Source organism: uncultured Bradyrhizobium sp. (genome assembly GCF_947648125.1).
Taxonomy (GTDB): Bacteria; Pseudomonadota; Alphaproteobacteria; order Rhizobiales; family Xanthobacteraceae; genus Bradyrhizobium.
Map to the genome: position 1 here is coordinate 57132 of NZ_CANSMR010000026.1, position 40472 is coordinate 97603.

General features: G+C 65.0%; 33 protein-coding genes. 26 read left to right on the forward strand and 7 right to left on the reverse strand.

Annotated elements, in window-relative coordinates:
- Positions 1 to 6: 6 nt before the first annotated feature.
- Positions 7 to 1311 (forward strand): phospholipid carrier-dependent glycosyltransferase, encoded by a 1305-nt coding sequence (locus Q0030_RS32035; RefSeq protein WP_298376418.1) that lies wholly within the window; start codon positions 7 to 9, stop codon positions 1309 to 1311.
- 61 nt (positions 1312 to 1372) lie between these two features.
- Here Q0030_RS32035 and Q0030_RS32040 read toward each other — a convergent pair whose 3' ends face one another.
- On the reverse strand, positions 1373 to 2005 hold the full coding sequence (locus Q0030_RS32040; RefSeq protein ID WP_298376420.1) for an OmpA family protein: 633 nt from the start codon (positions 2003 to 2005) through the stop codon (positions 1373 to 1375).
- A gap of 510 nt (positions 2006 to 2515) precedes the next feature.
- Between Q0030_RS32040 and Q0030_RS32045 the strand changes: the two genes are divergently transcribed.
- The 22 genes from Q0030_RS32045 to Q0030_RS32150 all read left to right on the forward strand — a co-directional run bounded on the left by Q0030_RS32045 (position 2516) and on the right by Q0030_RS32150 (position 30300).
- A complete protein-coding gene (locus tag Q0030_RS32045) occupies positions 2516 to 3679 on the forward strand; it encodes a winged helix DNA-binding domain-containing protein (protein WP_298376423.1) in 1164 nt (387 codons plus the stop codon).
- A 290-nt stretch (positions 3680 to 3969) separates the two neighbouring features.
- Complete coding sequence (locus tag Q0030_RS32050) at positions 3970 to 5295, forward strand: MFS transporter (RefSeq protein ID WP_298376426.1); 1326 nt, start codon at positions 3970 to 3972, stop codon at positions 5293 to 5295.
- Between the two features lie 354 nt (positions 5296 to 5649).
- A complete protein-coding gene (locus Q0030_RS32055; RefSeq protein WP_298376428.1) occupies positions 5650 to 6756 on the forward strand; it encodes an efflux RND transporter periplasmic adaptor subunit in 1107 nt (368 codons plus the stop codon).
- Between the two features lie 130 nt (positions 6757 to 6886).
- Positions 6887 to 10024, forward strand: a complete 3138-nt coding sequence (locus Q0030_RS32060) for an efflux RND transporter permease subunit (RefSeq protein ID WP_298376431.1) — start codon at positions 6887 to 6889, stop codon at positions 10022 to 10024.
- A 21-nt stretch (positions 10025 to 10045) separates the two neighbouring features.
- The gene (locus tag Q0030_RS32065) at positions 10046 to 10654 is read left to right on the forward strand and encodes a TetR/AcrR family transcriptional regulator (RefSeq protein ID WP_298376434.1); all 609 of its coding nucleotides are present in this window, start codon (positions 10046 to 10048) and stop codon (positions 10652 to 10654) included.
- A gap of 162 nt (positions 10655 to 10816) precedes the next feature.
- Positions 10817 to 11440 (forward strand): flavin reductase family protein, encoded by a 624-nt coding sequence (locus Q0030_RS32070; RefSeq protein WP_298376436.1) that lies wholly within the window; start codon positions 10817 to 10819, stop codon positions 11438 to 11440.
- Between the two features lie 313 nt (positions 11441 to 11753).
- Positions 11754 to 13019 (forward strand): SMP-30/gluconolactonase/LRE family protein, encoded by a 1266-nt coding sequence (locus Q0030_RS32075; RefSeq protein ID WP_298376439.1) that lies wholly within the window; start codon positions 11754 to 11756, stop codon positions 13017 to 13019.
- A 216-nt stretch (positions 13020 to 13235) separates the two neighbouring features.
- Complete coding sequence (locus Q0030_RS32080; protein ID WP_298376441.1) at positions 13236 to 15503, forward strand: acyl-CoA dehydrogenase; 2268 nt, start codon at positions 13236 to 13238, stop codon at positions 15501 to 15503.
- Positions 15503 to 16786 (forward strand): acetyl-CoA C-acetyltransferase, encoded by a 1284-nt coding sequence (locus tag Q0030_RS32085; RefSeq protein ID WP_298376444.1) that lies wholly within the window; start codon positions 15503 to 15505, stop codon positions 16784 to 16786. The genes Q0030_RS32080 and Q0030_RS32085 overlap by 1 nt, the downstream gene beginning before the upstream one ends.
- 2 nt (positions 16787 to 16788) lie before the next feature.
- On the forward strand, positions 16789 to 18885 hold the full coding sequence (locus Q0030_RS32090) for a 3-hydroxyacyl-CoA dehydrogenase NAD-binding domain-containing protein (protein ID WP_298376446.1): 2097 nt from the start codon (positions 16789 to 16791) through the stop codon (positions 18883 to 18885).
- Between the two features lie 89 nt (positions 18886 to 18974).
- Positions 18975 to 19328, forward strand: a complete 354-nt coding sequence (locus Q0030_RS32095; protein WP_231169018.1) for an acyl-CoA thioesterase — start codon at positions 18975 to 18977, stop codon at positions 19326 to 19328.
- Positions 19329 to 19494: 166 nt separating this feature from the next.
- On the forward strand, positions 19495 to 19689 hold the full coding sequence (locus Q0030_RS32100; RefSeq protein ID WP_298376448.1) for a hypothetical protein: 195 nt from the start codon (positions 19495 to 19497) through the stop codon (positions 19687 to 19689).
- 81 nt (positions 19690 to 19770) lie between these two features.
- The gene (locus tag Q0030_RS32105) at positions 19771 to 20445 is read left to right on the forward strand and encodes an HAD-IA family hydrolase (RefSeq protein ID WP_298376450.1); all 675 of its coding nucleotides are present in this window, start codon (positions 19771 to 19773) and stop codon (positions 20443 to 20445) included.
- Positions 20446 to 20604: 159 nt separating this feature from the next.
- Positions 20605 to 21435 (forward strand): DeoR/GlpR family DNA-binding transcription regulator, encoded by an 831-nt coding sequence (locus tag Q0030_RS32110; RefSeq protein ID WP_298376452.1) that lies wholly within the window; start codon positions 20605 to 20607, stop codon positions 21433 to 21435.
- A 307-nt stretch (positions 21436 to 21742) separates the two neighbouring features.
- A complete protein-coding gene (gene glpD / locus Q0030_RS32115) occupies positions 21743 to 23287 on the forward strand; it encodes a glycerol-3-phosphate dehydrogenase (protein ID WP_298376454.1) in 1545 nt (514 codons plus the stop codon).
- On the forward strand, positions 23284 to 24423 hold the full coding sequence (locus Q0030_RS32120; protein ID WP_298376457.1) for an ABC transporter ATP-binding protein: 1140 nt from the start codon (positions 23284 to 23286) through the stop codon (positions 24421 to 24423). Before glpD ends, Q0030_RS32120 begins: the two co-directional genes overlap by 4 nt.
- Positions 24424 to 24435: 12 nt before the next feature.
- Positions 24436 to 25521, forward strand: coding sequence for an ABC transporter ATP-binding protein (locus Q0030_RS32125; protein WP_298376460.1), 1086 nt, complete (start codon positions 24436 to 24438; stop codon positions 25519 to 25521).
- The gene (locus Q0030_RS32130) at positions 25521 to 26423 is read left to right on the forward strand and encodes a sugar ABC transporter permease (RefSeq protein WP_097672939.1); all 903 of its coding nucleotides are present in this window, start codon (positions 25521 to 25523) and stop codon (positions 26421 to 26423) included. Before Q0030_RS32125 ends, Q0030_RS32130 begins: the two co-directional genes overlap by 1 nt.
- A complete protein-coding gene (locus tag Q0030_RS32135) occupies positions 26423 to 27229 on the forward strand; it encodes a carbohydrate ABC transporter permease (protein ID WP_021075985.1) in 807 nt (268 codons plus the stop codon). The genes Q0030_RS32130 and Q0030_RS32135 overlap by 1 nt, the downstream gene beginning before the upstream one ends.
- Positions 27230 to 27238: 9 nt before the next feature.
- Complete coding sequence (locus Q0030_RS32140) at positions 27239 to 27565, forward strand: DUF2160 domain-containing protein (RefSeq protein WP_097672938.1); 327 nt, start codon at positions 27239 to 27241, stop codon at positions 27563 to 27565.
- Positions 27566 to 27673: 108 nt separating this feature from the next.
- The gene (locus Q0030_RS32145; protein WP_298376509.1) at positions 27674 to 29416 is read left to right on the forward strand and encodes an ABC transporter substrate-binding protein; all 1743 of its coding nucleotides are present in this window, start codon (positions 27674 to 27676) and stop codon (positions 29414 to 29416) included.
- 173 nt (positions 29417 to 29589) lie between these two features.
- Entirely contained in the window at positions 29590 to 30300 is a 711-nt protein-coding gene (locus tag Q0030_RS32150) for a hypothetical protein (protein ID WP_298376468.1), read from the forward strand.
- On the opposite strand, the gene Q0030_RS32155 is transcribed toward Q0030_RS32150, so the two are convergent.
- Together Q0030_RS32155 and Q0030_RS32160 are read right to left on the reverse strand one after the other, a co-directional pair.
- The gene (locus tag Q0030_RS32155) at positions 30289 to 31101 is read right to left on the reverse strand and encodes a tetratricopeptide repeat protein (protein WP_298376470.1); all 813 of its coding nucleotides are present in this window, start codon (positions 31099 to 31101) and stop codon (positions 30289 to 30291) included. The genes Q0030_RS32150 and Q0030_RS32155 overlap by 12 nt on opposite strands.
- A gap of 72 nt (positions 31102 to 31173) precedes the next feature.
- Positions 31174 to 32343, reverse strand: coding sequence for an NAD(P)/FAD-dependent oxidoreductase (locus Q0030_RS32160; protein ID WP_298376473.1), 1170 nt, complete (start codon positions 32341 to 32343; stop codon positions 31174 to 31176).
- Between the two features lie 73 nt (positions 32344 to 32416).
- On the opposite strand from Q0030_RS32160, the gene Q0030_RS32165 reads away from it, so the two are divergent.
- Complete coding sequence (locus Q0030_RS32165) at positions 32417 to 32890, forward strand: MarR family transcriptional regulator (RefSeq protein ID WP_298376475.1); 474 nt, start codon at positions 32417 to 32419, stop codon at positions 32888 to 32890.
- A gap of 117 nt (positions 32891 to 33007) precedes the next feature.
- Here the strand turns inward: Q0030_RS32165 and Q0030_RS32170 are convergent, their stop codons facing one another.
- The 4 genes from Q0030_RS32170 to Q0030_RS32185 all read right to left on the reverse strand — a co-directional run bounded on the left by Q0030_RS32170 (position 33008) and on the right by Q0030_RS32185 (position 37292).
- Complete coding sequence (locus tag Q0030_RS32170) at positions 33008 to 34111, reverse strand: alkene reductase (RefSeq protein WP_298376479.1); 1104 nt, start codon at positions 34109 to 34111, stop codon at positions 33008 to 33010.
- 88 nt (positions 34112 to 34199) lie between these two features.
- Positions 34200 to 35057: an SDR family oxidoreductase gene (locus Q0030_RS32175; RefSeq protein WP_298376481.1), complete on the reverse strand. Its 858-nt coding sequence runs from the start codon at positions 35055 to 35057 to the stop codon at positions 34200 to 34202.
- A gap of 107 nt (positions 35058 to 35164) precedes the next feature.
- Positions 35165 to 35668 (reverse strand): DUF1993 domain-containing protein, encoded by a 504-nt coding sequence (locus Q0030_RS32180; protein WP_298376484.1) that lies wholly within the window; start codon positions 35666 to 35668, stop codon positions 35165 to 35167.
- Positions 35669 to 35945: 277 nt separating this feature from the next.
- Entirely contained in the window at positions 35946 to 37292 is a 1347-nt protein-coding gene (locus Q0030_RS32185) for a lytic murein transglycosylase (RefSeq protein WP_298376487.1), read from the reverse strand.
- A 184-nt stretch (positions 37293 to 37476) separates the two neighbouring features.
- On the opposite strand from Q0030_RS32185, the gene Q0030_RS32190 reads away from it, so the two are divergent.
- Together Q0030_RS32190 and htpX are read left to right on the forward strand one after the other, a co-directional pair.
- Complete coding sequence (locus Q0030_RS32190; protein ID WP_298376492.1) at positions 37477 to 39132, forward strand: ATP-binding protein; 1656 nt, start codon at positions 37477 to 37479, stop codon at positions 39130 to 39132.
- Positions 39133 to 39372: 240 nt separating this feature from the next.
- Positions 39373 to 40305: a zinc metalloprotease HtpX gene (gene htpX / locus Q0030_RS32195; protein WP_298376495.1), complete on the forward strand. Its 933-nt coding sequence runs from the start codon at positions 39373 to 39375 to the stop codon at positions 40303 to 40305.
- Positions 40306 to 40472 lie beyond the last annotated feature (167 nt).

The window sequence follows — 40472 nt, forward strand, 5'->3', positions numbered from 1 at the left end:
TGTCCTTTGATCATCGCATCCGAATCTCCTTCTGTTCTGCGACGTCCCGTCGCGCGCACGGCGATCGTCGCGGCCATCATCTTCATCGTCGCCCATGTCGTGTTGCTGCTCGGGATCACCACGCCGAACAAGCTCTACTTCGATGAGGTGCATTATGTGCCGGCGGCGCGCCAGATGCTGTTGCCGGTGGTCGAGGGCCCGATCCTCAACCCGATGCATCCGCCGCTCGCCAAGGAGATCATCGCCCTGTCGATCAAGGCGTTCGGTGACGTGCCGCTCGGATGGCGCTATCCCGCGGCGCTGTTCGGTGCGCTCGCGCTGGTTGCGGTTTATCTCGGCGCGCTTGCGCTGTTCGCGTCGCAGGAGCGGGCCATTGCGGCCGTGCTGCTCGCCTTCTTCAACCAGATGCTGTTCGTGCAGTCGCGGATCGCGATGCTGGATGTTTTCGCGCTCGCCTTCTGTCTGTTCGCGATCGCGGCCTTCATCCACGGCTTCAGGCAGAAGCGGCCGCAGTCTGCCTTCGCGCTGACGGGGGTTTTCGCAGGGCTTGCCTGTGCCTGCAAATGGAGCGGGTTGTTCGTGCTCGCGACCTGCATCGCGATCGTCGCGGTGATCCGCCTGATGCAGGGCTGGCGCACGCGCTTCGCCGACGCCAATGCGGAGGACTGGTACCGGCCGGACCTGTGGCCGGACTTCCGTCTTCCCCACTTCATCGGCTGTTTCGTGCTGATCCCGTCGGCCGTCTATCTCGCGAGCTTCGTGCCGCCGTACGGCTTCTCGTTCACCGACCTCGTCGAGGCACAGCGCCGCATCTTTGCCGACAACACCACGACCGCGATCGCGGGCCACACCTATATGAGCTCATGGCCGTCCTGGCCGTTCCTGGTGCGTCCGGTCTGGTATCTGTTCGAGAAGGCCGGCGACGACCGGTTCGCCGCGATCGTGTTTCTCGGCAATCCGCTGATATTGTGGCCGGCGTTGATCGCGCTGATCGTCGCGCTGCGCGACTGGATCGTGACCCGCGGCCGCGAGGCGTTTCTCGTGCTGGCGTTCTATCTCGGCCCGTATCTCGCCTGGGCGCTGCTTCCGCGCACGCTCGGCTTCATCTATTACTACCTGCCGGCCGCGACCAGCGCGAGTTTCGTTCTGGTCTACGCCTTGACGCGCAAGGGGATGCCGCGCTGGCTGTTGTGGGCCTTCGTGGCGGTCGGTTGCGCAGGCTTCATCGCGATGCTGCCGATCACGGTTGCCGCCATCGGGACGTCGATGGCGACCTTCAATCGGCTGATGCTGTTCCAGAACTGGATTTGAGTCTCTCTGAAACAAGCGATCCGCCTGCCAGGGCTGGCAGGCAGATCGGAAGTTGGGGAGATTACTGCGACGCCGTCTTGGTATCCATGTTGACGACCTGTACGCGACGGTTGGTCGGGTCCATCGGCGCTTTCGGATCCTTCGGCCGGGTCTTGCCGTAGCCGACGGTCACGAGATCGGAGCCGTTCAGGCCGTAATGCTCGACCAGATAGTTCTTGATCGTGTCGGCGCGGCGCTCCGAGAGATCCTGGTTATAGGCCTCGCTGCCGATCGCATCGGTATGGCCGGCGACGATGAAGGTCGAGCCCTTCATGCTGGCATCCGACAGCGCCTTGCCGAGCTCCTGCACCGCCTGGGTCGAGCCCCTGGCGATCTCCGCCGAGTTGTAGTCGAAGTGAATCTCCAGATCGATCTTCGGCTTGTTGGCGGCGATGTCGGCGATCTCCTGGCGTTCGCCCAATGACAGCGAGCGGGTCTGCCGGTTGCGAACGGTGTTGAGGAAGCTCGCCTCCTTGGCCGAGGCGGCCGGGTCGACCTGCGTGCCGGCGGAGAGGCCGCGGGTGGCCGACTTCGGCTTCAGCGCATTGAGGATCTGGGCGGCAGGAACGGTGTCGCTGCCAGCCAGTGCGACGCCCGCCGTCATCGACAGCGCAGCGCCGATCGTCAAAAGAGACAGGGAAAAGGAGCGGGTCATGGTTTCGTCCTTAAATGTCAGGCCAGCCAATCCGGCTGTTGTCGTTTTGATGCTGGGAACCTAGGACTGGTTCAAAGCCGGGAATGTGATCTAGATCACGGTTGAGTGTCCCGGGGCCCCTCCCGTGCCAAGGCAGGGGCCGGCGACGGAGAGGAGAACATCTTGGCTCATGTCAATCGCGTCCTCCGCTCGATCAATGACGAAGGTGCCTCGCGCTGCGTCGATATCTTCGTTCGCCCGGAAGGGACGATCGGCTTCGAAGAATATCGCCGGGACGTAGAGGACGGCCGCGGTTGGTTTCCGGTTGGCGGTCATTCGTCCCGGGTCTTTCATGAGGAAAGCGCCGCGCTCGCGGCGGCACTGGCGGACGTTCCCTGGTTGCGGCGGGCCGTTGGATCGCCGTAACCGGTACGAAGCGCCCCGAACGTCCAGAGGGCGATGATGATGCGCGACTGATTTCCCTCGCACAGCTCTCCACAGCTGCGCGAATCTCACTACATTGCCAGAGCAATGCCCCGCGCCGCCGAACCCTTATCCCTGAACAATGCCGCCGCCTGCCATATCTGGCTGCGCGCGCAACGGCTCGATACAACGGCACCGTTCGGGGAAGGGGCGTCAGCCGTGGCGGCCGCCGTCGACCATCTCGGCTATGTGCAGATCGACACCATCAACGTGATCGAACGTTGTCACCACCATATCCTGTTCACCCGGATTCCGGACTACCGCCGCGCCGACCTCAAGCAGGCGCAGAGCCAGGACAAGAGCGTGTTCGAATACTGGACCCACGCGCTGTCCTACGTGCCGTCCAAGGACATCAACATCTTCCTGCCGGCGATGAAGGCACACAAGCGCGAGGGCCATAAATGGTTCTCGTCGGTGACGCCGTCGGATACCCGCAAGGTGCTGCGGCTGCTGCGGGCCGGTCCGCTGACCATCCGCGACATCGACGACGACGTGCTGACCGAGAAGGAGCATCTCTGGCAGAGCCGCAAACCCTCCAAGCGTGCGCTGCAACTCGCCTTCTATGGCGGCGTGGTCACGATCAGCGAGCGCGCCGGCATGCTGAAGACCTACGAGCTGATGGCCAGGCATTTCGGCTGGGACAAGCCGCCGAAGCCCGCACCGGCCTCGGCCAGAACAGCCTATCTGCTCGACCGCGCGCTGCGCTCGCAGGGCATCGTCAGCCTGGACTCGATCTGCCATCTCGACGCGCCGAGCAAGAAGGCGGTGCGCAGCCTGATCGAGGCGAGGGTGCGCCGCAAGGCGCTGGTGCGGATCGCGCTCGATGGCGCCGGCAAGCAGGAGCATTGGGCGCGGCCCGAGGTGTTGGAGGAGACCGGCGAGGGCGATCCCGCTTTGGTTCACATCCTCTCGCCGTTCGATCCCCTGATCATCCAGCGCAAGCGCACCGAGCTGTTCTTCGGCTATGGCCACAGGTTCGAGGCCTATGTGCCGAAGGAGAAGCGCCTGTTTGGCTATTTCGCGCTGCCGGTGCTGGTCGGCGAGGACATCGTCGCCGCCCTCGACCTGAAGACCGACCGGCAGAACAGGAAGCTGCTGATGCAGAAATGGAGCTGGGTCGGCAACGGCAAGAAGCAGGCGGCACGCAAGGAGCTGAAGCGTCGGATCGAGGAGGAGCTCGACCGCTTCGAGCGGTTTCAGCTTGCTGAATAGATCCCAGTTCGATCCAGGGCCGGTGGTTTCAGCAGGCTCTTGGCGCCCGTCTTTCCACACCGTCATGGCCGGGCTTGTCCCGGCCATCCACGTCTCTTTCACGCGAGATCAAGACGTGGATGCCCGGCACAAGGCCGGGCATGACGAGCTTGGAAAGCGATTGACCGCAGCGCGGGAGCCCGCCCGCAGCCCGCGTTCCCGTCTGTGCTGTGTGCTACGAGTTTTTGCCATTGCTCAATGCGGGGCCACCCAATAATCCTCAAGGCAAGCAATAGCTTTGGGGGAAACAGATGAGCCAGACCGCAACCGCTGCGCCTGATCGCGGCGCCCGCAGCGAGATCGAGACGTCCACGATCCGCGCGATCTCCTGGCGGCTGATCCCGTTCCTGATCCTGGCCTACTTCTTCTCCTATCTCGACCGCGTCAATCTCGGCTTCGCCGCGCTGACCATGAACTCGGAGCTGAAGTTCTCGCCGGTGGTGTTCTCGTTCGGCGCCGGCATCTTCTTCATCGGCTATTTCATCTTCGAGGTGCCGAGCAATCTGGCGCTGGAGAGATTCGGCGCCAGCAAGTGGATCGCCCGCATCATGGTGAGCTGGGGCATCCTCTCGGCCTTGATGGCGGCGGTCTATGACGAGCACAGCTTCTACGCGTTGCGCTTCTTCCTCGGTGTCGCCGAGGCCGGCTTCTTCCCTGGCATCATCCTCTATCTCACTTACTGGTACCCGGCCGAATATCGCGCGCGCTTCCTCGCCGCCTTCGCGCTCGCCGTGCCGATTTCGACCGTGATCGGCGCCCCGATCTCCGGCCTGTTGCTCGGGCTCGACGGCGTGATGGGGCTGAAGGGCTGGCAGTGGCTGTTCGTCATCGAGGGCATCCCCTCGGTGCTGCTCGGCATCGTCACCTGGTTCTATCTCACCGACCGGCCGGAGAAGGCCGATTGGCTCTCGGCCGAGCAGAAGGCGTGGCTGAAGGCGAAGCTCGATGCCGAGGTCGCGGCCAAGCAGGCGGCGCAGCACTTCACGCTGGGCCAGGCGCTGTCCTCGCCGAAGGTGCTGGCGCTCAGCGCGATCTATTTCGGCTTTGTCGCCTCGCTCTATGGCATGCAGTTCTGGCTGCCGCAGATCGTCAAGGCGTTCGGTCTCACCAACGCGCAGACCGGCTTCGTCACCGCGATCCCTTATGCGTTCGGCACCGTCGCGATGATCCTGTGGGCGCGCCGTTCCGACGCCACGCGGGAGCGTGTGTTTCATGTCGGCGCGCCGCTGTTGCTCACGGCGCTGGCGCTCGCCGTCTCCAGCTACATCACCGATCCGACCATGACCATGGTCGTGCTGACGGTTGCTGCGATCGGCGTGTTCTGCACCTTCGCGGTGTTCTGGACGCTGCCGACCGCCTGGCTGTCAGGCACTGCCGCCGCCGGCGCGATCGCGCTGATCAACTCGATCGGCAACCTTGCCGGGTTCGGCGGGCCCTATCTGATCGGCTGGGTGAAGGAGACCACCGGCAGCACGTCGACCGGCCTCTTGGTGCTGTCGCTGCTGCCGCTCGCGGCGGGCCTTCTGGTCTTCCTCGGCAGCCACGAAACCAAGACCGAGTTCGCCAGCGCGAAGTAGCGATCGCGCGAGCGCCGTGACGGCTGCGTAGGATGGGTAGAGCGAAGCGAAACCCATCGTTTGTCGTCCGCGGCGCGATGATGGGTTTCGCTGCGCTCTACCCATCCTACGACTTGGCCGTACCTAACGGGTTGTCGTAGCCCGGATGGAGCGCAGCGCAATCCGGGGGCGCCGTGTGCAGACCGTCCCCGGATTTCGCTGCGCTCCATCCGGGCTGCGCAATTTCCAAAGTTCCCCGCTTAACCCCGCGTTAATTACTGCCGTCCTCACGAATTGGTTACTACTGACGAATATTGACATTCATCAGTGATAAATCGATACTCTTCATCAGTCGTCAGCCGATGGAGATTTCAGATGTTCGTTCGTTCCGTTTTGTCGAGCTATTACAGGCTCTTGACCGGAGCAACGCTGGCATTCGCGGTGTTCGCGCTGACCGGCTGCAATGACAAGGCGGCCGAAACGGCCGATCCGGGACGCCCCGTTCTGGTGGCGACCGTCCATTACGAAGCCGAAACCCCTGAGCGCAGCTTTGTCGGCACCATCAAGCCCCGTATCGAGGCCGATATGGGCTTTCGGGTCGCCGGCAAGGTGGCCAAGCGGCTGGTCGAGGTCGGACAGACAGTCGACGTCGACCAGCCCTTGGCCACCCTCGATGAGGTCGACCTGAAGCTGCAGGCCGAGCAGGCGGAGGCGGAATTCCGCGCCGCCACCGGCGTGCTGGCACAGGCCGCGGCCGCCGAGCAGCGCGCCAAGGATCTGAAGGTCAAGGGCTGGACCACCGATGCGGCGCTCGATTCCGCCAAGGCCGCCGGCGACGAGGCGCGGGCGCGGCTGAACCGTGCCGAGCGCTCGGTCGAGCTGACCAAGAATTCCCTCTCTTATGCAACGCTGGTGGCCGACACGAGGGGTGTCGTCACAGCGACCATGATCGAGCCCGGCCAGGTGGTTGCCGCGGGCCAGGCATCGATCCGTGTCGCCCGACTTGGCGAGAAGGAAGCTGTCGTCGCGATCCCCGAGACGCTTCTCGCTCGTGCCAGGTCGGGCGTTGCCACGGTGACGCTGTGGTCGGATGCCAAGAAGACCTATGCCGCCAGGCTGCGCGAGGTCGCGCCGCAGGCCGATCCCGCGACCCGCACCTATCTCGCGAAGTTCTCGCTGCCCGACGCCGACGAGGCCGTCTCGCTCGGCATGACCGCAACTCTGACCCTGGCCGACAAGGCGACCGGGCGGGTGGCGAAACTGCCGCTGTCGGCGCTGTACAGCCAGGGCGGCGATCCCTCGCTCTACATCGTCGACGACAAGGGCGACATCGCGCTGAAGCCGGTCAAGGTGAAGGCCTATGAGAGCAACAACGTGGTCATCTCCGGCGGCGTCGACGACGGCGCCAAGGTGGTTGCCCTCGGCGTGCAGAAACTCGATCCGAGCCAGAAGGTGCGGGTCGTATCGTCGCTGTCGTTCTGATCAATCGTCCGTCATTGCGAGCGAAGCGAAGCAATCCATCTCGCCGCAAAACAAGTGTGGATTGCTTCGTCGCTGACGCTCCTCGCAATGACGGGTGCAGCGAAATCGGTTCAGGGACTTGGAGAGTTCGATGAAGCGCTTCAACCTTTCGGCCTGGGCGGTCAGCCATCCGACGCTGGTGCTGTTCCTGATGATCATCCTCGGCGCCGCCGGCTTCTTCTCCTATGAGAAGCTCGGCCGTGCCGAGGATCCGTTCTTCACCGTCAAGGTGGTGAATGTCTCGGTGATGTGGCCGGGCGCGACCTCGCAGGAAATGCAGATGCAGGTCGCCGATCCGATCGAGAAGAAGCTGCAGGAGCTGCCGTTCTTCGACAAGGTGCAGACCTATTCCAAGCCCGGCTTCACCGCGATGCAGGTCTCCTTCAAGGATTCGACCTCGCCGAAGGACGTGCCCTATCTCTTCTATCTCATCCGCAAGAAGCTGGTTGACGTGCAGGGCGAGCTGCCCTCCGGCATCCTCGGGCCCGTGGTCAACGACGAATTCTCCGACGTCGATTCGATCCTCTATATGATGACCGGCGACGGTGCCGATTACGCGCAGCTCAAGAAGGTCGCGGAAGGTTTTCGCCAGCGTCTCTTGAAAGTGCCCGGGGTCACCAAGATCGACCTCTACGGCACCCAGGACGAGCGCATCTTCGTCGAGTTCTCGCATGCCAAGCTTGCGACGCTCGGCATCACGCCGCAGGCGCTGTTCGACTCGCTCGCCAAGCAGAACAACGTCACCCCGGCCGGCACGGTCGAGACGTCGTCGCAGCGCGTGCCGCTGCGCGTCACCGGCGCGCTTGACGGCGTCAAGGCGGTTGCCGAGACGCCGGTCGAGAGCAACGGTCGCGTGTTCCGGCTCGGCGATATCGCAACCGTCAGCCACGGCTATGTCGATCCGCCGAGCTTCAGGGTGCGTCAGGAAGGCAAGCCCGCGCTCGGTATCGGCGTCGTCACCGCCAAGGGCGCCAACATCCTCGAGCTCGGCAAGGAGGTCCAGCAGGCCACCGCCGAGTTCATGAAGGCGGTGCCGCAGGGCGTTGATATCCAGCAGATCGCCGACCAGCCCAAGGTGGTCGAGCACGCCGTCGGCGAGTTCGTGCACTCCTTCGTCGAGGCGCTCGCGATCGTGCTGTTCGTCTCCTTTGTCGCGCTTGGCTGGCGCACCGGCATCGTGGTGGCACTCTCGGTGCCGCTGGTGCTCGGCATCGTCTTCATCGTGATGAACGCGATGTCGCTCGATCTGCACCGCATCACGCTCGGCGCGCTGATCATTGCGCTCGGCCTCCTGGTCGATGACGCCATCATCGCGGTCGAGATGATGGTCGTGAAAATGGAACAGGGCTGGGACCGCATGAAGGCGGCGTCCTTTGCCTGGGAATCCACTGCGTTTCCGATGCTCACGGGGACGCTGGTCACAGCCGCTGGCTTCCTCCCCATCGGCTTTGCCAATTCGGCGGTCGGCGAATATGCCGGCGGCATCTTCTGGATCGTGGCGATCGCGCTGGTCGCCTCCTGGTTCGTCGCGGTGATCTTCACGCCCTATATCGGCGTCAAGCTGCTGCCCAACATCAAGGTGCACCAGAACCACGATCCGCACGCGATCTACGAGACGCGGATGTATCGCGGCCTGCGCAGCGTTGTGCAGTGGTGCGTCGATCACCGCATCAAGGTGGTGGCGGCGACCGTCGGCGTGTTCGTCGCCGCGATCGTGGGCTTCGGCCACGTCCAGCAGCAGTTCTTCCCGCTGTCGGAGCGGCCCGAGCTGTTCCTGCAACTTCGTCTGCCGGAGGGTACCGCCTTCAACGTCACCGAGAAGGCGGTGAAGCAGGCCGAAGGGCTGTTGAAGGACGACCAGGACATCCAGACCTACACCGCCTATGTCGGCCAGGGCTCGCCGCGCTTCTGGCTCGGCCTCAATCCGCAGCTGCCGAACGAGGCCTTTGCCGAGATCGTCATCCTCGCCAAGAACGTCGAGGCGCGCGAGCGCGTCAAGGCGAAGATCGAGCAGGCCGCCGCCGACGGCGCGCTGAACGAGGCGCGGGTCCGGGTCGACCGCTTCAACTTCGGTCCGCCGGTCGGCTTCCCGGTCCAGTTCCGCGTGATCGGGCCCGACGCCAACAAGGTGCGCGACATCGCCTACCAGGTGCGCGAGGTGATGCGGCAGAACAAGAACGTCAAGGACGTCCAGCTCGACTGGAACGAGCAGTCGCCTTACCTGAAGCTCGCCGTTGACCAGGATCGGGCGCGCGCGCTCGGCCTGACCCCGCAGGATGTCTCGCAGGCGCTGGCGATGCTGATCTCGGGCGCGCCGGTCACCACGATCCGCGACGGCATCGAGAAGGTCGGCGTGGTCGCCCGCGCGGTGCCGTCCGAGCGGTTCGATCTCGGCCGCGTCGGCGATCTCACCATCACCACGCGCAACGGCGTGGCGGTGCCGCTGCAGCAGATCGCCAAGATCGAATACGCGCATGAGGAGCCGATCCTGTGGCGGCGCAACCGCGACATGGCGATCACCGTGCGCTCCGACGTCGTCGACGGCGTGCAGGCGCCCGACGTCACCAACCAGATCTCGCCGAAGCTGAAGGACATCCAGGCCCATCTCGAGCCGGCCTACCGGATCGAGCCGGGTGGGGCGTTCGAGGAATCCGCCAAGGGCAACGCGTCGATCTTCATCCTCTTCCCGGTGATGGTGATGGTGATGCTGACGCTCTTGATGATCCAGTTGCAGAGCTTCTCGCGCCTGACGCTGGTGTTCCTGACCGCGCCGCTCGGCATCGTCGGCGCTTCGCTCGGGTTGAACGTCGCCAACCAGCCGTTCGGCTTCGTGGCGCTGCTCGGCCTGATCGCGCTCGCCGGCATGATCATGCGTAACGCCGTGATCCTGGTCGACCAGATCGAGAGCGACGTGGCGTCCGGCCTGACCCGGCGGGAGGCGATCGTCGAGGCCACCGTCCGGCGCGCCCGGCCGGTGGTGCTGACCGCGCTCGCCGCGATCCTCGCCATGATCCCGCTGTCGCGCTCGGCGTTCTGGGGCCCGATGGCGATCACCATCATGGGCGGTTTGTTTGTTGCGACTTTCCTGACCTTGCTGTATTTGCCAGGCCTTTACGCCCTCTGGTTCCGCAAGACCTTGGACGAAAGCGGTCCTGCGCAAACCGATACTGCGCCGCAGCATGCAGGAAAAGGACAACTCGCATTTCCACTTGCTGAGGCGGCCGAATAATTGAAGATTGAGCAGGCCAACATGACACTGATCTCGGAACATAGCGAAACCGACACCCGCGAGCGGATTCTCGTGGTGGCGGAGCGCTTGTTCCGGCAGATCGGCTACCAGAAGACCACGGTCGCCGACATCGCCAAAGAGCTGCGGATGAGCCCCGCCAACGTGTATCGCTTCTTCGATTCGAAGAAGTCGATCCACGAGGGCGTGGCGCGCGGCCTGATGGGCGAGGTCGAGATCGAGGCGCAGCGGATCGCGCGATCCGAAGGGCCGGCTGCGACGCGCTTGCGCCAGATGATGACGACCATCAATCGCATGAACACCGAGCGCTATGTCGGCGATTCCAAGCTGCACGAGATGGTCGAGATCGCGATGCAGGAGGATTGGGAGGTCTGCGTCGCCCATATGGAGCTGATCGGCCAGATCATCGGCGAGGTGATCGCGCAGGGCATGGCCACGGGCGAATTCGAGGTCAAGGACCTGGAGCTTGCCGCGCTGTGTGCGTGCACGGCGATGATGCGGTTTTTCCACCCGCAGATGATCGCCCAATGCGCCACCAAGCCGGGCCCGACCATCGACCAGATGATCGATTTCGTGATCGCCGGCCTGTCGCCGCGCACCCGCGCCAATTGAGCGCCGGTACTGACGTTTTCGTCAGTTGACTCTTCCCGCATTGCAAGCGAAGCGAAATCGTAGCCCGGATGGAGCGCAGCGCAATCCGGGAATGCTTCCACTTGTGAGACGAGTCCCGGACTGCGCTGCGCTCCATCCGGGCTACCGTGAGAGGGGCCCCGCGTGACCGCAAAAGACCTGCATTTCTACGAGCCGAAGAACGGCCACGGCCTGAAGCACGACCCGTTCAACGCCATCGTGGCGCCGCGGCCGATCGGCTGGATCTCCTCGCGCGATGCGGGCGGCAACGTCAACCTCGCGCCCTACAGCTTCTTCAACGCCTTCTGCTACGTGCCGCCGATCATCGGCTTCTCCTCCACCAACTGGAAGGACAGCGTCGCCAATATCAAGGACACCGGCGAGTTCGTCTGGAACCTGGCGACGATGGATCTCGCCAAGCACATGAACGCGACCGCGGCGCATGTCGCGCGCGATGTCGACGAGTTCAAGCTCGCAGGGCTGACGCAGGTCGCCGGCAAGCTCGTGAACGTCCCGCGCGTCGCCGAGAGCCCGGTGTCGTTCGAATGCAAGGTGAGCCAGATCATCCAGCTCCAGGGCGCCGACGGCAAGAAGGCCGAGGCCTGGCTGACGCTCGGCGAGGTCGTCGCCGTCCACATCGACAAGACCTTCATCAAGGACGGCGTCTATCAGACCGGTCTCGCCCACCCGATCGTCCGCGCGGGCCGCCGCGGCGACTACTTTGAGATCAAGCCGGAAAACATGTTCGAGATGATCCGGCCGGATTGAAGTTTCCTTTTCCTTGCCGCTGCCTCTTGGCGTCGTTATGGCCGGGCTTGTCCCGGCCATCCACGTCTTCTCTCTCGCACGGCAGCCGGCTACGCCAAGGTTTCGCCGGGCTGTGTCGTCAGCCCCGCCGAAGCTTCAGCGAAGGCGGGCACAAGGCCGGGCATGACGAGCTTGCGGAACACACGGCATCGCAGCAATGTGAAATTTTCGCCCGCAGTGATGAAAAGCCGTCACTCGCAACCTCCGAGCGAGCAGTCTAACCTCCCGCGCGCCAGGCCGGATCAACGGCCGGCGAACACAGTGGGAGGATGCGATGACACGCCAGGAGCGAAGCGGTCCAAAAGGCGCGCAGAGCGGTCAGAAAGAAGAGCGGCGCGATCCGAACGTTTCACGTCGAACGCTCGTCCAGGGATTGGCGGTGGGGGCGGCCGCTGCCGCAGCCGGCGTCAGCAGCGCGTTGGCGCAGAACGCGCCCGCGCCGGTCGGACCGCCGACAACCATCACCAGTCCGCCGCGCGATTTCAGTCCGCGCGGTGCGCCGACCACCTATTTCTGGGACCCCGACATCATCGCGGTCGATCCGTCCTTCAACGACCTTGCCCAGCCCAACACCTCGATCAAGCGCCTCTTTACGGGTGTGCTGTGGGCGGAAGGCCCGGCCTGGAGCTCGCAGGGCCGCTATCTCCTGTGGAGCGACATCCCGAACAACCGGCAGATGCGTTGGTCGGAGGATGACGGCCATGTCAGCGTGTTCCGCATGCCGTCGAACTATTCGAACGGCAACTCGTTCGACTTCCAAGGCCGCCAGCTGTCCTGCGAACATCTCACCCGCCGGGTGACGCGCTACGAGAATGACGGCACTGCGACGGTGCTGGCCGATAACTATCAAGGCAAGCGGCTGAACTCGCCGAACGACATCGTCGCGCATCCCGACGGCAGCTATTGGTTCACCGATCCGCCCTATGGCGGCCAGCTCTACGAGGGCGAGCCTGACGCGGCCGGTGGGCCCAGCAATTCCGCCGGCAAGCTCAATCCGCGGATCGGGCAGCCGGCGGGCTTCGTGCCGGCCAAGCGCGAGCTGCCGACCAATTGCTATCGCATCGATCCCTCGGGACGGATCGATGTCGTGGTGACCGAGGACCAGGTGCCGGATCCGAACGGCATCTGCTTCTCGCCGGACTACAAGAAGCTTTACGTCGTCTCGACCGGCAAGGGACCGGGCGACACCGGCCCCGGCGGCAAGGGCGACGTCTTCGTGTTCGATGTCGGCGCCGACAACAAGCCGGTCAACGGCAAGCGGTTCAGCGACTTCACGATCGACGGCGTGAAGTGCGGGCCGGACGGCATCCGCTGTGACGTCAACGGCAATGTCTGGTGCTCGAGCAATGCCGGCCGCGCGGTCGGTTACAACGGCGTGACGGTGTGGTCGCCCGAAGGCAAGCTGCTCGGCCGTATCCGGCTGCCCGAGGTCTGCGGCAACATCACCTTCGGCGGCCCCAAGCGCAACCGCCTGTTCATGGCCGCAAGCCAGTCGCTCTATGCGGTCTACACCGCAACCCAGGGTGCCGGGCCGGCCTAGCCGTGGAGGGGTGGCGCCGGCACGAGCTGCTGGCGCCACCCCCGGCTACCTGATTGTCGCAGCTCAGCTTTCGGAACTGAACGCGCGGCCTGCCGTTAACAAACGGCGGCTTGGCCGCGTCAATTTCGCTTTATTTGCAGGGCGAAGTGTTCACCCGTGACCGGCACTTTCCGCTAGGATCATGCCACCGCTGCGCCGATCCATGAGGGCCCCACCATGAGCTTCCGCCGCGATTATCTCTCCAAGCCGATCTTCTCCTGGGCGCGTGGCGTGCTGCCGACCATGTCGGACACCGAGCGCGAGGCGCTGGAAGCCGGCGACGTCTGGTGGGACGCCGATCTGTTCACCGGCAATCCCGACTGGTCGAAATTGCTGGCGTTCGCACCGGCCAAATTGACCGACGAGGAGAACGCCTTCCTGCACGGGCCGGTCGACGAGCTCTGCGCGATGCTCGACGAGTGGAAGATCAACTGGGAATGGCGCGACCTGCCGCCCGAGGTGTGGAGCTTCATCAAGGCCAAGAAATTCTTCGGCATGATCATCCCGAAGGAATTCGGCGGCCTCGGCTTCTCGCCCTACGCGCATTCCGAAGTGGTGCGCAAGATCTCCTCGCGCTCGCTGACCGCGGCCGTCACCGTGATGGTGCCGAACTCGCTCGGGCCGGGCGAACTCCTGATGCGCTTCGGCACCAAAGAGCAGCAGGACAGATGGCTGCCGCGCCTCGCCGCGGGCCAGGACATTCCCTGCTTCGGGCTGACCAGCCCGGAGGCCGGCTCGGACGCCGCCTCGATGATCGACACCGGCGTCATCTGCAAGGGCAATTTCGAAGGCCGCGAGGTGATCGGGCTGAAGCTGAACTGGCACAAGCGTTACATCACGCTGGGGCCAGTCGCGACTCTGCTCGGCCTCGCCTTCAAGGCCTATGATCCCGACCACCTGGTCGGCGATCAGGAAGAACTCGGCATCACGGTCGCGCTGATCCCGACCCATCTGCCCGGCGTCTCGATCGGCCATCGCCATCTGCCGGCGATGCAAGTGTTCCAGAACGGCCCGAACTGGGGCCGTGACGTCTTCATTCCGCTCGACTACATCATCGGCGGTCAGGAGCGCCTGGGGCAGGGCTGGAAGATGCTGATGACGGCGCTCGCCGCCGGCCGCGGCATCTCGCTGCCGTCGCTGTCGGCCGCCGGTGCCGCCTATGCCGCGCGCACCACCGGCGCCTATGCCCGCATCCGCGAACAGTTCGGCATCTCGATCTCGAAATTCGAGGGTATCGAGGAGCCGCTCGCGCGCATCGCCGGCACCGCCTACCTGCTCGACGCCGCGCGGCGGCTGACCTGCGCCGCGCTGAACGAGGGGCATCACCCCGCCGTCATCTCAGGGATTATGAAGCTGCACGCCACCGAGCGGATGCGGATCGCGATCGACGACGCCATGGACATCCATGGCGGCAAGGCCGTGATCGACGGGCCGCAGAATTATCTCGGCGGCCTCTACCGCTCGGTGCCGGTCGGCATCACGGTCGAGGGCGCCAATATCCTGACCCGCAATCTGATCGTGTTCGGGCAGGGTGCGATCCGAGCGCATCCTTATCTGTTGCAGGAGATGAACGCGCTCAGCGAGACCGATCGCGACAAGGGCCTGACTGCGTTCGACACTGCGTTCTGGAAACATGTCGGCCACAGCTTTGCGACCATGTTCCGCGCCTGGGGCCGCAGCTGGAGCTTTGGCCTGTTCGCACCGGCACCGGATGCCGGCGATGCAACGGAGTTCTATCGCCAGCTCTCGCGCTATTCGTCGGCGTTCGCGCTGTGCGCCGACATGGCGCTGCTCACCCTCGGTGGCGCGCTGAAGCGCAAGGAAATGCTCTCCGCGCGCTTCGGCGATATCCTCTCCGAACTCTATTTGCTCTCCGCGGCGCTCAAGCGCTGGCAGGACGAGAGCCGGCAGAAGGAGGATCTTCCCGCGCTCCAATGGTGCATGGCGTCCGGCTTCAAGACCATCGAGAACCGCTTTGCGGAAATCCTCGCCAATCTGCCCAACCGCCCGGTGGCTTGGATGTTGAAATTCCTGATCCAGCCGTTCGGCGCCCGCGTCACGGGTCCGTCGGACCGTGTCGTGCATCTCTGCGCACAGCTTGTGCTGTCGCCGTCGGCGGCGCGCGACCGCCTGACGCCGGATCTCGCGTTCGTCGAGGACGACGGCGGTATCGCGCGGCTGGAAAAGGCCTTCCGCCTTGTCACCGCGGCCGAGGATGCCGCCAAGCAGCTGCGCGCGGCGCGGCTGCTTGACTGGAAGGATGCGGTCAAGAAAGGCGTCCTCACCGAGGCCGACGGCGAGAAGCTCGCCGCCGCCCATGAGGCCGTGGCCAAGGTCATCGAGGTCGATGATTTTGCGCCCGAGGCGCTGTCCCCGATTTACAAGAAAACCGCCGACGTGCATCAGTTCTTCCAGGAGCTGGGTGAGCAGAGGGCGGCGAGCTGATGGCGCGACCAGTCTTTATCGTCGACGGCAGCCGGACGCCGTTCCTGAAGGCGCGTTCCGGTCCCGGCCCGTTCACCCCGGTCGATCTCGCCGTGCAATGCGGCCGTCCGTTGCTGGCGCGGCAGCCGTTCGCGCCCACCGCCTTCGACCAGGTCATCCTCGGCTGCGTCAACGTGATCGCCGACGAGATGAACCCGGCGCGGGTGGCGGCGCTCCGGCTTGGCATGGGCGAGCAGATGGTCGCCTTCACGGTGCAGATCAATTGCGGCTCCGGCATGCAGTCGATCGATACCGGTTATCGCTACATCCGCGAGGGCATCTCCGATTTGATCCTCGCCGGTGGCGCCGAGGCGCTGAGCCATGCGCCGCTGGTCTGGCCCAATTCAGGCGTGCGCTGGTTTGCCGGCTTTGCCGGAGCCAAGGGCTTGGGCGCCAAGATCGCGGCGGTGCTGAAGGTGAAGCCAAGCTACTTCAAGCCGATCATCGGCCTTGAGCGCGGGCTGACCGATCCGATCACCGAGCTCAACATGGGGCAGACCGCCGAGAAGGTCGGCCATCTCTTCGGCATCACCCGCGGGCAATCCGACGCTTACGCCGCCGAGAGCCATCAGCGCCTCGCCAACGCGCAGAAGCAGGGTTTTCTCAAGGGCGAAGTCGAGACCGCTTTCTCCCGCGACGGCAAGTTCTATGACCATGACGACGGCGTCCGCCCGGACTCGACAGCCGAGAGCCTGGCCAAGCTGAAGCCGGTGTTCGAGCGTCCCTGGGGCCAGGTCACCGCCGGCAATTCCTCGCAGATCACCGACGGCGCCTCCTGGGTAATCCTGGCATCCGAGACCGCGGTCGCAAAGCACGGGCTGACGCCGAAGGCCGTCATCCTCGACAGCCAGTGGTCGGCGCTCGATCCCTCGATCATGGGCCTCGGTCCGGTGCTGTCGGCAAGTGCGCTGCTCAAGCGCAACGGGCTGACCTTGCAGGAGGTCGAGACCTGGGAGCTGAACGAGGCTTTTGCCACGCAGGTGCTGGGCTGTCTCGCAGCCTGGAACGATGACAAATTCTGCCGCGAGATTTTGGGACTTGATGGCGCGGCCGGCGAGATCGACCGCGCCAAGTTGAATGTCGACGGCGGCGCGATCAGCCTCGGCCATCCGGTCGGCACCAGCGGCAACCGCATCGTGCTGCATCTGGTCAATGCGATGAAGCGGCTCGGCACCCGGCGCGGCGTCGCCACCGAATGCATCGGTGGCGGGCAGGGCGGCGCGATGTTGATAGAGACGGTGTGATCATGGATTCACGGATCATGGACCTTCTCGCCGATCGCGTGCTCGAGCTCGGGCCGACCCCGGCCGCCGACAGCCCGTACAGGAATTTCAGGCTCACGCGGGACGAGGACGGTATTGCCTGGCTGCTGTTCGACCGCGCCGGCACGAGCGCCAATACGTTGTCCGCCGATCTGCTCGAGGAGCTCGATGCCATCGTCGCGGCGCTGGAGAACCAGCGGCCCACCGGCCTTGTGGTGCGCTCCGCGAAGACAAGCGGCTTCATCGCCGGTGCCGACGTCAATGAATTTCGCGGCGCCAGCGACCCCCGCGCGGTCGAGGCCGAGATCGGCCGCGCCCATGCGGTGATCGACCGGCTCGAGGCGCTGCGCGTGCCGTCGGTCGCCGTCATCCACGGTTTCTGTCTCGGCGGCGGCCTCGAGGTCGCACTGGCCTGCCAGATGCGGATCGCGATCGACGATGCCAGGTTCGGCTTCCCCGAGGTGATGCTCGGCCTGCATCCCGGCCTCGGCGGCACCGTGCGCTTCACCGAGCTGGTCAACCCGATGCAGGCGATGACATTGATGCTGACCGGCAAGACGATCGACGCGCGCCGCGCTAGGTCGCTCGGTCTGGTCGACGCCGTCTCCCAGGAGCGCCACGTCCGCAACGCGGTGAAGGACGCGGTGTTCGGCCGGCTGAAGCGCGCCAAGCCCGGCGTGCTCAATACCATCCTCAATTTTGGTCCGGTCAGGGGCTTGCTCGCCTCGCGGATGCGCAGCGAGGCCGAAAAGGCCGCGCCGCGCAAGCATTATCCGGCGCCCTATGCACTAATCGATCTCTGGGAGAAGCACGCCGGCAATCGCTCGGCGATGCTGAATGCTGAGAAGGCGTCCTTTGCCAATCTGATGGTGACGCCCACTGCGCAGAATCTGATCCGGGTGTTTTTCCTGCGCGAGCAGATGAAGAAGGCGGCAGGCCCCGGCAACAAGGTTGCGCACGTCCATGTCATCGGCGCCGGCGCGATGGGCGGCGACATCGCGGCCTGGTGCGCCAACCAGGACATGCGCGTCACGCTCGCCGACATGAAGGCCGAGCCGATCGCGGGGGCCATGAAGCGTGCCGCCGATCTGTTCGGCAAGATCATGCGCACGAAGATCGACCAGCGCGACGCGCTCGATCGGCTGATCCCCGACATGGACGGCGAGGGCGTCCGCAACGCCGATCTGATCATCGAGGCGGTACCGGAAAAGCTCGAGCTGAAGCAGAAGGTCTATGCCGGCCTCGAGCCGAAGATGAAGCAGGGCGCGATCCTCGCCACCAATACGTCGAGCATCCCGCTGCAGGATTTGCGCACCACGCTGGCACGGCCGGAGCGGCTGCTCGGCCTGCACTTCTTCAACCCGGTGTCGCGGCTGCAACTCGTCGAGGTCGTCAGCCATGACGGCACCGATGCCGCGATGCTCAAGGAGGCGCTCGCCTTTGTCGGCGCCATCGATCGTCTGCCGCTGCCGGTGAAGAGCTCGCCGGGCTTCCTCGTCAACCGCGCGCTGACGCCCTACATGCTGGAAGCGATGATGATGCTGGACGAGAAGACCGACCAGCGCCTGATTGACGCGGCCGCCGTCGAGTTCGGCATGCCGATGGGGCCGATCGAGCTCGCCGACCAGGTCGGCCTCGATATCTGCCTCGATGTCGGCGACATGCTGCGCTCGAAATTCGGCGACACCTTGCCGCCGACGCCGGCCTGGCTGCGCGAGAAGGTCGCCAAGGGTGAGCTCGGCCGCAAGACCGGCAAGGGCTTCTACACCTGGAAGGACGGTAAGGCGGAGAAGGCGCCGCTGCCGGAGACCGGTCCGAAAGTCAGCGACGAGATGATCGATCGGCTGGTGCTGCCGATCTCGAATGTCTGCGTCGCCGCCTTGCGCGAAGGCATCGTCGACGACCCCGATATGGTCGACGGCGCGATGATCTTCGGCACCGGCTTTGCCCCGTTCCGCGGCGGCCCGCTCAACTACGCGCGCACCCGCGGCGTCGACAGCGTCGTATCCGCGCTGCGCGCATTGACGCAGAAGTTCGGCGATCGTTTCGCACCCGATGCAGGCTGGGAGACCTTCAAGTGACCGACACCCAAGCGCCTGAAACGCATGTTCACGCACCGGCGATCAGCGGCAACGAGCCGCAGGGCGATCTCTGTATCCGCACGCTGGCGATGCCGGCCGACACCAATGCCAATGGCGATATCTTCGGCGGCTGGCTGCTCAGCCAGATGGATCTCGGCGGCGGGGTGTTCGCCTCGAAGGTGGCGAAGTCCCGCACCGTGACGGTTGCGATCGAGGCGATGAACTTCCGTAAGGCGGTCTATGTCGGCGATCTCGTCTCGGTGCACGCCAATCTCGTGCGCGTCGGCCGCACCTCGATCACGGTGCATCTCGAAGCCTGGGTGCTGCGTCGCCGCGAGCAGCAGTCGATCCTCGTCACCGACGGCAATTTCACCTACGTCTCGATCGACGATCAGGGGCGTCCGCAACCGATCCAGCGCGATGGTGCGACGATTTCGACGTGACGTCTTCCGCGCGAAAAGCGCCGCTGATTCGGCGCGAGAGGAAACGCGTCGAAACTGAGACCGGAACGCGACTGGATTGCAAAAGCGGCGCTTCGCGTCGCAAATAAACTGAGGAACAAACAGACGGTGATGCAGTTGTCGGCTCGGAATCAAACCGAGGCCGATAATGTCTGACTGCTACGTCATCGAAGTGAGTTCACAGACCGCGGGTATCGTGGTGCGCGATACCAAGGGTTACGCGTTTTTTGCAGCCTCGCACCGCTTCTACGCCCTTGAAGGCCAGATTTTTCGCAATGCACGCGAGGCCGAGCGCGCGGCGCGACGGCTTGTCACTGGGCAAGATCTGCAGATGGCCTCCTGATCAGGAACCACGCGGCGCGCTGTTTGCGCGCGCCGCTGGAGTCTGTATTGATGCATCCGAACTCACGGAAACGTTTTTCGGATGTCGCAGACACAAGGCAAAGCGCTGCTGTTCGATATCGACGGCACGCTCGCCGACACCGATCCGCTGCATCTGGCAGCGTTCAATCAGGTGCTCGGCCCCCATGGACACAGCTTCGATCACGCGCGCTTCGGCAAGGAACTGCAAGGCTTCTCCAACGCGTCGATCGGCGAGCGTTTCCTCGCCCACGAAGCGCCTGAACGCCGCGCCAGCATCCTCGGCGAGAAGGAGCGGATCTTCCGCGAATTGGTCGGTGGCCAGATCGTGCCGGTGCCGGGATTGATGGCGCTGCTCGACCGGGCCGATCGCGCCGGCGTGCCCATGGTGGCGGTGACCAATGCGCCGCGCCCGAACGCCGAATTGCTGCTCGCGGGACTGGGCATCGCGCACCGCTTCAAGGCGCTCGTGATCGGCGATGAATTGGCGCACGGCAAGCCGCATCCATTGCCGTATCTCGAGGGGCTGCGCCTTGCAGGCGCGCAGGCTTCGGCTTCGCTGGCGTTCGAGGATTCGCGCTCCGGCATCCAGTCCGCGACGGCGGCGGGCATTGCGACGATCGGGATGCGAACCGGGCTCGGTCATGCCGATCTGCTCGCGGCCGGCGCCGTCGCCAGCGCCCGGGCGTTCGATGATCCGGAATTGATTCGCCTTGTCGCATCGGCCATGGCGTGGTGAGACAAAGTCTTGGTCGGAAATGGCGCGGTGAGGAATCGCGCCAGCACTCACCGGCTCGACATTGCTGCAACGCAGTTCTTAACCCCGGCGATGCTTGCTCGTTGACCTCGGTGCCGAACGGTCGCACGATGGGTCATTCGCCGTTTCAAGGGGGCCGCCGTGGCCGGACTCTCCCATCGCCAGACTGAAATCCTCAACATCGCACGCGCATTCGGCCGGGTCATGGTCGAGGACCTTGCCAAGCGATTCGAGGTGTCGGCGCAGACCATCCGCAAGGACCTCAACGATCTCTGCGACGAGCGGTCGCTGACCCGCATCCACGGCGGCGCGATCATCGCCTCGGGCGTCGAGAACCTCGCCTATGAGGCGCGCCGCTTCGTCGCCGCCGAGGAGAAGAAGGCGATCGGCGCCGCCGCGGCCGCGCGGATTCCGAACGGCTGCTCGCTGTTCATCAATATCGGCACCACGACGGAAGAGGTCGCGAGCGCGCTGACCTCGCATGAGGACCTGCTGGTCATCACCAACAACCTCAACGTCGCGATGCTGCTGTACCGCCATCCGCGCATCGAGGTGGTGGTGGCCGGCGGCACGGTGCGCCGCGCCGACGGCGCCGTGGTCGGCTCGACCGCGACGCAGCTGATCGGCCAGTTCAAGGTCGATTACGCGATCATCGGCGCATCGGCGATCGACGAGGAGGGCGCGCTGCTCGACTTCGACTATCGCGAGGTGCAGGTGGCGCAGGCGATCATTGCCAATGCGCGCAACGTGATGCTGGTGTCGGATGCGACAAAACTCCGCCGCAGCGCGCCGGTGCGCATCGCGCATATGAGCCAGATCCAGACCTTCGTCACCGATTCGCCGTTGCCCGCGGGCCTCGCCAACATCTGCCACAGCCGCGGCATCGAGGTGGTTGTCGCGATGGACAAGCCGGCGGTCGATATCGACGACAACGGCGCCGACCCCGCACCCGCGACGCTGCGCAGCGCGTAGTTGACTCCCCAAGCATTCATGCTCTGACCCGTCGCCCTGAGGAGCGCGCATTTGCGCGCGTCTCGAAGGGCGAACGGCCACACTCGGGCCGCGCACCCTTCGAGGCTCGCTTGCGCTCGCACCTCAGGGTGACGGGTCTGGTGACCCGAAGCGTCGCACGGAAACTTGCCCCTGCCGCGATCACGCCGCCCAAAAAATCCCCAACTAAAGTTCCCTGTTTTCACTTTGCTTTCGTTTTCGGTTGTGATCTACTCCAATCCGAAAGTAAAACCGTCAAAGCGAAAACGGTTGCCGGGGGAAGCGTTCTTTGGACCGAATTTACGACCTCGCCATCATTGGAGGCGGCGTTAATGGCTGCGGCATCGCGCGCGATGCGGCGGGCCGGGGCAATTCTGTTTTCCTCTGTGAAATGAATGATTTGGCCAGCGGGACGTCGTCCTGGTCGACCAAGCTCGTGCATGGGGGTCTGCGCTATCTCGAGTATTACGAGTTTCGTCTGGTGCGCGAGGCGCTGATCGAGCGCGAGATCCTCTGGCAGATCGCGCCGCATATCATTCGCCCGCTGCGTTTCGTTTTGCCGCACCATTCGGGCCTGCGCCCGGCCTGGCTGCTGCGGCTCGGCCTCTTCCTCTACGATCATATCGGCGGCCGGCACCTGTTGCCCGCGACGCGCTCGCTCGATCTGACTCGCGACGTGGTCGGCAAGCCGCTGATCCCCGGGCGCTACACCAAGGGCTTCGAATATTCCGATTGCTTCGTCGACGACGCACGGCTGGTAGCGCTGACCGCGCGCGATGCCGCCGATCGCGGCGCCGAGATCCGCACCCGCACCCGCGCGGTCGAGATCAGGCAGATCGACGGCGTCTGGCACGTCACGGTCGAGGACGGCGCCACCGGCGCGCGCGACACCATCAAGGCGCGTGTGCTGGTCAATGCCGGCGGTCCCTGGGTTGAGCAGGTGCTGGCGACCGGCGTCGGCGTCAACGCGCGGGCCAAGGTGCGCCTGGTGCAGGGCTCGCATATCGTGGTGCCGAAACTCTACGACCACGACCGCGCCTACATCTTCCAGAATGCCGACGGCCGCATCATCTTCGTCATTCCCTACCAGAACGATTTCTCGCTGATCGGCACCACCGATCGCGACTATGACGGCGATCCGGCCAAGGTGAAGGCGACGCGCGAGGAGATCGAGTATCTCTGCGCCTCCGCCAGCGAATACCTTGCCAAGCCGGTGAAGCCCGAGGACGTGGTCTGGAATTACTCCGGCGTGCGTCCGCTCTATGACGACGGTGCGAGTGAAGCCAAGGCCGCGACCCGCGACTACGTGTTCGAGCTCGATACGCCCGGCGGCGCGCCGCTGCTGTCGATCTATGGCGGCAAGATCACCACCTATCGCCGCCTCTCCGAAGAGGCGTTGGAGCGGCTGTCGCCCTATCTTCGCGGCGCGAAAGCGCAGGAAGGCTGGACCGGCAAGGCGCCGCTGCCCGGCGGCGACATGGATGTCTCCGCGGTCGCGGCGCTGAGCGCCGAACTGGTTCGCAATCATCCGTTCCTCGCGCAGTCCCACGCCAACCGTCTCGCGCACGCCTACGGCACACGCGCCAGCAAGGTGTTGGGCAATGCAGCAACGGCTGATGATCTCGGCCGCTCCTTCGGCGCCACCTTGACGGAGAGTGAAGTCCGGTACCTGATGGCGAACGAATGGGCGCGGACCGCGGAAGATGTCGTCTGGCGACGATCCAAGTTGGGCTTGCGGATGACGGCGGGTGAAATCGCCGCGCTCGACGAGTGGATGGTCGCCAACCGTGTGTCCGGTGAACGTCCCCTCCGCGAAGCGGGAGGACGGGCATGAGCGTTACACTGCAGAATGTCACGCGAACCGTGGATGGCATCCAGACCATCCGCGATGTTTCGCTGACGCTGGAGCGTGGCACGCTCAGCGTGCTGCTCGGGCCGACGCTGTCGGGCAAGACCTCGATCATGCGGCTGCTTGCCGGCCTCGACAAGCCGACCACCGGCCGCGTGCTGGTCGACGGCAAGGACGTCACCGGCGCCGACGTGCGGCAACGCTCGGTGGCGATGGTCTATCAGCAGTTCATCAACTATCCCTCGCTGACGGTGTACGAGAACATCGCCTCGCCGCTGCGGGTGCAGGGCAAGCCGAAGGCCGAGATCGAGCAGCGGGTGGCCGAGGCGGCCAGCCTGTTGCGGCTCGAGCCCTATCTGAAGCGAACGCCGCTGCAGCTCTCCGGCGGCCAGCAGCAGCGCACCGCGATTGCGCGCGCGCTGGTCAAGGGCGCCGACCTCGTGCTGCTCGACGAGCCGCTCGCCAACCTCGACTACAAGCTGCGCGAGGAGCTGCGCGCCGAGCTGCCGCGGATCTTCGAGGCCTCCGGTGCGATCTTCGTCTATGCCACCACCGAACCGTCGGAAGCGCTGCTGCTTGGCGGCGACACGGTGTGCATGTGGGAAGGCCAGGCATTGCAGACCGGCGCAACGCCGAAGGTCTACCGCCATCCCGACACGCTGCGGGTCGCGCAGGTGTTCTCCGATCCGCCGCTCAACATCATCGGCATCGAGAAGAAGGGTGACCGGGTGATCTATGCCGGCGGCGAGCAGGCGCCCGCGGCCGGGCTGTACGCCAATCTGTCTGACGGCACGTACAGGATCGGCTTCCGTGCGCATCAGCTCGAAGTCGGGAGCGTCGCGGCCGGCCGCCACAAATTCTCCGCCACCGTGACGGTGACCGAGATCACCGGGTCGGAGAGCTTCGTGCACGTTCATGTCCATGGTTCGAACTGGGTCGCGGTGCTGCACGGCGTGCATGAATATGAACCCGGGCAGGTGCTCGAGGCCGCGCTCGATCCGGAGAACATCTTTGTGTTTGACGCCGCCGACCGCCTGGTCGCGTCGCCCGCGACCGCGTTCGCAAGTGAACTGTATGGCAGTTCGCTGGCGGCACGCACGTCAGCCGGCAAGAGCAATTGAGGGAGATGCCCGATGGCTCGCATTGACCTCGTCGATCTCGCGCAATCCTACAGCGGCAATGACGCGCCGCTGGAATCCTTTGCGCTGAAGCCCGTGACCATGACCTGGCGGCAGGGCGGCGCCTATGCGCTGCTAGGGCCCTCCGGCTGCGGCAAGACCACGCTGCTGAACCTGATCTCCGGCATCGTGACGCCGTCGCGCGGCAAGATCCTGTTCGACGGCCAGGACATCACCCCGCTGTCGACCCAGAAGCGCAACATCGCGCAGGTGTTCCAGTTTCCTGTCATCTACGACACCATGACGGTCGGCCAGAACCTGGCCTTCCCGCTAAAGAACCGTGGCGTCGCCAAGGCCGAGGTCGATGCGCGGGTCAGGCAGATCGCCGATCTGCTCGACCTCACGCCGTATCTGAACCGCAAGGCGACGCGGCTCACCGCCGACGCCAAGCAGAAGATCTCGCTCGGCCGCGGCCTGGTGCGCTCCGACGTCGCCGCCGTGCTGTTCGACGAGCCGCTGACCGTGATTGATCCCGAGCTGAAATGGCAGCTGCGCTCGAAGCTGAAGGCGCTGCATCGCGAGCTCGACCTCACGATGATCTACGTCACCCACGACCAGACCGAGGCGCTGACCTTTGCCGATACCGTCGTCGTCATGCATGACGGCCGCGTGGTGCAGAGCGGCACGCCTGCCGAATTGTTCGACAAGCCGGCCCACACCTTCGTCGGCTATTTCATCGGCTCACCCGGCATGAACATCGTGTCCGCCGAGGTCTCAGGGCACGAGGCGCGGATCGACGGCCATGTCATCGGCCTGCATCGAAACTATGGTGTGCTGCCGGCCGGCAAGAAAATCGAGATCGGCGTGCGGCCTGAATTTGTCGATGTCGCGGCACCCGCATCCGGGTTGCTGTCGGCCACCATCGAGCGGATCGACGATCTCGGCCGCATCCAGTTCGCCCGCGTCCGCGTCGGCAACACCAAACTGGCGGCGCGCGTGCCGCCGGGCTTCTCGGTCTCCGGCGACACCGCCGGCCTGATCTTCAATCCCGCCTATGTCCACGTCTATGCCGACAGCCATTTGGTGGAAGGGGTCGCCTGATGGACAAGACTATCAACCAAAAAGCCTGGTTCCTGGTGCTGCCGGTGTTCCTGGTGGTGGCGTTCTCGGCGGTGCTGCCGCTGATGACCGTCGTGAACTATTCGATGCAGGACACCTTCGGCAACAACCAGTTCTTCTGGAACGGCGTCGGCTGGTTCAAGGAGCTGCTCGATCCCTCGACCGATCTCGGTGGCCGCTTCCTGGCCTCGCTCGGCCGCAACCTGTTCTTCTCCGCCGTGATCCTTGCGATCGAGGTGCCGCTCGGCATCGTCGTCGCGCTGTCGATGCCGCGCGAGGGCTGGAGCGTCGCGGCCTGCCTCGTCATCCTCGCATTGCCGCTTCTGATTCCGTGGAACGTGGTCGGCACCATCTGGCAGATCTTCGGCCGGCCCGATATCGGCCTGCTCGGCTATGTGCTGAACCACCTCGGCTTCAACTACAATTACGTCTCCAACGAGGTCGACGCCTGGGTCACGGTCATCGTGATGGACGTCTGGCACTGGACCAGCCTCGTCGCGCTGCTCTGCTACGCCGGCCTGAAGTCGATCCCCGACGCCTATTACCAGGCGGCGCAGATCGACGGCGCCTCGCGCTGGGCGGTGTTCAAGGCGATCCAGCTGCCGAAGATGAACCGCGTGCTGCTGATCGCGGTGCTGCTGCGCTTCATGGACTCGTTCATGATCTACACCGAGCCGTTCGTGGTCACCGGCGGCGGTCCCGGCAACTCGACGACCTTCGTCTCGATCGAGCTCGTCAAGATCGCGCTCGGCCAGTTCGACCTCGGCAAGGCCGCGGCGCTGTCGCTGGTCTACAATTTGATCATCCTGATCGTGTGCTGGGTGTTCTACACCGTGATGACCAATGCCGGCTCCGAGCGCCCGGTCAAGCAAGGAGCGGCGTGATGCATTCGATCCCTGGCCGCCGCCTGATCATGGCGCTGTTCCTGATCTTCCTGCTGTTGCCGATCTACTGGCTCGTCAACATGAGCTTCAAGACCAACGCCGAGATCGTCTCGACGATGACGCTATGGCCGCATACGCCGACGCTGCAGCACTATCGGCGCATCTTCACCGACGAGAGCTGGTATTCGGGCTACATCAACTCGCTGGAATATGTCGTCATCAACACCGTGATCTCGATCGCGGTGGCGCTGCCGGCGGCCTACGCGTTCTCGCGCTACCGCTTCCTCGGCGACAAGCATTTGTTCTTCTGGCTGCTGTCCAACCGCATGGCGCCGGCGGCGGTCTATGCGCTGCCGTTCTTCAACCTGTACTCGGCGATCGGCCTGTTCGATACGCCGTGGGCGGTTGCGCTCGCGCACTGCATCTTCAACGTGCCGCTGGCGGTGTGGATCCTCGAAGGCTTCGTCTCCGGCGTGCCGCGGGAGATCGATGAGACCGCTTTCCTCGACGGCTATTCGTTCCCGCGTTTCTTCATCAAGATCCTGGTGCCGCTGATCGCGAGCGGTATCGGCGTCGCCGCGTTCTTCTGCTTCATGTTCTCATGGGTCGAGCTGCTGCTGGCGCGCACGCTGACCTCGGTGCAAGCCAAGCCGATCGCTGCGATCATGACGCGCACGGTCTCGGCTGCCGGCATGGATTGGGGCCTGCTTGCCGCAGCCGGCGTGCTCACCATCATCCCCGGCGCGCTCGTGATCTGGTTCGTCCGCAATTACATCGCGCGCGGCTTCGCGCTCGGCCGGGTCTAGGAGGCGCTCATGGACAGCATCGCATGGATGGCATGGACCTGGCCCACCGCGGTCTTCTTCGTGCTGCTTGCCTCTACGCTCGGGATGATGACCTGGCTCGCGATCGCCTATCCTGAGGCTGAGCGGGTCGGCGTGCTGCGCATTCCGACCACGCGCGGCGACCGTCTGTTCGTCTCGCTGGTGCTGGCGGCGGTGATCCACCTGCTGTGGATCGGCCTCGTCGGCACTGATCCGATTTTCACCCTGCCGATCGGGGAGGGCGTCGAGATTTCGAGCCTGTGGCTCGGAACGGTAATTTCGCTTCTTTCAGCCGTGGTGATTTTTCGCACCGTCTGAAGAACGCGAAAAAGAGCAGATCCGGGGTCTACCCGGGCCTGATTTAGTCGCTGCAACCGGAGGAATCTAATGCGACATTTACGAATGACTAAAGATAAGCTTTTGACGATGACCAGCGCGGTCGCGCTCGTCGCAGCATCGGTCACTCTTGTCGCGCCGGCCCGCGCCGACGAGGCGGCCGCCAAGAAGTGGATCGACAGCGAATTCCAGCCGTCGACCCTCTCCAAGGACGACCAGATGAAGGAGATGCAGTGGTTCATCAAGGCCGCTGCCCCCTTCAAGGGCATGGAGATCAACGTCGTCTCCGAGACCCTGACGGTGCACGAATATGAATCCCGCACGCTCGCCAAGGCGTTCGAGGAGATCACCGGCATCAAGGTCAAGCACGACATCATCCAGGAAGGTGACGTCGTCGAAAAGATCCAGACCCAGATGCAGTCCGGCAAGAACGTCTATGACGGCTGGATCAACGACTCCGACTTCATCGGCACCCACTTCCGCTATGGCCAGGCCGTCGACCTGACCGAGTGGATGAAGGGCGAAGCCAAGGACGTCACCGATCCGATGCTCGACGTTGACGACTTCATCGGCAAGTCGTTCACGACGGCACCGAACGGCCACCTCTATCAGCTGCCCGACCAGCAGTTCGCGAACCTCTACTGGTTCCGCTACGACTGGTTCACCAACCCGGAGTACAAGGCCAAGTTCAAGGCCAAGTACGGCTACGACCTCGGCGTGCCCGTGAACTGGTCGGCCTATGAAGATATCGCCGAGTTCTTCACCAACGACATCAAGGAGATCAGCGGCGTCAAGGTCTACGGCCATATGGACTATGGCAAGAAGGACCCCTCGCTCGGCTGGCGTTTCACCGACGCCTGGCTGTCGATGGCCGGCAACGGCGACAAGGGTCTCCCGAACGGCCTGCCGGTCGACGAATGGGGCATCCGCATGGAAGGCTGCCGTCCGGTCGGCTCGTCGGTCGAGCGTGGCGGCGACGTCAACGGCCCGGCGTCGGTCTACTCGATCGTCAAGTATCTCGACTGGATGAAGAAGTATGCTCCGCCGCAAGCGCAAGGCATGACCTTCTCCGAGTCGGGCCCGGTGCCGTCGCAGGGCAACATCGCCCAGCAGATCTTCTGGTACACCGCTTTCACCGCCGACATGGTGAAGCCCGGGATCGCCGTGATGAACGCGGACGGTACGCCGAAGTGGCGTATGGCTCCGTCACCGCACGGCTCGTACTGGAAGGACGGCATGAAGCTCGGCTACCAGGACGTGGGTTCGGCCACGCTGCTGAAGTCGACCCCGGTTGATCGCCGCAAGGCGGCCTGGCTCTATCTGCAGTTCATCGTCTCCAAGACGACGAGCCTGAAGAAGAGCCAAGTCGGTCTCACCTTCATCCGTGAATCCGACATCTGGGACAAGTCGTTCACCGAGCGTGCTCCGAAGCTCGGCGGTCTGATCGAGTTCTACCGTTCGCCCGCGCGCGTGCAGTGGACCCCGACCGGCAACAACGTGCCTGACTATCCGAAGCTCGCTCAGCTCTGGTGGCAGAACATCGGCGATGCGTCGTCCGGTGCGAAGACGCCGCAAGCTGCGATGGACGCGCTCGCCGCGGCCCAGGATTCGGTGATGGAGCGTCTTGAGAAGTCCGGTGTGCAGGGTGCCTGCGGACCGAAGCTGAACAAGAAGGAAACCGCCGAGTACTGGTACAAGAAGGCCGAGAAGGACGGCACCATCGCTCCGCAGCGCAAGCTCGCGAACGAGAAGCCGAAGGGCGAAACGATCGACTACGACACCCTGATCAAGTCGTGGCCGGCGAGCCCGCCCAAGCGCGCCGAAGCTAAGTAAGGCGGCAAGGCTTGACCGCCCACGCCATCCGCTAACTGCAAAAGGCCGGGAGCAATCCCGGCCTTTTTTGCTGGATCTGTGGCTGTGGAGACCGGTTCAGGATTGTGCTCAAATGACGCGATGAGATCATCATGCGTCTCCTTGTCGTCGCATCATGATCGGGGAGTTTCGCCATGCGCATGACATTTCGCTGCGATCCACGGCTTGCCGATCATCTGCCGCGGCCACATCCGGCCCGCATTGCGTTGCCCGATTGGCTGCGTGCGATGCCGGCGAAGGCGCATTCCGACATCCACGACCGCGAGATCCGCACCGTCAAGCAATGTCCGCCCTTTGTCGATGCGATGGCCCATGGGGTCATGATCCCGCTGCCCTGCGATGTCAGGGTCGAGCGCGGCGCCTTCGCATGGGACTGGGACATTCCGGAGCCGGCGACGCAGGGCCATCCGCGCGCGCCGCTCAGCTTCCATCCCGTCGCGCAATTCGCCGGCGCGCCGTTCGCGAACGGGCAGGCGGCGCTGAAATTCAACAGCTTCTGGACCATCGAGCTCGAGCCGGGCTGGTCGCTGTTCGCGACGCATCCGGTCAATCGCGACGACCTGCCGTTCCGCGTGATCTCGGGGCTGGTCGACGCCGACCGGTTTCACGACGGCGGGATCAATTTCCCGGCGGTCTGGACCCAGCCGGATTTTGCCGGCGTGTTGCCGAAGGGGACGCCGGTCGTGCAATGCTTCGCGGTGCCGCGCGCGGCTCCCGAACTGGTGTTCGAGGCCTTCGACGACGCGCACCGCGAAGCCTATTCGAAAGTCGTCGGCGAGGTGTTGGCCGCGCCCAACGTCTATCGCAAGCATTTCCGCGCCAAGCGCGGCCGGCTAGTGACCTAGGGCCGCGCGCAGCGCGCGCTCATCGAGCCACAGCCGGCCGTGCGGGGCCGAGGTCAACGCCATCGCGATCGATCCGAATAAATGCGGACGCAAGGCATAGGCGCGCGCGAAGGCCTGCATCGCGGCGTCGGGCTCGCCGCTCTCCTGCAGCGTGGTCCCCAGATTGAGCGCCGCTTCGGCGTAGTCCGGCTTGATCTCGAGCGCCTTGCGATAGGCGCGTGCGGCGCCGTCGTGATCGCGCAGATCCTGCTTTGCGACGCCGAGATCGAACCACACCGAGGCCGGCGCCGTGCTCGCAACAGCGCGCTCAAGCAGGCTCACCGCTTCGGCGAGATTGCCATCTTCCCAGGCAAGCCGGCCGAGCCGCGCATGGGCTTCCTGATGCTCGGGGATGGCCTTGAGGATCGCCTCCCAGGCCTCGCGGGCCTGTGCCTTGCGACCGGCCAGCTCCAGCGTGCGTGCCTTCTCAACAAAGGCCTCGCGCTGCGGCTTGAGGGCGACGGCGCGGTCGAGATGCGTCAGTGCCGCATCGAATTCGCCGCCGGCGCGGGCGAGGCGGGCCGCGAGCAGCTGCGCCGCCGCATTGTCGGGGCGCCGCGCCAGGCTGGTTTCGACATGCCTGCGGGCCGGTGCGATCTCGCCTTTGGCGAACAATACGGCGGCCAGCAAATGGCTCAGCATCGGTTCGCCGGGTTGACGCGCAAGGCCGCGCTCGCAGAGCTCGATCGCTTCGCCATGCCGGCCGCCATTGAAGGCGACGGTGGCGCGTCGAACGATGTCCTCGGCGTTGTCCTTGTTCATTCCGTGCGCGACCGTCTTCAGGTTAGCTCGTTATGGTCCATGCTATGCGGCGCCGGAGATCATGACCAGCGCTTACCGCGCCGCGGAGTCGCCGGCTGCCGCGCGCATTTGCATGTACGCCTGGTGGTGCGCCAGCGTCAGTTCCTGGCTGATATGCGACAGCTCGGTCGCGGCGGCTTCGGCGGCCTCGCCGGCGGGCTGGGCGACGCGCACGAACATCCCGGTCTCGTACGCGCGAACGGCCTCGCGCCAATCCTTTGATCCCACCAGATGCGCCGCCAGCTCCGCCGCGTCCAGCATCGCGGCGTTGACGCCTTCACCGCCGAACGGCGACATCAGATGCGCGGCATCGCCGAGCAGGGTGATGCCGGCGCGGTTGGTCCAGTGATGCCCGACAGGCAGCGCGTGGATCGGCCGCAGCGCGAACTGATCATTGCTGGCGCGGATCAGGTCGAGCAGGGCATCGGCCCATCCGGCGAACTCGCCGAGCAGCGCGTGACGCATCGCGGATGGCGAGGTGATGTGGAAGCGCCGCTCGGCCCATTCGACGGGTACGCGGAAGATCGCATAGCCGCGCAGATGGGCTTTGCCGTTGCGCAGGACCATCAGGCTGCGGCCAGCGCTCTCGGCGCCCATCTTGCCGCGGCCGACCAGCTGCGACAATGCAGGGTGCCTCGCATCTACATCGTCGATGCCGAACTCGATGAAGGTCAGCCCGCTGTATTGCGGTTGATAGCGCGACACCAGCGGCCGCACCCGGGACCACGCGCCGTCGGCGCCGATCACGAGATCGAACGGCCCTTCGCGCTTGTCGTCGAAGATAAGATCGTAGCGGCCGTCCTCGCGTGGCGCGACCTCGCGCAGGCCGCGCGCCCAGGTGACGGCATCCGGCGGCAAGGATTGCAGCAGCAGGTCGCGCAGCGCCGTACGGTCGACCTCCGGACGGTCGCCGGTCATGTCGTCATCCGCGAGCAGCAGCCGGCCATCGCTGGTGTAGAGCCGGCTGCCCTGGTCCTCGTAACGTGCGATGCGCAGGAAGCCGTCGGTGAGCCCGGCGCGCGCCAGCGCCAGCTGACCACTCTCGGTGTGCAGGTCGAGCGTTCCGCCCTGCGGCCGCTTGGTTGCCGAGCTTTCGCGTTCGAACAGGCTGGTCTTGATCCCGGCAACATGCAGCAGGCGGGCGAGCGTCAGGCCACCGGGGCCGGCGCCGACAATGGCTATGCGAATTGGATCTGAACTCATGGACACCACGCTCACAACAAGATACATAGGTGCCTATCTAGTATAAATAGGGGCCTATGTAAATGGTGGGATCGTGACCGACTGGGACCTGTTCGATCGTCCGGCGCCGCTGGTCAACATGGCCTCGCGCAGCTTCCTCAGGCTCGGTGAGCGGCGCGTGAAACCGCACGGCTTCAGCATCGGCCAGTTGCCGGTGATCTATCTGCTGCGCGACGGCAACGCGATGTCACAGCGCGATCTCGCCCGCGCCGCGAAGGTCGAGCAGCCGTCGATGGCGCAGATCCTGGCGCGGATGGAGCGCGATGGCCTGGTGCAGCGGACGCCGATGCCGGGCGACGGCCGCAGCCAGCAGGTTTCGCTGACCAAGGCGGCCAGGGCCAAACTGCCGGCCGCGCGCAAGGCGTTGCATCGCAATCAGGACCAGGCACTCGCGGGTTTTACCGCAGCCGAAACCGCAACCCTGCTCGACCTGCTGCGGCGGCTCAATCGAAACCTCGACCGCATGGTCGCGGAGGAGGTGGAGAGCGGTGAGGCTGCCGAGGTGTAGGAATCCGGCATGCAGCGCGCAATGAAAAAGGCCGGGAGCGATCCCGGCCCTTTCTGTTTCTCCGTTGTCATCGCCCGGCTTGCCGCCTTCGCGGGGCATGACCGGCTTTGGTGTACGTTACTCCGCAGCTTCGGTCGCCTTCAGCGTCGGATAGTCGGTATAGCCCTTGGCGCCGCCGCCGTAGAAGGTCGCCTTGTCCCAGTCGTTGAGCGGGGCGCCGGCCTTGAGCCGCTCGACCAGATCGGGGTTGGAGATGAACGGCTTGCCGAACGCGATCAGGTCGGCCGCACCCGCCTCCAGCACCTTCTCCGCCAGCGCGAAGTCGTAGCCGTTGTTGGCAACATAGGCCTGCTTGAAGCGCTTGCGCAGCGAGGCGTAGTCGAACGGCGCGATGTCGCGCGGGCCGCCGGTCGCGCCCTCGATGACGTGGATATAGGTCAGCTTCAGTGCATTGAGCTGGTCGACGATGTAGTCGAACAGCGGCTGCGGGTTGGAGTCGGAGACGTCGTTGGCCGGCGTCACCGGCGAGATGCGGATGCCGGTGCGGTCGGCGCCGGCCTCCTTGGCGACCGCCTTGGAGACTTCCAGCATCAGCTGGGCGCGTTTCTCGATCGAACCGCCATAGGCGTCGGTGCGCTTGTTGGTGCTGTCCCTGGCGAACTGGTCGAGCAAATAGCCGTTGGCGCCATGGATCTCGACGCCGTCGAAGCCGGCCGCCAGCGCATTCGCCGTGCCGCGCTTGAAGTCCTCGATGATCCCTGGGATCTCCGACAGTTCGAGCGCGCGCGGCTCGGACACGTCGGCAAAGGTACCGTTCACGAAGGTCTTGGTCTTGGCACGGATTGCGCTCGGCGCCACCGGCGCGCCGCCATTCGGCTGCAGCGAGGTGTGCGAGATGCGGCCGACATGCCAGAGCTGGATGAAGATGTGACCGCCGCGCTCATGCACGCGATCGGTGACCTTGCGCCAGGCCGCGACCTGTTCCTTCGAATAGATGCCAGGCGTGTCCTGGTAGCCCTGGCCCTGCTGCGAGACCTGGCTCGCCTCGGTGATCAGAAGGCCGGCGGAAGCGCGCTGGCCGTAATAGTCCACCGCCAGCGGGCTTGGCACCATGCCGGGCGGCACCGCGCGGTTGCGCGTCAGCGGCGCCATCACGAAGCGGTTCGGCAGCGTCAGCGGGCCAAGCTTGTAGGGCTCGAGAAGTTTGGTCGGTTGGCTCATGTGAAACGGTTCCAGACAATGATCGATGAGGAGAGATTTGTGCATTGCCGCGACGAGCGCAATGGCCGGGATATGCCCAGTTTGCAGGCTAGCCGCGCACAATTCCGCCCATGTGGCCAGCATCGAGGAACAGAGTGTGCGCATTCACATAGGAGGATTCATTCGAAATCAGGAACAGCGCAGTATAGGCGACCTCCCAGCCGGTGCCCTGGCGGCCGAAAGGCACCGTCACGGCGCGGTCCGATCGCCTGCGGCTGGCATCGCGGCCCATCGGCGTGTCCATGAAGCCGGGCGCGATCACATTGCAGCGAATGCCCTTGTCCTCGCCGGCCCGCGCGATCGCCCGGCCGAGCGCGATCTGCGCCGCCTTGGAGGATTCATAGGCCGGGTTGCGTCCGCCGGCGCGCTGGCTTGCCATCGAGGAGATCAGGATGATCGCGCCGCCCGGCGCCATCACCTCGAGCGCCTTCTGCGCGAACAGCATGTGGCTGCGCACATTGACGGCGTAGTCGCGGTCCCAGGCTTCCACCGTCATCTTGGGCAGCGACAGGCCGGAGGAAATGCCGACATTCAGCGCCAGGCCGTCGAGCCCGCCGAGCTTATGCGCGCAGCGTTCGACCGCGGGTGCGATCGCCGCGACGTCGGAGACATCGACCACGTCGGTGAAGGCCTTGCCGCCTTCGCCCGTGATCTGCGCGACGGTGTCGTCGGCGGCGTCCTTGTTGACGTCGAGACACGCGACCGCGGCGCCCTCGCGCGCGAACAGCACGCTCATGGCGCGGCCGTTGCCGATCGGCGGCGCTTCATCCACGGTTGTACGCTGTCCCGCACCGACCACGATAATGCGCCGGCCGGCGAGGCGGCCGTGGTTCTTTGCCAGCCCGAGCGATTCCGCATGCAGCGAGGCGGACGGATCGATGGCTTTCGGGGCGTGAGTGGTCGACATGGCGTGCTCCCTGACGTCTTGTTGTTGTCAGGGAGCAGTAGCACGGCTGTGCGTGCGAGGCGACGTGTCGCGCCGAAGCGGGAAATCCCGCGGCGGGGAATATGACGTCAGCTCACGCCGAGGAAATCGCGCTTGCCGATCTCGACGCCGTTGTGACGCAGGATGCCGTGCGCGGTGACGGCGTGGAAGTAGAAATTCGGGAACGAGAAGGCGTTGAGGAATTGCTGGCCCTTCAAGGTCATGGTGCGATCGGGGCCGATCGGGAAGGTGACGTCCTTGGCGTCGCCGCCGTCGAACTGCGCCGGCTTGAACGATTTCACATAGTCGATCGTCTTCGCCAGCCGCTGCTTCAGTTCGGCGAAGGTCTTCTCGGTGTCGGGCGTCGACGGCACCTCGCTATGGGTCAGCCGCGCGCAGCCTCTTGCCGCGTGATCGCAGACCAGCTGCACCTGCTTGGTCAGCGGCAGCATGTCCGGATAGAGCCTCGATCCCAACAGCACCTCGGGCGCGATCTTCTTCGCTTCGCAATGCGCTTCGGCCTTGGTCAGCTCGCCGGTGAGGCTGTTGAGGATCTGCAAGTACGCGGGGACGACGGCGTCATGAAAGGACATGGGGATGCTCCCTGTTCAGATGAAATCCGGATGTTACCGAACGGCGATGCTGCAAGTGGGGCTGCATAGGGAAGAAAACAACCGCGGGCGGCTGTAACAACTGGTCAAATATTCTGCGGCACTTTCGTGCCCCGTCATCCTGAAGGAGCGCGAAGCGCGTCTCAAAGGATGCCCGGCCCGGCCGGTGGCCGTCGATCCTTCGAGGCGGCCGCTCCGCGGCCTCCTCAGGATGACGGTCCAAGAGCAACGCGGGCCGCTTAGGCAGCCCGACGATGTCCTACCGCGTCCCCGGCATCGCGGCGTCTGCGGCCGGCTGCGTGCGGCCACCGCCGCGCATCCGCGCCAGGAGCTCCGCGGTCGGCCAGGAATCCGCCGGCAGGCCGTATTTCAACTGCATCGCCTTCACCGCGCTGCGGCTCGCCTGGCCGAGCACGCCGTCTATCTTACCGACGTCGTAGCCGGAGCGCGCCAGCAGCGATTGCAGCTCCTTGATCTCGCCAAACGGCAACTGCGCGACCGGCGCGTGCGGCCGCTGCATCGGCGGTGCGCCCGCGATGCGGCCGGCGAGATAGCCGGCGGTGGTCGAATAGATCAGCGAGTTATTCCACTCGGTGTAGGCCGCGAAGTTCGGGTAAGCGAGGAATGCCGGACCCATTCGGCCCATCGGCAGCAGCAGCGAGGCCGGCATCTCGTCATTCGGCAGCGCCTTGCCGTCGGTCAAGCTGACGCCGAGCGACGCCCATTTCGAGCGCGGCAGCTTGACGGTGAGGTCGGCCTGGTCCCAAGGAAAATTCGCGGCCTGCGGCACGCGCACCTCCTGCAGCCACGGCTCGCCGCGCCGCCACTTCAATCCATTGGCGATGTAATTTGCGGTCGAGCCGATCACGTCGGGGCCGCTGGCGAGCAGATTGCGATGGCCGTCGCCGTCATAGTCGACGGCATAGTTGAAATAGTGCGTCGGCAAAAATTGCGTCTGGCCGAGCTCGCCGGCCCAGGAGCCGATCATCTCATCGGGCGTCAGGTCGCCGCGCTCGATGATCTTCAGTGCCGCGATGGTCTCGCCCTGGAACATCTCCGAGCGGCGGCAATCATAGGCCAGCGACACCAGCGATTTCAGCGTCGGCAGATTGCCCATCTGGGCGCCGAAATCGCTCTCCAGTCCCCAGAACGCGGCGATCACCGCCGGCGGTACGCCATACTCCTTCTCGGCCCGCGCGAACGCGGCTGCGTAGGTCCGAATGTATTGCTGGCCCTGCTGCATCCGGTAGTTCGCGGCCATGCGGCCGGCGAACTGGGTGAAGATCTGGCCGAACACGCGCTGGCCGCGGTCGCGGTTGACGATGCCCTGGTCGTAAACGAGATAAGGCGCGGCCTCCGCGATCGTACGCTGCGAGACGCCGGCGGCGACCGCCTTCTGCTTCAGCTCGGCGAGGAAGCGATCGAAGCTCTGCCCGTTGTGGCAGGACGCGGCCCTTGGCGATGCCACCGCGGCCGGGCGCGCCCTGACCGGGGCCGGCCCTGCGGGATTGGGCAGCGGCTGCTGCGCCTGACCCAGCGAGGAGAGCGCCAGCGCCCCTGCGATCGCTGCGAACATGATCGGGGCGCGGAGGCGAGAAGCTGGCATCGATGTCACCGGCTGGGAAAGGGGGATCAAGGTCCATCCTGCATACACCAGGGCGACACCGGGCAACAACGGGGGTGCCCTGTTAGACCAATTGAGCTTCGGCAGGTTCAGTCCTCGCCGCTATGATCGGCGGGTGATTCGCGGGGCAGGGGTGCCGGCGGATCGATCACGCCCGGAGGGACCCATGTGGAGTTTTCTCGAGCGGCTGTTGGATTCGTCGACGTTTTCGCCGCACGGCATCTGCCTGTTGTGGGAGCCGGAGCTGATCTGGCTCCACGTGATTTCAGACGCGATCATCGCCGCTTCGTATTTCTCGATTCCGTTTGCGCTGGCGATCCTCGTCTCCAAGCGGCGCGACTTCCAGTTCGGCTGGATGGCCTGGCCGTTCGCCGCGTTCATCCTCGCCTGCGGCCTCACGCATGTGTTTTCGATCTACACGCTATGGGTGCCGATCTACGGCCTCGAAGGAATAGTCAAGGCGCTGACCGCAATCGCCTCGATCTTCACCGCGGTGCTGCTCTGGCCGCTGATCCCGAAAATCCTGGCGATCCCGACCGAGCGACAGCTGCGCGAGGCGCATGTCGCGCTCGCCGAGGAAGGACGGCAGCGCCAGCGCTCGGAAGTCCTGCTCGAGCGTTTCCGCGAGGCCGAGGCCAATGAGAGCAGGATCCGCCAGGCGCAGAAGATGGAAGCGGTGGGCCAGCTCACCGGCGGCATCGCGCACGACTTCAACAACATCCTCACCGTCATCACCGGTACCATCGACATCCTGGCCGAGGCGGTCACCCAAAACCGCCAGCTGGTCGAAATCACCTCGCTGATCCGCGATGCCGCCGAGCGCGGTGCATCGCTGACGCGGCATCTGCTTGCCTTCGCGCGCAAGCAGCCGTTGCAGCCGAGCGATGTCGACGTCAATGCGTTGATGGTCGACACCATCGAGCTGCTGCGGTCGACCATCGGCGACCATGTCGATATCGATTTTCGCTCCGCACCCGATCTGCCGCGCGCGCTGGTCGATTCCAACCAGCTGGTCACCGCGATCATCAATCTCGCGCTGAACGCGCGCGACGCGATGCCGAAGGGTGGCAAGCTGCGGATCGAGACCCGCACCGCCGAACTGAAGCCATCAGACGTGCACGCCCATGACGGGCTTGCCGCCGGCGACTATGTCGCGATCGCGCTGATCGACAACGGCCAGGGCATCGCGGAAGCCGATCTCGCCAAAGTATTCGAGCCGTTCTTCACCACCAAGGACGTCGGCAAGGGTACGGGCCTCGGGCTTTCCATGGTCTACGGCTTCGTCAAGCAGTCCAACGGCCACATCGCGCTCGACAGCGAGGTCGGCCGCGGCACCAGGGTGATGCTCTATCTGCCGCGCGCGGCGGTGCTTTCGCCGGCCGCGGCGCCGGAACGGCGGCAGCCGGAAATGCGCGGCGCGCAGGAGATCGTGCTCGTGGTCGAGGACGACAGACTGGTGCGCTCCTACGTGCTGACCCAGATCGAGAGCCTCGGCTACACGACGTTGTCGGCCAACAATGGCGGCGAGGCGCTTGCCGTGCTCGACAGCGGCGCGCCGGTCGATCTGTTGTTTACCGACGTCATCATGCCCGGTGCGATGAACGGACGCGACCTCGCCACCGAGGCCGCGCGGCGGCGCCCCGGCCTGCGCGTGCTGTTCACCTCGGGCTACACCGATGACGCCATCGACCAGGACGGCAAGCTCGAGCAGGGCATCCTGTTCCTGGCAAAACCCTACAGCCGCGCCGAGCTCGCCCGCATGCTGCGGATCGCGCTGCATGAGGGCGAAAGGCAGTTCGCGCAGCAGGAGCCGGCGGAGTAGCCACGATGCCGTAGCCCGGATGGAGCAAAGCGAAATCCGGGGCGGTTTCTCCGCAGTGAGATGGTCCCGGATTTCGCTGCGCTCCATCCGGGCTACGGGTGACTGCTTCGTCACATGACCAATCGTTAATCCGCGCCGCGTCGCTGCGACGCACGCCTTCCCCTTGCGGCTTCAACGGCAAAATCCCTACCTCAGCGCCGTCAGTTGTGGCAGCATGCCGCTCGCCGTGAGGGAACCACGATGAATTATTTCCGCACCGCGCTCCTGCTTGCCGGCCTCACTGCGCTGTTCATGGGCGTCGGCTATCTGATCGGCGGCGGCACCGGCGCCGTGATCGCGCTGGTCGTTGCGGCTGCGACAAATCTGTTCACCTACTGGAATTCCGATCGCATGGTGCTGTCGATGTACGGCGCCCATCAGGTCGACGCGCGTTCGGCGCCGGACCTTTACAATCTCGTCGCCGAGCTCGCGCAGCGCGCCGCTCTGCCGATCCCGCGCGTGTTCGTGATGGACGAGGCGCAGCCGAACGCATTCGCGACCGGCCGCAATCCCGAGAATGCGGCGGTCGCCGTCACCACGGGGTTGATGCAGCAGCTCAGCCGCGAGGAGCTCGCCGGCGTGATCGCGCATGAGCTCGCGCATATCAAGCACCACGACACGCTGACCATGACGATCACGGCGACGATCGCCGGCGCGATCTCGATGCTGGCGCAGTTCGGCATGTTCTTCGGCGGCAACCGCAACAACAACGGTCCCGGCATCGTCGGCTCGATCGCGATGATGATCCTGGCGCCGCTCGGCGCCATGCTGGTGCAGATGGCGATCAGCCGCACCCGCGAATACGCCGCCGACAATCTCGGCGCGCGGATCGTCGGCCAGCCGATGTGGCTGGCGTCCGCGCTCGCGAAGATCGAGAACGCCGCGCACCAGCTGCCGAACATGGAAGCCGAGCGTAATCCGGCCACCGCGCACATGTTCATCGTCAACCCGCTGTCGGGGCACGGTGTCGACAATCTGTTCGCCACCCACCCCTCGACCGCGAACCGCATCGCCGCGCTGCAGCAGCTCGCCGCCGAACTCGGCACCCAGACCGCGCCACGGCCGGCCGGCGCCAGCTATCCGCCGCGCAGCCCGTGGGGCGGTGCCTCAGGCCAGCGCGGGCCCTGGGGTTAGGGCGAGGTGAGATTAGGCTGAATAGCAGCCGCATATTTCCTTCGCCTCTCCCGCTTGCGGGGGAGGCCGACGCGCGCAGCGCGGCGGGTGGGGGCTCTCTCCACGATACGACTCGTGGAGAGAGCCCCCACCCCAGCCCTCCCCCGCAAGCGGGAGAGGGAGCGCAC

Coding starts and splice junctions, on each gene's coding strand:
- Q0030_RS32040 (WP_298376420.1), bottom strand. CDS start 2,005: ATGACCCGCTCCTTTTCCCTGTCTCTTTTGACGATCGGCGCTGCGCTG.
- Q0030_RS32045 (WP_298376423.1), top strand. CDS start 2,516: ATGCCCCGCGCCGCCGAACCCTTATCCCTGAACAATGCCGCCGCCTGC.
- Q0030_RS32050 (WP_298376426.1), top strand. CDS start 3,970: ATGAGCCAGACCGCAACCGCTGCGCCTGATCGCGGCGCCCGCAGCGAG.
- Q0030_RS32055 (WP_298376428.1), top strand. CDS start 5,650: ATGTTCGTTCGTTCCGTTTTGTCGAGCTATTACAGGCTCTTGACCGGA.
- Q0030_RS32060 (WP_298376431.1), top strand. CDS start 6,887: ATGAAGCGCTTCAACCTTTCGGCCTGGGCGGTCAGCCATCCGACGCTG.
- Q0030_RS32065 (WP_298376434.1), top strand. CDS start 10,046: ATGACACTGATCTCGGAACATAGCGAAACCGACACCCGCGAGCGGATT.
- Q0030_RS32075 (WP_298376439.1), top strand. CDS start 11,754: ATGACACGCCAGGAGCGAAGCGGTCCAAAAGGCGCGCAGAGCGGTCAG.
- Q0030_RS32080 (WP_298376441.1), top strand. CDS start 13,236: ATGAGCTTCCGCCGCGATTATCTCTCCAAGCCGATCTTCTCCTGGGCG.
- Q0030_RS32085 (WP_298376444.1), top strand. CDS start 15,503: ATGGCGCGACCAGTCTTTATCGTCGACGGCAGCCGGACGCCGTTCCTG.
- Q0030_RS32090 (WP_298376446.1), top strand. CDS start 16,789: ATGGATTCACGGATCATGGACCTTCTCGCCGATCGCGTGCTCGAGCTC.
- Q0030_RS32095 (WP_231169018.1), top strand. CDS start 18,975: ATGCCGGCCGACACCAATGCCAATGGCGATATCTTCGGCGGCTGGCTG.
- Q0030_RS32100 (WP_298376448.1), top strand. CDS start 19,495: ATGTCTGACTGCTACGTCATCGAAGTGAGTTCACAGACCGCGGGTATC.
- Q0030_RS32105 (WP_298376450.1), top strand. CDS start 19,771: ATGTCGCAGACACAAGGCAAAGCGCTGCTGTTCGATATCGACGGCACG.
- Q0030_RS32120 (WP_298376457.1), top strand. CDS start 23,284: ATGAGCGTTACACTGCAGAATGTCACGCGAACCGTGGATGGCATCCAG.
- Q0030_RS32125 (WP_298376460.1), top strand. CDS start 24,436: ATGGCTCGCATTGACCTCGTCGATCTCGCGCAATCCTACAGCGGCAAT.
- Q0030_RS32130 (WP_097672939.1), top strand. CDS start 25,521: ATGGACAAGACTATCAACCAAAAAGCCTGGTTCCTGGTGCTGCCGGTG.
- Q0030_RS32135 (WP_021075985.1), top strand. CDS start 26,423: ATGCATTCGATCCCTGGCCGCCGCCTGATCATGGCGCTGTTCCTGATC.
- Q0030_RS32140 (WP_097672938.1), top strand. CDS start 27,239: ATGGACAGCATCGCATGGATGGCATGGACCTGGCCCACCGCGGTCTTC.
- Q0030_RS32145 (WP_298376509.1), top strand. CDS start 27,674: ATGACCAGCGCGGTCGCGCTCGTCGCAGCATCGGTCACTCTTGTCGCG.
- Q0030_RS32150 (WP_298376468.1), top strand. CDS start 29,590: ATGCGCATGACATTTCGCTGCGATCCACGGCTTGCCGATCATCTGCCG.
- Q0030_RS32155 (WP_298376470.1), bottom strand. CDS start 31,101: ATGAACAAGGACAACGCCGAGGACATCGTTCGACGCGCCACCGTCGCC.
- Q0030_RS32160 (WP_298376473.1), bottom strand. CDS start 32,343: ATGAGTTCAGATCCAATTCGCATAGCCATTGTCGGCGCCGGCCCCGGT.
- Q0030_RS32170 (WP_298376479.1), bottom strand. CDS start 34,111: ATGAGCCAACCGACCAAACTTCTCGAGCCCTACAAGCTTGGCCCGCTG.
- Q0030_RS32175 (WP_298376481.1), bottom strand. CDS start 35,057: ATGTCGACCACTCACGCCCCGAAAGCCATCGATCCGTCCGCCTCGCTG.
- Q0030_RS32180 (WP_298376484.1), bottom strand. CDS start 35,668: ATGTCCTTTCATGACGCCGTCGTCCCCGCGTACTTGCAGATCCTCAAC.
- Q0030_RS32185 (WP_298376487.1), bottom strand. CDS start 37,292: ATGCCAGCTTCTCGCCTCCGCGCCCCGATCATGTTCGCAGCGATCGCA.
- Q0030_RS32190 (WP_298376492.1), top strand. CDS start 37,477: ATGTGGAGTTTTCTCGAGCGGCTGTTGGATTCGTCGACGTTTTCGCCG.
- htpX (WP_298376495.1), top strand. CDS start 39,373: ATGAATTATTTCCGCACCGCGCTCCTGCTTGCCGGCCTCACTGCGCTG.